Origin of the sequence: Janthinobacterium sp. TB1-E2 (assembly GCF_036885605.1) — a bacterium.
Lineage (GTDB): Bacteria > Pseudomonadota > Gammaproteobacteria > Burkholderiales > Burkholderiaceae_D > Janthinobacterium > Janthinobacterium aestuarii.
This window is the reverse complement of the sequence record NZ_CP142523.1, coordinates 3,444,802-3,500,551: the sequence shown is the minus strand read 5'-3', so window position 1 is coordinate 3,500,551 and position 55,750 is coordinate 3,444,802. Positions and strand designations below refer to the sequence as shown.

Here is a 55,750-nt window from a genome sequence, read left to right as displayed (position 1 = left end):
ACGGCGTCGACCGCGCCCTGCCCCGGTTCGTACAGCGCCTGTTCCGGCGGCTGCCGCAGATGCGGTTCAAGCTGGACGATGCGCGAGCGGTCCAGCAATATGGATACGGGCGACACCCGCCCATCCTGCGTGCCGTATGACAAGGCGCCATGCCAGCGCACTTTCAATCCGGGCACCTGCGTTTCCAGCTGGCGCCAGGCCGCGATGGCGCCACCGCGCAGGGCCGCAATGGGGTCTGGCCCGGCGCAGGACGTGTTAATCCACGCAAACGAGGTGCCCGTCACGCCGGACGCGATGCCAGCCGCCTCGACAACGGTGACTTTTTCACCCTTGCTGGCCAGGTGGTAGGCGAGCGACGCGCCGACGATGCCGGCGCCGATGACGATAATGTGCTGGGGCTTTTCACGATTCATATCTAGCAATTTTGTTTATTTATCACAGGGCAGAGTCTACCCCAGCCGTCCGCAAATCCAGCGCATAGGCATGGCCATCGACAACGGTGCCTTCCACGATGGCAATATCGGGCACGGCCGTTCCCTGCACGAAACCGCAGCGTTCCAGCACGCGAATCGAGGCCGCATTGCCATCGATGGCATAGGCGCACAGGCTGGCCAGCCGCCATTCGTCTTGCGCCAGCGTGATCAGGTAGCGCAGCGCGGCCGTGGCCAGGCCCTTGCCCGCCTGATGCTCCCCGATGCGGTAGCCGACTTCGGCCGTTCGGGCCTGCTTGTCGATATCCTTGAGGTTGGCGCGGCCGATCAGCTCGCCGCGCTCGTCGACGATGACGCAGGGGTGCATGCGCCCCTGTGCGTGCTCGTCCAGGAATTGCGCGAGGTGCGCCTGGACGCCTTCGATGCTGTAAAAAGCGTCCGGACGCCGGTCGATATGGCGCTCGAACCAGGCCCGGTTGGCGAGTTCGAAGGCCAGCAAGGACGCGGCGTCATCAAGGCGCAGGGTGCGTATCGTGTGTGTACTCATGGGGACTCCTGCAAAGGCATGAGTCTAGTGAAGCGCCACGCGGCCCGTCAATCTTGATTCCACGAATCAATATACAGATACAATCGCCGCCATGAAAAACGACTTATCCGCCCTCGACGCGGCGCACCTGCTGGGCGTCAGCCTGCCCACCCTGTATTCCTACGTGAGCCGGGGCTTGCTGGCTTCCGTCAGCAATGGAGATTCGCGCCGCAAGCGCTATCCGCAGGAAGACGTGCTGCGCCTGGCGGCCCGCAAGAATGACGCCAAGCGCGGCGGTCAGACAGCCGTGGCCGCCATGCACTGGGGCTTGCCCGTGCTGGAAACAAAGATTTCCCACATTCTCGATGGCCGGCTGTTGTACCGTGGCTGCGATGCGACGACATTGGCCGAGTCCGCGACGCTGGAAGCGGCCGCCAGCCTGCTGTGGGACGACGGTGCGGGCGACTATTTCCAGCAAGATGCGCCGACCCTGCCACAGGGGCTGGCCAGCGCGCCGGGTGCGACGCCGCTGGCGCGCGCCATGCTGGCCATGGCCATGCTGTCGTCCCTGCCTGCGCCTGCGGACTTGCTGCAGTCCGGCCCCGCCTTGATGCGCATCCTGGCCGCCGCCTTGCTCCAGACGGCGCCGTCCGCCTTGCCGCTGCACCGGCAGCTGGCCCAGGCGTGGCAGGCCGACACGGACCAGACTGAATTGCTACGCGCCGCCCTCGTGCTGCTGGCCGACCATGAATTGAATGCGTCCACCTTTGCCGTGCGCTGCGTCGCCTCGACGGGTGCCAGTTTGCCCGCCGCGCTGGGCGCCGGGCTGGCGGCCTTGTCCGGAGACAGGCACGGCGGCGGCAGCGCGGCGGCCAGGTGCATGTTGATGCAGGCGCTGGCCGCGCCGGACGCCAGGGACGCCATCGGCGCCTTTTACAAGACCATCGCGCCGGAATTCGCCGGCTTTGGCCACCCGCTGTATCCGCAAGGCGACCCGCGCGCCGCGTATCTGCTGGACCGTTTGGTAGCGCTGTCGCACGAGCACCCGCGACTGCACGCCATCCTGTCCGTCTGTGCCATGGCGGGTGAGTTGCTCGATGCGAAGCCAAATGCCGACCTGGCGCTGGCCGCCATGGAGCTGGCGTTCGGCTGGCCCGAGAGCGCAGGCGTGAGCGTGTTTGCGCTGGCCCGCTCGGCCGGCTGGATCGCGCATGCCAACGAGCAAGCCGCCAGCGCGGCCCTGATACGCCCCCGCGCCCGCTACATCGGGTGCCACCAGCGCGACTGACAATATCCACTTGATTTATTACGCATACGTAGTAGTATACTTCGCATGCGTACCAATACCTCCCCTACTCCAGACGGTCCCGATACCGTAGCCTGCCCGCTGGGCGAGCGTTCGCCGCGGCTGTTCAATCTGCTCAATCTGGCGCGCCAGAACCTGTTTCGCTCGGCCGATGCCGTCTTCACCAGTGAACTGGGATTTTCCGGCACACAAGTGGTCGCCCTGTTTGCCCTGAAGGGCGAGGAAGGCTGTCAATTGAAGGATCTCGGGCGGGCGCTGCAGCTGAAAAATTCGGCCGTCACGGGGCTGGTGGCGCGCATGGAGGAAAACGGCCTGATCGTGCGCGGCCAGTCGGCGCTCGATGCGCGCGCCGGCACCTTGCACATGTCGCCCAAGGGCGGTGAGGTGCTGGCCGCCGCCCTGCCCCTGCTCGACAGCCTGAATGAACAACTGAAGCAAGGTTTCAGCGAGGAAGAACTGGCCGTCGTCGCCCGCTTCCTGCTGCACGCCTCGCGCCTGCGTTTTGCGCAGGACGTCTGACGCATCCCCACATCACCACCACAGGAGTTACCCATGCACCCGAACGACATGACCGGCTTGCAACTGATGCAAGCTTTCGCGCAAGGCCTGTTTCCCCGGCCCGGCATTTCCAAGACCATGCCCATGGATGCGCATACTGTCGAGCATGGCCGTGTCATTTTCACGGCGACGGCAAATGAAACGCACACCAATCCCATGGGCGGCGTGCACGGCGGTTTCGCGGCCACCGTGCTCGACACCGTCACGGGTTGCGCCACTCACACGGTCTTGCCGGCCGGCGAAAGCTACGGCACGACGGACCTGAACATCAAGATGTGCCGTCCCCTGCCCTTCAACGTGACGGTCTACGCCGAAGGCAAAGTCATCAATGCGGGACGCAACCTGGTCATTTCCGAAGGCACGATCCGCGACGAAGCCGGCAAAGTGTACGCGCACGCGACGGCCACCTGCATGATCATCCGCCCCCGGGAACAAGCGGCCGCATGATACGGCCCGGCACCATCGAGGAAGCCTGGCACGTGCTGCAGGCGATACCCGAGTTCGACCAGCGGCACAGCCTGGGGCAGCTGCAGGAGCGGCTGCCCGCCGGCGCCCTGATCCTGATCGCGGAAGCGGACGGCCAGCCCGTCGGATGCAAGCTGGGGTATGCGGCCGAGGACGATTCTTTCTACAGTTGGCTCGGCGGCGTGCTGCCCGCGCACCGCAAGGCTGGGTTGGCGCAACGCCTGCTGGAATTTCAGGAGCGCCGGGCTGCGGAGGGCGGCTTTTCGGCCATCACGGTGAAATCGATGAACCGCTATCCCGCCATGCTGCGCTTGCTGATCCGCAATGGATACCAGATCCGGCTGGTGGAGCACTTTGGCGACACGGCCAGGGAGCGCATTCATTTCATCAAGCCGCTGCCTTGAAATACCTCACAAAGCTGTATCCATATCTCTTACTTGCCAAAGAAGTAACAATGCCATACACTAAACCATGCTGTGTCCCTGAATCGACAGCATGAGATGCTATAACGCAGGCGCCCATGTTAACTCGTCGTTTTGCAATGTAGAACACGTTGGGTCTAAAAAAATGAAACTACCCGTTCAGCTTGAAAAACTGCATCAAGTCGCTGATGCCGCCGCAATTCAGTTTGAAACTTCCGCCGATATGGTCTTCGAGCCTTGTGGCCTTATCCTGGAAACGCCTCAAATGGAACAGCAATACTGGTGCACCCCTGCTAACGTCGTTACCTTTGCAAGCACAGGCGGGGACGGTGTCCATTACAGTTATCTCAAAGACTTTGTATCCGCTAACGGAGCTTTGCCGATCATAATGACTCTGCCAAGCGCGGACGAAAATAACCTAGTAATCGCCGAGTCCTTTGAGGAATTCTTTAATTTGGGCTACTACGTCGGCTGGTACTCCTTGGAGCAGTTGGTATATCAAGAGGAAGAGGCAATCGGTTACTTTACAGAACCCGACGAAGAACACCATGACGATGCGGAGTCTCGTCTCGAATACATGCGGGAGGCTTTGCAGATGCGTCCTGTTCCGCCGCAGATGGCGCGGCTCGCCAAGCTCCGCGAGCAATATTTCGATCTTCTGCTGATCGCGGAGTTGCCGGAGTAAGCGCAGCCAGTCATTCAGCCGACGCGCTGGCGCGCGCCCTCAGCCCGCCGCCTTCCTCTTCCCCTTCAACAAACTCCCCGCCGCATTTTCCTCAAAACGCCCCGCCTCTTCTATATAGCCATGCACGGTGCCGTCGTGGCGCCAGCCGCCCTGGCGCTTGATGGCCTGGAAATCGGCGCCGGCCCGGTGCGCGCTGGTGGCCATGCCGCGGCGCAGGCTGTGGCTCGATAGTTCCGGTACGTAATCGAGCGCCGCCAGCCTGGCGCAAGCTTCCAAGATCGTGTTGATGCTGCTCGCGTGCAATCCTTTCGCGCCCACGTGTCCCCACTGGTTCACCGTGCGCAAGAGCGGCCCCGTACGGATGTGCGCCGCAGCCAGCCACGCGCGCAAGGCCGTCGCCGGGCAGCAGACGCCGTCGCCGAACGGGATCGCCTTGACGATGCCCTCGCCCAGTTGATCCGTTTTCGAGCGGGGCAAGGTGATCACCATGCCCTGCGGCTCCCAGCTCACGTCTTCCACAGTCAATCCCACCAGTTCGCTGCGCCGGAAACCGCCAAAAAATCCCAGCTGCAGCAAGGCGCTGTCGCGCAAGGCCTTGTTGGTGCCCAGCGCGGCCAGTTTGGCAACGATCACTTCCAGATCTTCCAGAGGCAGGGCCTTGGCCTTCTTCTTTGGCTTGCCGTGCAGGCGGGCGATGCCGGCCAAAGTTTTGCGCACGGTGGGCGTGGACGCGGGGTCGGCAAAGGCCTGGTACACATGCCATTGCGACAGGGCCGTCAGGCGCAGGGCCAGGGTGCGGGCGTTCAGGCTGTCCGCATAGGCCAGCAGGTAGCGGATGACGGTGGACTCGTCGGCGGGCAGCGCCCCGCCCCATACCTGGAAGTGGCGAATGGCGGAACGGTAGGTGCGGCGCGTGTTGTCCGACGTGGCGGCGGCGAGAAACGCCTGGTGGCGCGCGGCCAGTTCGGCGTCGATCAGGGCGCCGTGTAATGGGGCAGGAGCGATAGCGGTGCTTTTGGACGCGGCGGCACGGCGTTTCGAGAGGGGCAAATCGGGCATGGCAGCGGCGAAATCGCGGTTTTGTACTGGGAGACACGCAGAATACCATGCCAAACACCCCCATAACACGCGATAAGCGATCTTATCGTGACTTATATTTTTCGAAAATCACGAAAATTTATATCGTAATATTATTTGATATTACGTATCATGTAATACATTACTAAATTTCGCTCATAGGTGGTTTTATGGCCCGCACCGGCATTTTGTACTCTGATGTTATGAAAGCAGCCCAAATCGTCGCTGCCGATGGGCGCAATCCCACGGTCGACAGCGTGCGCGAAGCGCTGGGCAGCACGGGCAGCAAGAGCACCATCGCGCCCTTGTTGAAACGCTGGAAAGAGGAGTTCCAGGGCGCGGGCGCCGTGAAAACGGAAGCGGGCTTGCCGGCCGAGCTGATGGAAGCGATGCGCGGTGTCTATGACAAGCAGCAGCGCGACGTGGCGCAGCAGCTGGAAACGGGCATGCAGCAGAACCGCGCCGAACTCGACGCGGCACTGGAAAAATTGAAAAAGACGGAAACGGAGCGGTTGAAACTGACGGACGCGCGCGCCGCCCTCACCCAGGAATTGCGCGCCACCCAGCACGCGCTGGCACAACTGAAGGAAGAGCACCATTTTCGCGCCGTCACCCTGGCCACCCTGCACAGCGACAACGCTGGCCTGACGCAGCGCCTGGCCGACCGGGGCGAGGAAATCGCGGCCCTGAACCGCCAACTGGCGCAAGTGCGCTCGCAGTTCGACCATTACCAGGAAGCGGCCGCCGCCCAGCGCAACGAGGAACGGGCTCAGGCGCAGCAACGCGAGAGCCGCCTGGAGCAGGAGAACGCCCAGTTGCAGCAGCGCCTGCAAGGCCAGCAAGCGACCTTGGTGCAGCAAGACATGCGGCTGGCACAGCTGCAGGCGGAGCACACGCGCCTGGCTGATGAAGCGGTCGCCGACCGCGCAGCGCTGGCTACCGTACGTCCCGAACGCGACCAGTTCGAATTTCAGTACTTGCAGGCGGCTGCGTCGGCCGACGCCTTGCTGGCCAAGCTTGATACGGCCTTGCTGGCGCTGAACGACGCCAAAGTAGCGCTGGCGGCGCAAGACCGGCAGCTCGACATGCTGGCGGAAAATGCGCAGGCGTCGCAACTGAAGGCGGAAAGCCTGGCGCAGGAACGCGATGGCTTGCTGCGCGAGAATGCCGGTATGGCGGCGCGTATGGCCCTGCTTTCGGATAGCAAGGAGAAGCGCGATGTTTGAACCTGTCTATATGGCTGCCTTGCGCGCCTCGCTGAATCTGACGTTTTACTGCCGGTAGCGCACCCGTATCCACGCGCCGATGGCGTCCACGCCGCTGTCTGCCGCATCTTCGACCCAGCCCGCGCGCGCATAAAAGCGCCGCGCGCCCGTATTGCTCAGCTGCGTTTTCAGGCTCAGGCGGGGACCATAGCGCGCCACGACGGCCGCCAGCAGTTGCCCGCCGATGCCCGAGCCGCTGTGCGCCGGGTGCACATACAGGTGGTGCAGGAAATAGTCGGGGGCATCGCCCGTGTACACGGCGGCAAAACCGGTGACGATGCCGCCGCGCTCGGCAACGAGGATAGCTTCGCCCTGCGTCGCCGCCATGAAAGTAGCGCTGCCGGCGACAGGGCCGAAGGCGTCGCGCCCGGCCAGGGCCAGGATGGCGGTGCAGGACTGCGTGTCCGCGCTGGAGAAAGGACGAATCAGGCACATGGCTGGCGCGCTATCCGTTGCTTACAGGCGGCGATTCAGCACGCTGTCGATATCGTGGGTTTTCAGTTCTACCTGGACTGTGCCGTCTTGCAACCAGTAGCCGTCACCTCCCTGCCGCAGTGCCGCCAGATCGAGCGTGCCCAGGGGTGGCGGGATGGTGCTGGCGAGCAAGGCCGCCACGTCGTCCCATTCCCCATAAAACAGTTTCAGATACCAGCCGTCGTCGTGGGCAAAGGCGAGAAAGCGGCCCTGCAGGGCGGGCAGCGGCGCCAATGCGGCACGGTGATCGAGCATCTCGGCCACGGCAGCATCCTTGGACGCGGGTGGCTTGCCCTGCCAATCGGCCCAGGCATGGCTGCCCCACGCGTGCATGTCTTCGAGCGCCAGGGCCGGCAGCTGTTGCGGCGCCAAGATATGAAAGGCGGCAGGCTTTTTGATTGTGCCGGCGCTGCCCTTGCGCAGCACGATGCCGTCCGCTTCGCCGAGGGCAGCAATACAATCCTTGAATTCGATGCCGGAAGCGACCAGCATGCGCTCGGCCGGGTCGTGCCAGAGGTACAGATAATGTCTCAAGTAGAAGTCCGTTTTGGTTTTGGCGCCGTATTTGCGGCCACGGCGGCGCGTATCAGCGCCTTGAACGCCGCGGCATCGAGATGCTCGTCTTCGTGGATATCGATGGCCCGGCGCGTGTTGCCGTCCAGGCTGGCATTGAACAGGCCGGCCGGATCGGGCAAGGCGGCGCCCTTGGCGAAGGTGAGTTTCACGGCCGATTTGTAGGTTTCGCCCGTGCAGATCATGCCCGCGTGCGACCAGACGGGCACGCCGCGCCATTTGACTTCCTCGACCACGTCCGGGTCCGCCTGGCGGATCAGCGCCCGCACGGCGGCCAGGGTTTTGCCGCGCCAGTCCGCCAGCGAGGCGATCTTCGCGTCGATCTGGCTGGCGGCGGGCTCGGCGTTTTCGGCGTCATTATCGGGCGCCGTGCCCGGTACTGTTTTTTTCATGGCTGACATTTCCTTCCCTGCCCGCTTGCCTTACTGCGCAGGATCGGCCATGCAGCTGGCAAGCGAGGCAATCAATTGTGCGCGCAGCGCCTGGTATTGCGCATCCGTCGCAAAGTCGCGCGGATCGGCCGGCTGGTTCAGTATGTAGGCGGTGGCGACCGTGCCGCTGGCGGCGTGCAGCAGTGTATACAAACTGATGATGCCTTGCGCTTGCGCGATACTGGCGTTATTCAATCCTAGCACTTCCACGCCATCGCGCGCGTCCGTTTCCAGCGGCAGTTGCTGCGGCAGCTTGCCCCTGGCGGCCATTTCCCGCATCTGCGCCACGATGGTCTCGCGGTCGGCGGCGAAGTGGCCTTCGGCGCTGCGTTCGATCTTCAGATTCACGAAAGGCAAGCTGCTCTTGCGGAACAGCATCAGCCGATAGCCATCGGCCGTCGATATCCGGCGATCACCCGCCGCCATCTTGACGATGCGCGTAGTCGCACCGGCTGGCAGCCGGTCCTGCGTCCTGAACTGGAACTGGCTGCGGTTGATGCATTGCGCCAAGGGCGCTAAAGGATCGGCCGTGCGGTCTTGCGCGTGGACGCCCAGTGTCGCGAGCAATACGGGGATGGCAAGCACATGGCGGTGGTTCATGAGAGGCGTCAGTCATCGAGTCAAGGTACGGCGAGCATAACCGTCTACATTGCCAGAAGGCAAATGTTTAGTTGCCATCCTCTAAATACCCATGAGATAGCTTCTTAATATGAACTTCACCTGGCCCACGTAGCATTCATGTTGGCAAGGCTCTCATTGTGCAGCGCCTGCCCTTTACCGGCAGAACCATGAATGACATCGCGTTAACCCTGCGCCACGGTGCCGCCGTGACGTTCCCCGCCAGCGGCCACCGCTTGAAAGCGGCGCTGGGCGCCCTCTTCTTTCCCCGCCAGCGCACGCGCTGGCAAGCTTTCCTGGGCAGCATGCCGGGCCTGCACTCGCTGGCGCAGCTGCACCCGTGCCTGCGCTTCAAGATTTACCGCCCTTACGCCTCGCGCCAGCTCGGCTGCGCGGATCGTCTGGCCTTGCTGGAGGGACATTATCGCTTCCTGTGGCAAGCCGGTGCGCGCGCCTTGGTCGAGCGGGCCGCGCGCGGGTCCGTGGTGCTGGCCGCGTTCGAAGGCAAGGACGGGGCGCTGTACCGCTTGCAGCTGACGGCCATCCATGACAGCTACCGCGAAGGCGAACTGTGCCTGCGCCTGACGCGCGACGGCCAGCCCCTGTACCTGGCCAGTTTTTTGTTCGTGCCGCGGGCCGATGGCGTTTCGCTGCAGCTGGGCGCGCTGCAAGGCTTGCGCTCGGAGGCGGGCAAGCTGGCCGTCAAGGAAGCCACGCGGGCGCTGCACGGTTGCCGCCCGAAAAACCTGATAGTGGCGGCCTTGCGCGATTTCGGCGACTTTTTTGCCTGCAATAACCTGTTCTTGATCAGCAATGACAACCGCATCGCCCTGAATGCGCGGCGCCGGCGCCATATCGCCGCCGACTACGACCTGGCGTGGCAAGAGTTGCACGCCTTGCGTATGCGCGACGGCAATTATCACTTGCCCTGCGCGCCCTACCGTGCGCCAGACCTGGCCGGTGTGCCATCGAAAAAGCGCGCCGATGCGCGGCGGCGCGGCGAATTGCTGCAAGACATGGCCGACGGCATGCGCGCGCAGCTGGCGGATTTTCTGGAAGCGCCGGCGGCTGACAATTGAGCAGGCACAAGCATTGCCAAGCCGATAAGCATATCATAAAACTCAGGCAACCTTCATGTTGGCGCCGTATCCTTCACTTGACATGCCAGATACCCTATCGAGGCGCTGGCGTGCATCCGGCCCACCCAGGACAAGGTTCCCATGACACCCGCATTTACTTTTCTCCCCCTTTGCCTGCTCGGCAGCGCCGCGCTGGCCGCCCCCGTACTGGACGATGCCGTGCGCCAGCGCGCCGAGGAACTCACGCGCACGGGCATGCACGCGAGCATCGTCATCGCCATCATCGATGGCAAGGACAGCGCTGTGTACGGCTTTGGCAGCGTACACGCCGGCAAGAACATCAAGCCGGGCGCCGATACCGTCTACCAGATCGGTTCCGTCACCAAGACCATGACGGGCTTGCTGCTGGCCGACGCCGTCGTCCAAAACAAGGTCAAACTCGATGAGCCGGTCGCGGCATTATTGCCCGGCTATACGGTGCCTGCGTTCGAGGGCAAGACGATCAGCCTGCTCGACCTGGCCACGCACTACTCCTCACTGCCGCGCCTGCCCGACAACTTCGCGCCCAAGGACCCGGCCAATCCGTATGCCGACTACACGGAAGCCAAACAGCGGCAGTTTCTCGCCGCCTATCATCTGCCGTATGCGCCGGGCACGAAACTTGAATACTCCAATATCGGCTACGCCGTGCTGGGCACGGCCCTGGCGGCACAGGCCGGTACCAGCTTTGAAGCGCAGCTGCAAAAGCGCATCGCCGTGCCGCTGGGCATGCGTTCCACCTCGAACAAGCCCACGCACGGCATGCTGGCGCGCCTGGCGCCCGGCCATTTGCTGTCGGGCGAACTGACGCCGGCATGGAATATGAACGTGGTGGCGCCGGCCGGTGGCGTGTATTCGAGCGCGCGCGACATGATTTCCTACTTGCAAGCGTATATGTTCAAGCCGCTGCGCCCGTACGCGCTGGCGATCCAGCCGCAGCGTCCGCTGGCGCCCGACAGCGGCTCGAAAATCGGCCTGGCCTGGCTGCTGGAACAGCAACAGGGGCAAACCTACGCCTGGCACAACGGCCAGACGGGCGGCTACGCCAGCTATGCGGCGTTCACGACGGACGGCAAGCGGGGCGTGATAGTGCTGACCAACACGGTGCGCGAGGTCGATGCGCTGGGCTTGTCCGCCTTGCTGCCCGGCACACCGTTGCCGCCGCTGAAAAAGCCGCAGGCCGCCATCGAGCTGCCGCGCACAACATTGGCCGAGTACGTGGGCGAGTATCCGCTGGGCGCGGAATTCACGTTGACGGTGACCTTGGGCAAGAACGGCCTGGAAGCGGCCGGCACGGGTCTCGGATCAGCCCCCTTGTTTGCCAGCGCCAAGGACCAGTTTTTCTTCCGCGCCATCGAGGCGGAACTGGCATTTACACGCGATGCGGCGGGCAAGATCGCCGGCGCCGTGCTCAAGCAAGGCGGACAGGACGTCGTCTTGCCGCGCAAGCCGTAAAAATCAAGCTGCCGGGTCCTGCATGAATTGCTCGACCCGGGCGACAAACGCCGCCTTGCTGCGTGTGCGAAACTCGCCGAGGAAGGCGTCGCTGCCCTGGACAATCTTGCCATGGCGGTCGTATGCCACCTTGCCCATCTCCAGCACGAATTCGCCCTGCGGATCGTCTTCCGGTTCAAAATGCGAATTGAAGCAGTAGCCGGTGTCGCGGCAGCTGCCCCATAGCAACAATGCGCTGCTGAACCATTCCATGGTATCGGGGCCAGGCTCCACTTCGAACAGGGTGTTGACGGTGATATGCCAGCCGCCGGGGACGCGCAGCGGCTGCAAGGGATAGGGAAAGCGTGGCTGTTTCATGTGGACGACGGGGCGCGGCGCGCCCGGTAAAAGGTGAGGAATTCCGCGGCCGGCAGCGCCTTCGCAAACAGCCAGCCCTGGCCGAATTCTACCTTGCGTTCCAGCAGATAATCGGCTTGCTGCTGCGTTTCGATGCCTTCGGCCACGATCAGCATGTTCAAGGTGCGGGCCATGGCGATGATGTGCGGCGTGACGCTGCTGGTGGCCGCGTCCGTGCCGATGGTGTCGACGAAGGATTTATCGATTTTCAAGGCGTCGAGCGGCAGGTTTTGCAGGCTCGACAGGCTGGAATAACCGGTGCCGAAGTCGTCGATGGCCACGGCATGGCCCCGTGCCCTGGCCTTTTCGATGGTGGCGCGGGCCGCTTCCACGTTGATGAAGCCCCGCTCCGTTGCTTCCAGCCAGATCTGCTGCGCCTCGATGCCGGTGCCGGCCAGGGCGCGTTCCAGCACGTCGAGCACCCGGCCCGTTTCGATATCGCTGGCGCACAGGTTGATGGCGATGTGCAGCTCGCGGTCGGCCAGCAGCGCGGCGCGCATGTCGGCGATCACGCAAGCGATGACCTGGTCCGTGATGGGCAGTATCAGTTCGGCCTCTTCGGCCACGGGGATGAACAGGTCGGGGCGTATCATGCTGCCGTCGGGGCGGCGCCAGCGTATCAGCGCCTCGGCGCCCACGCACACGCCCGTGTCGAGCGCGATGATCGGTTGATAGTGGACAAAGAATTCACGCCGCTCGACGGCCGTTTCCAGTTCGCCGCGCAGCGACAGCCGGCGGCGCGACAGCCACACGACGATGCCGACGATGAAGGCGGCCATCAACAGGCCCAGCGGCAAGAGCAGCAACTGTTCGCGGCGCAGCCTTTCGCTGAGCTTGCTGCGTGGCTCGATCATGACGGCCGTCAAGCCATCGCGGTACAGCGTCGCATGAATGCTGTCCTCGCGCGCCAGCGTGTCCGCCGTCCCATTGCCCGTCTCTCCCTTGCCGGCGAGCAGGGTCTTGACCAGTGCCGGGTCCGGATGGTGCAAGGTGTCGAGCACGCCACCCTTGCCGATGGCCACGGCCATCTGGATGTCGTTGTCGACGATGACGTCGGAAAAGCGCACGGGATCGATCAACACCTTATAGGCGCGGTAGGACAAGCCCACCATGCGCTTGCCGCCGCTGACGACGGGGCGCAGGTTGAAATCGAGGCCCATACCATTGTCGAGGGTAAAGTCCGCGGGCGTGACGGCGATGCGCGCTTCCTCCATGCCGTTCGACGTGCATTTGAGCAAGCCGTTTTCGACATAGCCGATATCGTCGATGCTGCGCGTGGTGATGGTGATGCGGCGCAACTGCTGGACATGCGCTTCCGAACACGGCGCCAGGTCCAGCGCATCGGCGCTGCGCAGGGCCATGCTGGCCGAGGCGATCGACCGGTGGGCGCGCTCGAGCGCATAGCCTGCCAGCAGGCGCAGGCGTTCCTGCTCGCCCTGCTCGGCGCGCACGGACGACAAATAGAAGGCCAGGCTCAGGGGGGCGGCCACGCCGATGACTGCCACCAGCACACTGGTAATGATGATCCGTTTTCTGCGCATGTGATTACCTGCGGTAGTTATATGATTGCTATGTATTGCTCGCTGGCATCATATTACAAGTGCAGGCTGCGCACGCGGATATTGCTGAACAGTTACATCTTTTCCAGCGGTCGCGCCAGCACGAACACGAGCGCCGCCACCACGGCCGCCAGTCCGCCAGCCAGGTACAGCACGCTGGCAAAACCGTCGATGAAGGCGTGGCGCGCCGCTTCCTGCGCCACGGCCTGCATCGCGGGCGGTAGCTGGCCGAAAGCGTCGGCCGCGTTGCCGGCGACGATACGGCCGATCATTTCAGGCGAGGCCTTCAAGCCGTGCAGCCACGCCAGCTTGTCGAACGAGGCTGCCGTGCGCATGGCCAGCACGGCGCCCAGCGCACCGACGGCCAGCATGATGCCGACAAAGCGCGTCGTCGTGCTGATGCCCGAGCCCATGCCCGTGCGCTCGCGCGGGATACAGGCAAGGATGGCTTTTTGCGTGGTGCCGTTGAGCAATCCCGCTCCCGCGCCCGTGACGATCATGCCCGCCGCCACCCATCCGTACTGCAGGCTGGCGGCGGCCAGCGCCGTGGCCACGTTGCCCACGGCGACGATCAGCAAGCCCGTCACCAGAATGCCGCGGTCGTCCAGATGACGCATGGCGCGCGGCGCCAGACGGGACAGCACCACCATGGCGACGGCAAACGGCAGCATGGCGCAGCCGGCCAGCACGGCGGAAAAGCCGAAGGCGTTCTGCAAGTACAGCGGCAGGAAGGTCATCATCACTTGCGCGGCGATCGCATAGCCGAACATGCCCAGCACGGCGCCGACGAACACGCGGCGGCCAAACAGCGACAGATCGACCATGGGTGCGCGCTGGCGCCGTTCCACCAGCACGAACACGGCCAACAGGGCCGCACCGGCCACAAAACGCAGCACGGTGGCGCGGCTGGACCAGCCCGCCACGCTGGCGTCGATCAAGCCCCAGATGATGGCGAACAGGCCAGCGGAGAATAATGCCGCGCCAAGCGGGTCGAAACTGGCGTTGGACGCATCTTTCGATTCGTCCACGTGCTTGCCTACGAGCCACATCAGGATAGCGACGACGGGCAGGTTCAGGTAGAAAATCCAGCGCCAGTTGATGGCGCTTGTGATCAGGCCGCCCAGCAAGGGCGCCACCGTCATGGCCACGCCCATGGCCGCGCCCCATACGGACCAGGCGCGCGCCCGCTCCTTTTCCGCATGAAAGGTGTGGCCGATGACGGCCAAGGCGGAGGTCAGCAGCAGCGCGGCGCCCAGGCCCTTGACGGCACGCGCCACGTTGAGCACGAACGGCGTCCACGCCAAGCCGCACAGCAGCGACGCCAGCGCGAACACGGCCAAGCCGAACAGCATCACCGTGCGCCGGCCCAGGCGGTCGGCGATGCTGCCGGCCGGCAGCAGGAACGAGGCGAACGCCAGCATGTAGGCGCTGACCACCCATTCCACGTCGACGAAGCTGGCGTTGAGCGAGCGGGCGATCGACGGCAGGGAGACGGCCACGACGTTGGTGTCGAGCATGATCAGCGCGCACACGCCCGAGCACGTATATAAGGTCCAGTTGGTATTCTTCATGCCCCGATTGTAAGCACGCTTGTATTATTTCCTGTTATAAGACAGCCACCTTATAATTTACCCATGGTGAATACAGATAAAGAGATGGAACTGCGGCATTTCCGCTGCGTGCTGGCCGTCGCGCACAGCCTGCACTTCGCGCGGGCCGCCGCGGAACTCGGTATTTCTCCGCCCGCGCTGACCAAGCAGGTGCAGGAAACGGAGCAGCTGCTGGGCACGCGCTTGTTCCAGCGCAGCAAGCGCGCCGTGTCCCTGACGGCCGCCGGAGAATTGTTCGTCATCGAAGCCACGCGCGCGCTGGGGCAGCTGGCGCAGGCGCAGGAAGTGGCGCGGCGGGCGGGACGGGGCGAACTGGGACGGCTGGAAATTGGCTACGTGGCCTCGGCCGCCTACTCCGGCGTGCTGCAGGACCAGTTTGCCCGCTTTCGCGCCAGCCACCCCGGCATCCACATCGGTGCGCGCGAATACGCGATGGATACCCTGCCCGGCTTGCTGGACCAGGGCCGCGTGGACCTGGCGTTCGTGCGCCCGCCCCTGCACCTGCCGGACGGACTGGACAGCGTGGTCTTGCTGCGCGACCGCTTCGTGCTGGCCGTGCAGGCGGACAGCCCGCTGGCTTCGTTTGATGCGGCGGCGCCGGCCGCGCTGGCGCAGCAGGCGTTCATCGTGCCGGAACAGGAATTGGGAACGTTGGAAGTGAGCCGGCGCGGCGGCTTTGCGGCGCAGGTGGTGTCGCGCCCGGGCAGCTTGGTGGCCGTGCTGACGGAAGTGTCGCTGGGCGTCGGTTGCGCCATCGTGCCCCACTCCGTGATGGCCAGCGTGCAATTGCCGGGCGTGGTGTTCCGCGAGCTGGCAGGGCCGCAGATCAGCTCGGAAATCGCCGTGGCCTTCCGCCGCCACGAACAGGCGCCCGCCACGCGCGCCTTCATTGCCCAGCTGCGCGTGGCGGCGCTGGATTGACCTCAGTTCTTCAATACCGCCACGGCGTAGGTGCAGGCGGTGGCCGTTTCATTCTTGAACACGCAGTCGGCGGGCGGACCCAGTTCCAGGCAATCGCCCTCGTCCAGCACGTGGCGGGTCTCCCCTTCAATGAAGACGAGGCTGCCGCTGAGCGACCATATCAGTTGTCGCCGCGATACATAGGCGGCGGCCGGCATGGCCACCACGGCGCCCGGCGGCAAGGTAATATGCACGAGGTCGAGCGGCATGTCGGACGCGGGCGACACGTGCCGCCGCACATAGCCGCTTTGCGGGTCGACCCACACGGGCTGCTCGGCCTGACGCAGCAAGCGCCCGGCCCGCATCTCGGCGCGGGCGATCAGCTCGGACATGCTCAGGTCGAAGGCGCCCGACAGCCGCGCCAGCAAGGTGGCCGTGGGGCTGCAATCACCCCGCTCCACCTTGTGCACCATCGCGCGCGACACGCCCGAGCGGGCCGCCAGGTCCGTCAGCGACCAGCCCAGGTTTTCCCGCTCGAGGCGCACCCTGGCGCCGATGCGCTGATTCAATTCGTCTGGTTTAGTGGACATGTATCGGCTTCCATTCGGATTTTATTGGACAAGCGGTGAGCGGCAATCTATGATTTGTCCATTATAGTAGACGCTTGACGAGGAGAGCAACATGCAGATACGCGATGCCCATGCGGGCGATATCGAGGCCATACTGGCCATCTACAACGATGCCGTCAGCAATACCCTGGCGATCTGGAATGAACGCACGGTCGATGCGGCCAACCGCGCCGCCTGGCTGGCCGACCGCCAGCGGGCCGGCTACCCGGTGCTCGTCGCCATCGATGCAGAGGAAAATGTGGCCGGCTACGCCTCGTTCGGCGACTGGCGCCCGTTCGAGGGTTTCCGGCATACGGTCGAGCATTCCGTGTACGTGCGCGCCGATCGCCGGGGTGCCGGCGTCGGCAAGGCCTTGATGGTGGAATTGATCGCGCGGGCGCGCGGCCTGGGCAAGCACGTGATGGTGGCGGGCATCGAGGCGGGCAATGCCGGCTCGATCGCCCTGCACAAGCAGCTGGGCTTCGAGGAAGTGGGATTGATGCGCCAGGTGGGTACCAAGTTCGGCGCCTGGCTGGACCTGGCGTTCCTGCAGCTGCAGCTCGATACGCGCAGCGATCCGGACGGCATCGCGCCGCCCGGCTAAGCAAGCATCAGGGATCGATCTCCGGTGGCGGACGGCGCAGCGCCATATGTTCCCACACGGCCACCAACACCAGCACGCAGCTGGTGATGGAGGCCAGGGTCAGGGGCGAATACAGGCGGCCGTAGGCCATCGGGATCAGCGCCAGGATGATCAAAATCCCCAGCAGATGCGACAGCGGCGGCGCGGCGCGCTCGCTGCTGACCCATTTGAACAGCGCATTGCCCAGCAAATACAGGATCGGGCCGCCCAGCAAGGCGCTGATGCCGGCGAAGCTCGCTTCGTCCGGATGCACGAGGGCCAGTTCATCGGCCACGGCGCTGACGATCACGCCGCCCACGATCAGCACGTGGATATACGTGTAGGCCTTGCGGGCGATGCGGCCCGGGTCTTTCGAGTGGGCGATGCGGTGGTGGCCCGCCTCGGCGCCCGTGTCAAAGTAGATCCACCACATGGCGATGCTGCCGACCAGGGCCGACATGAAGCCCAGCCAGTTGGCGGCCGTCCATTCCAGGCCCGCGAACGTTGCGCCCGTCACCAGCAACGATTCACCGAGGGCGATGATGACGAACAGGCCGCAGCGTTCGGCCATGTGGCTGCCGTCGACGTCCCAGTCGGCCGTCGTCGAGCGGCCCAGGCCCGGCAGGCCGAACTGCATCCAGGGGCCGGCCAGGTCGATCGCCAGTGCCAGCATCCACCAGAAGATGCGCTCTTCGGGCGACGCCATGCCGCCGGCGATCCAGAAGATGCCGGACAGCACGGCCCACAGGGCGATGCGCTGGAAATTGCGGCGGCGCGACAGCGCTTCATGGCGCACGGCCCACCAGGCAAACAGGGGCCGGCCCACCTGCATGGCGACGTAAGCGCCGGCAAAGGCCAGGCCCCGTGTGCCGAACGCTTCGGGGATCGAGGCCGACATGATCAGGCCGCCCAGCATCAGCGCAAACAGGCTGATGCGCACGGGAATGCGTTCGGGGTCGAGCCAGTTGGTGATCCACGACGTGAAGATCCATACCCACCAGACGGCCATCAGCAGCAGACCCGTCTGCAGCCAGCCCATGGCGCTCAGGTGGGCCAGCAAGCCGTGCGAAAGTTGCGTCACGGCAAATACGAACACGAGGTCGAAGAACAGCTCGATCATGCCCACCTTGCCGCTGTCCAGCCCGCCGCGCGTGCGCAACAGCGATTTTGTCAATTCCATAGCTACTCTTTCATTCATGCTTGATTAAAACGGTTGATTCTGGACTTTATGGCTTTACGGGTGTCGGCAAGGGCAAGCCGGCGAAGTGCGCGGCCAGGTTATCGACGACCAGCTGGCCCATGGCGTGCCGCGTTTCCACGGTCAGGCTGCCCACGTGCGGCGTGAGCACGACGTTGGGTAAGACGCGCAAGGCATTTGGTACGCGCGGTTCGTCCGCAAACACGTCGAGACCGGCCGCGCCCAGGTGGCCATCCTGCAAGGCGGCGGTCATGGCGTCTTCATCGATCAGCGCGCCACGGGCGATGTTGATCAGGGTGCCTTGCGGGCCGAGCGCGTCGAGTATGGTGCGGTCGACGATCTTGCGCGTGGCGGGCGTGCCCGGCGCGCAGACGATCAGGTAATCGCTTTCCTGCGCCAGGGCCAGCAGCGATTCCGCGCGCGGCACAGTAGTATCGGCAATGGCGCGCGGCTGGAAGTAGCGGACATGGACGCCGAAAGCGGCCAGGCGCAGCGCGATGGCCTGGCCGATCTGGCCGAAACCGAAGATGCCGGCCGTCTTGCCGCGCAGGCTCGATGCCGGGGCGATGGCCTCGCGGCGCTCCCAGCCGCCGTCGCGCACGAAGCGGTCGAGCGCCACGATGTGCCGCGCGCTGGCCAGCAGCAGGGCCAACGCCACGTCGGCCACGTCGTCCGTCAGCACGTTCGGCGTGGTGGTGACGGCGATGCCCCGTTCGCGCGCCACGTCGAGCGCCACGCCATCGAGACCCACGCCATTGACGGCGACAATTTCCAGATTCGGCAGCAAGCCCATGTCGGTGGCGTTCAAGCCCAGCGCGCCCGTCGTGACGACGGCGCGGACAGACGGCGCGCGCTTGGCCAGCCAGGCGTGGCGCTCGTCCGCCGGCACTTGCCAGGCGTGATGACAGGTGTATTGCTGTTCCAGCTGCGCGTTGACGGCAGCCGAAGGGCTGGGAGCGAGGATGAGGAGGTCGGGTGGCATGGGCGTCCGGGTCGGTATCGGCAGGATTTGCAGACGCAACTTAGCATATTTGATGCCACGCCGGGGGTGACTGCCCTATTACCACCCCTAAAACCCTGCCCGGCGCACGGTCTTTTCCCGCGTGGGGCTACCCCATCGAATCGTAGGTCGGCTTAGCCCAACGGGCGTAAGCCGACGTGCGCCGCCACGCAGCATGTCAGATTACGCTGCGCTAATCTGACCTACAGCTAATCTGACCTGCACAGCCTTCCATCCGACTCAACCCGGGCAAGGCACTCTTTTGACCTTGCCGCCCGTCTTGAACGGGTCGGCGCCCGCGCCCGGATTCGCGTCGAGACCAAAGCACGTGGCCCCGCCGGCGCTGACGACGCGCGTGGCGGGACGGCCGTCGGCCGTCAGGTATTCTTCCACGCGGATGACGGGGCCGCCGCGCCAGGCTGAGGCGACCAGCTTCTGGAAAGTGCTTTCGCTCTTGAGTTCGGCCGTGGCCAGCCACGGCTTGTCTTGCCTGGTTTCGCCGCGCAGGGCCTTGTCGGCGGCGCCTGCGGCCAGCCGGGCGCGCGTGCGCAAGTCTCCGGCGGACGGTACCGTGGCGGGTGCGGCGGATGCGGCAGGCAATTCCTCGGCGGGAACGGTGATGATTTCTGCGGCCACGGCGGGCGGCGCGGCAATTTGGGACGGTACTGTAGCCCGTGCGCGCGGCATGGGAGCCGGCATCGGCAGCGGCAAGGCCAGCGGCGGCGTCGGCGGCGCTGGCCGGGGCGGCAGCAAGGTCATGAAGGCCACTTCCGTGTATTGCTTCAGTTGCCGCGCCGGCAGCAGCAGGAAATACAGGCCCAGCGCATGCATGGCCAGGATCAGCGCGACGGCCGCGCCTTTCAGGCTCAAGCCCCGCCGTATGCGCAGGCGCATGGAAGCGGACGGTAGATGGCGGAGCAATGGCATGCGGATTCCTGTGGGCGCCGGGCGCGATGGCCCATTCTAGCGAAACTTGACCATAGGCATTAATAAATCCACAAGGTACCGTCTGGCGCGCCTTTTTGCGCCAGATTCCGCCACCCTCACTTGCCGCGTGTTGTACAAATGGCGACTTTTTGATCGCTTTCTCACACTTTTTCACGCTGTGCGCCACGCTGGAATATAATGATAATCATTCTCATTAATATCCAAACAACACCATGCGCTCCTTCCACCTCGTCCCTACCCCGTTCGCCCTGGCCGCCTTCCTCCTGGCCAGCGCCGCCGCCCACGCCCAGAACACGCCGGCAGACAGCGGCGCCCAAACCATGCCGACCGTTGTCGTCAATGCCTCGGCCGATGCGTCGGCGGAAGGCTTGTCGAAGGCGTATGCGGGCGGCCAGGTGGCGCGCGGCGGGCGCATGGGCATCCTCGGGGCCGTGGACATGATGGACTCGCCATTCGGCAGTACCAGTTATACGCAGCAATTCATTGCCGACCAGCAGGCGCGCAGCGTGGGCGACTTGCTGCAGAGCGATGCGGCCGTGCGCATGTCGCGCGGCTATGGCAATTTTCAGGAAGTGTATGTGATCCGCGGTTTCGCCCTCGATTCGGACGACGTGGCCTACAACGGCCTGTATGGCGTGTTGCCGCGTCAATATGTATCGCCGGAATTGCTCGAGCGCGTGGAAGTGTTCCGTGGCGCCAGCGCCTTCCTCAACGGCGCGGCGCCGGGCGGCAGCGGCATCGGCGGCGCCATCAACCTGATGCCCAAGCGCGCCGGCAACACGCCGTTGACGGAATTGACGGTGGGCGTGGAATCGGGCGGCCACGCCTATGCGGCCATCGACGTGGCGCGCCGCTTTGGCGAAAACAAGGAATTCGGCGTGCGCTTGAATGCCGCCAAGCGCCAGGGCGAGACCAGCATCCAGCGCGAAGACCACGACGTGGGCATGTTTTCCGTCGGTCTCGATTATCGCGGCCGCGGCTACCGCCTGTCGGCCGATGCCGGCTACCAGAATTTCGATCTGACGGCGCCTCGTCCTTCCGTCAACACGGGCAGCCTGACGGCCTTGCCGGGCGCGCCCGATGCGTCGAAGAACTTTGCCCAGCCGTGGAGCTATTCGAAGGAACACGACGTGTTCGGCACGGCGCGCGCCGAAGTGGACCTGGCCAAGGATGTGGTTGCCTGGGCCGCGTTCGGCAGCCGCTCGACGAAGGAATCGAACAGCCTGGCCCAACCGACGTTGACCTCACTCAATGGCGATGCCAGCGTGTACCGTTTCGACAATGCGCGCAAGCAGGAAATCAGCACGGGCGAACTGGGCATCCGCGGCAAGCTCGTGACGGGCGCCGTCAAGCACACCCTGGTGGCCAGCTGGTCCGGCCACTGGAACGAAGCGAAGAATGCGTACGCGATCAGCGACTACGCGGGCTTGCCGACGAATATCTACCGTCCGCTGGACGTGGCCATGCCGGCCACCCTGCCCGCGAACTCGGGCGGCGTGATGAGCGACCCGCGCCTGACGCAAAAAACCATCCTCAGCAGCTACGCCGTGGCCGATACCATGGCCTTCCTCGACGACCGGCTGCTGCTGACCGTGGGCCTGCGCCGCCAGCACATCCGCGACGCCGCATATGCCTACGGTACGGCCGTACAATATTCCAGCTATGACAAGAGCGCCACGACGCCCGTGGCCGGCATCGTTTACAAGGCCAGCAAGAACGTGTCGCTGTACGCCAACTACATCGAGGCGCTGGTCAAGGGTCCCGTTGCCAGCGGCACCTATTTTGATGGCAAGAATGACGTGCCACTGAGCAACAAGGGTGAAGTGTTCTCGCCCTACAAGTCGAAGCAGAAGGAAATCGGCGTCAAGTATGACGGCGGCAGGCTGGGCATGAGCGCCGCCCTGTTTTCCACGGCCAAGCCTTTGCCTGCCGTGGTCGGTTCACGTGCCACCCTCTCGGGCGAACAGCGCAACCAGGGCCTGGAACTGTCCATCTTCGGCACGCCGATGGCGGGCGTGCGCCTGCTGGGCGGCCTGACCTGGCTTGATACGGAACAGCGCAAGACGGACAAGCCGGCCAACAATGGAAAGCATGCCATCGGCGCGCCAAAAACACAGCTCAGCGTGGGCGGCGAATGGGACCTGCCCGGTGCGCCCGGCTTAAGCCTGAATGCCCGCACTGTCTACACGTCGACGCAATATGCTGACCTGGCCAACAGCAAGCAACTGCCATCGTGGACCCGCGTCGACATCGGCGCGCGCTACCTGACGCAGGTGGCTGGCCATGACGTAACCTTGCGCGCGCGCATCGACAACGTGGCCGACCGCAGCTACTGGGCCTCGGCCGTCTCCTCGTTCGACGCCGGCAGCCTGGTGCTGGCCGCGCCGCGCACCTTCGTCGTCTCGGGCAGCGTGGCGTTTTAAAGAGCTGGCAGCCCATGCCGTCACGAAAGCTGCCTTCGGGCAGCTTTTTTTTCGCGTGCGCGCCTGTGCCGCAAGCCGTGCTTCGGCGACAATGCCCCCATGAAACGATACCCTTCCCTGCTGCTCCTGTTTTGCCTGTCCCTGCCGGCCGCCGCGCAGAAGCAAGCGGCCTGCCCGTATGCCGCCTGGAAAAGCGGCTTCAAGGGCGATGCGCGGGCGCAAGCCACGTGCTTGCTGCGTCCTGTGAAACTGTATGCGCGCCTGGGCGAGAGCGCGCCGCTGCCGGACTTTCTTGCCGCCCGCATCGGCCAGCGCACGGGCATCGCGCCGGCCAGGCTGCGTACCTGGCTTGCCGAGCAAGGCATCGCCGAAGCGGACGTGGGCGGCGCCGTCGATGCACCGCTGTCGCGCGCCGTGGGCCGGTTGGCCGCCCCCATTGCCCGCTATTTCGTCATCCACGACACCAGCTACCCGAATTTTCTGCTGGAACCCATTCCCGGCCACATCAACGACGCCAGCTGGGATTTCAACGATTTCAATCTACGTAACCCCGCGCTGGGCGGCGGTCCGAAAGGCCATGTGTACGTGAACCGCCTGGGCGGCTCCCTGGCCGTGCGCGACTTCGGCACGGCCAGCTACGCGAGCAAGCTGGAAAAAGACAAGCCGTCGCTGACGGGCCTGTTCCTGCACGTGGAATTGGTGCAGCCGCGCAACTCCGTGCCCGGCGGCGGCAAAGGCAACGACGGGCTGGCGCCCGATCCCGGTTTTACGCCTGCGCAATACGAGCGCCTGGCCCTGCTGTACATCGCCGCCAGCGTGCGCAAGGGCACGTGGCTGATCCCCGCCTTCCACGCCGTGCTCGATACGGGCTATGCGAATGGCCATGACGATCCGCAGAACTTTTCGCTGGAGCAATGGGATACAACCCTCGGTCATTTGAGCGCCGTCATGACCGGCGCCGACGCGCCGAATTGAACACCACCTGCACGCCGATTTGGAGGATACTTTAGCTCCCGCCGTTGCACCGCGTGGATGCCGAGCTGTCGATGGAGAGCTGCGATGACCTATGCCTCTGACCAGAAAATGCACGTGCTGGACATGCCCGCGCGTACGCGGCGCATCTTCAGCATGCGCGATGCCGTGCTGACGCAATGGGAACACGAGGTGCGCGCCAAGGTGCGCGGTGCCGATGCCTTGCTGACACCCATCTTGATCAATACCTTGCCCGCCTTCTTCGACAACCTGGCCGAAGCGCTGACGCCAGGCTATCCGCGCGACAATGCCACCAGCAATACCAATGCCCCGGCCGTGCACGGCAACGAACGGGCGCGCATGACCAGCTATGGCCCGGAACAGGTGATCCAGGAATACCAGATCTTCCGCGACTGTTTCGCCGATGCGGCCCTCGACGCGGGCGTGCCGCTGCGGCGCCGCGACTGGAAGGTGATCAATGCCTCGATCGATACGGGCATCCGCGAAGCCATCCTGGAATTTACTGCCATGCATGAAAGCTTCCAGCGGCGCATCGCGGCCGGCCTGTCGCACGACATGCGCAATCCCCTCTCCGTCATGCTCAACAGCGCCCAGCTGCTGCAGCGGCGCGCGCAGCAGTTCGACGTGCCGGCCCTGGCGTCGAAAATCATCGAACACGGCAAGCGCCTCGACGACATGATCCAGGAATTGCTCGATACGCTCAGCTACCACCGGGGGCAAAAGCTGCCGCTGGTCTTGCATCGCTTCGATATCCTGCCGCTGGCGCAGCAGGTGGCCGACAGCGTGAATACGGGCCATCCGGGCAAGTGCCAGGTCACGGGTGCGTCCGTCACCGGCTGGTGGTGCGAAAATTCGCTGCGCCGCGCCCTGGAAAACCTGGTCGGCAACGCCCTCAAGTATGGCGATGACGGCCCCATCAAAATCCACATCAACACCCTGCGCGAACGCATGATACTCACCGTGCACAACACGGGCAGCACCATCGCCCCGGAGCAGACCGAGCGTATCTTCGAATACCTGCGCCGCGAACATCAGGGCAGCGCGCCCGGCTGGGGCATCGGCCTGCCCTTCGTGCAAAACGTGGCGGAAAGCCACGGCGGCAGCGCGCTGGTCGACAGTGCGCCGGAAACAGGCACCACGTTTACCATCGACCTGCCCATCGACTGCCGGCCCTTCGTCACGCCGGACGCTTGAGCTCGCCGCCAACTGCCCCAACACCGGCATTTTCCGCGCAGTAACGCACCAATACGGTGCGGATGACGGTTTTACGCCACAAAAATGGTCATTTTTTACATACTTTCGGGTGCGCGGCACTGGCACGATTTCTGCTGAGCTATAGTCAGACACGGCTCAAGGGAAATCACAACATGGCAAATTTTTTCAATGAAATGACTGCAAATGAAGTGGGTACGGACAGCAAGGTACGTGAACACTATCGTGAATTCAGCAACTGGCTGGAGCAGCAATCCCCCGAGACCATCGCCCGCAAGCGGGCCGAAGCCGACCTGACGTTCCGCCGGGTCGGCATCACGTTCGCCGTCTACGGCGACGATGCCGGCACGGAACGCCTGATTCCGTTCGACACCATCCCGCGCATCATTCCCGCCGCCGAATGGGCACAGATGCAGACGGGCCTGGTGCAGCGCGTGCAAGCCTTGAACATGTTCATCCATGATATTTATCATGAGCAAAACATCATCAAGGCGGGCATCATTCCTGCCGAGCAAATCTACAAGAATGCCCAGTACCGCCCGGAAATGCAGGGTATTTCCGTCGCCTCCGACATTTACGCCCACATCGCCGGCGTCGACATCGTGCGGGCCGGACAGGGCGAATTCTATGTGCTGGAAGACAACCTGCGCGTGCCCTCCGGCGTGTCCTACATGCTGGAAGACCGCAAGATGATGATGCGGCTGTTCCCGGAACTGTTCGCCCGCAACCGCATCGCCCCCGTCGACCATTACCCCGACATGCTGCTCGACAACTTGCGCTCGGTCGCGCCGATGGGCGTCGATGACCCCACGGTCGTCGTCATGACGCCGGGCATGTACAACTCCGCCTATTTCGAACATGCATTCCTGGCCCAGCAGATGGGCGTGGAACTGGTGGAAGGCAAGGATCTGTTCGTCAACGACAACTCGGTGTACATGCGCACGACGCGCGGCCCCAAGCGAGTCGACGTGATCTACCGCCGCGTGGACGACGATTTCCTCGACCCGCTGGCTTTCCGCTCGGACTCGTCGCTGGGCGTGCCGGGCCTGCTGTCCGTCTACCGCGCCGGCCGGGTGACCCTGGCCAACGCGATCGGCACGGGCGTGGCCGACGACAAGTCGATCTACCCGTTCGTGCCCGACATGATCAAGTTTTACCTGTCGCAGGAACCCATACTCAACAACGTGCCCACGTACCAATGCCGCAAGAGCGCCGATTTGTCCTACGTGCTGGCGAACCTGGCGCAACTTGTCGTCAAGGAAGTGCATGGCGCGGGCGGCTACGGCATGCTGGTGGGGCCGGCGTCCAGCCTGGCCCAGATCGAGGATTTCCGCCAGCGCCTGCTGGCCAATCCGGGCGGCTACATCGCCCAGCCGACCCTGGCCCTGTCCGCCTGCCCCACGTATGTCGAGGCCGGCATCGCGCCGCGCCACATCGATTTGCGCCCGTTCGTGCTGTCCGGCAAGACGATTTCCATGGTGCCCGGCGGCCTGACCCGCGTGGCGCTCGGCGAAGGCTCGCTCGTGGTCAACTCCTCGCAAGGGGGCGGCACCAAGGATACCTGGGTACTGGAAGCCACTTCCGCTTTTGCAGGAGAGAAAACATGCTGAGCCGCACCGCAGATCATTTGTTCTGGATGGCCCGCTACACGGAGCGGGCGGAAAACACGGCGCGCATGCTCGACGTTAACATGCAGACCTCGATGCTGCCCCAGTCCGAACAGGACGCGGAGCAAGGCTGGCGCGCCACCCTGGGTATTTCCGAGCTGCAAAGCGCGTACGATCACAAATATGGCCGTTTTCATACGCGCGACGTGCTCGACTTCATGGTGCGCGACCCGAACAACCCGTCGTCCATCCTTGCCTGTCTGACGGGGGCGCGCGAAAACGCCCGCGCCGTGCGGGGGACTTTGACGACGGAAGTGTGGGAAATCCAGAACGCCACCTGGCTCGACATGCAGAAGCGTTTGAAAAGCAATCTGCTGGAAACGGACCCCAGCCAGTTCTTCGAGTGGGTCAAGTACCGTTCGCACCTGTCGCGCGGCGTGACCCTGGGCACCATGCTCAAGGATGAGGCCATCCATTTCATTCGCCTCGGCACCTTCCTCGAGCGGGCCGACAACACGGCGCGCATCCTGGACGTGAAATTCCACGGCGCGCGGGACACGTCGAAAGACATCACCCAGCGCGATTTTTACTACTGGGCGGCCCTGCTGCGCTCCGTCTCCGGCTTCGAGATCTACCGCAAGGTTTACCGCGACGTGATCACCCCGGCACGGGTGGCGGAATTGCTGATGCTGCGCGGCGACATGCCCAGGTCGCTCCTGGCCTGCATGGATGACGTGGTGGAAAACCTCAAGCACATCCGCAACGATGTGTCGGCCGATACGGAGCGGTTTGCCGGCAAATTGCACGCGGAACTGAAATTCGGACATATCGACGACATCATGAAGGCGGGCTTGCACCTGACTTTGACGGAGTTTCTGGAAAACATCTATGACTTGGGCAACCGGGTCAGCCGCGACTTCCTCGTTCCCTTGGCGGCCTGATGCAGCTCACCATCCGCCACGAAACCCATTACGCCTACAGTGCGCCGCTGGCCTACACCATCCAGCAGCTGCACCTGACGCCGCGTATCGAGCCGCAGCAGCGCGCCCTGTCCTGGCAAATCACGACGCCGGGCCAGTGCCACGCCTACACGGATGCCTACGGCAACTTGTCGCACATGCTGACGATTAACGGTAGCCATCACTCCCTGAGCCTGGTGGCGCATGGCGTGGTGGAAACCATCTACCCGCACAAGGGACGGCTGAACCTGATCGACACCTTGTCGCCGTTGCTGTTTACCATGCCGACGCCGCTGACGCAGGCCGATCCCGCCATTCTCGACCTGGCGGCCGCCAGCCTGCCGGACCGGAGCGTGACGGCGGGCACGGGCCATCTGCTGCGCCTGGCCGAGCACATCGTCGGCAAGGTCGCGTATGAAAGCGGCGCCACCATGGTCACCACCACGGCCGGCGACGCGCTGGCCCTGGGACGCGGCGTGTGCCAGGATCACGCCCACCTGTTCCTTGCCTGCTGCCACGCCTGGGGAATCCCGGCCCGCTATGTGTCCGGCTATATCGATCCGGGCACGACGGGCCATGCGGCCAGCCATGCCTGGGTCGACGCGTGGGCCGAAGACACGGATTTCGCGGGCTGGGTCAGCATTGACGTCACGCATGCGCGGCTGATGACGGATGCGTATTGCCGCCTGGCCATCGGGCGCGATTACGATTCGGCGGCCCCCGTGCGCGGCGTGCGCCAGGGTGGTGGCACGGAAACCTTAAGAGTCGATGTGCAGATCGTGCCCGTGTAAACAGGCAGGAATGAGGCTGGCCGGGCCTTGCCAGCGGTATGCCGGGCCCGGCTGGTGTAAAATGCTTCCCCTTTTGATTTGATTTACGACGATGACTTATTGCATAGGCATGCGCCTGAACGAAGGCCTGGTCTTCCTGTCCGACTCCCGCACCAACGCCGGCGTGGACCAGGTAGGCACCTTCCGCAAGATGAGCGTGTTTGAAAACCCGGGCGACCGCATGCTGGTCCTGATGACGGCCGGCAATTTGTCGATCTCGCAGGCGATCCGCCAGATCGTTTCCGAACACGTCGATGCGGACGGGCGCAGCATCTGGAATGTGGCCAGCATGTATGACGCGGCCCGCATCGTGGGCGAAGCCGTGCGCACCGTGCACCTGCGCGAAGCGAAGGCCCTGGCCGACTGCGGCATCGATTTCAATGTCAGCATCATATTAGGCGGGCAGATAGGCGCCGAGCGCTGCCGGCTGTTCCAGGTGTATTCAGCCGGCAATTTCATCGAATCGCACGATGAAAACACGTATTTCCAGATCGGCGAAGCTAAATATGGCAAGCCCATCATCGACCGGGTGATCAACCCGTTCACGCGCCTGGACGAGGCGGCAAAGTGCGCGCTGATCTCCATGGATTCGACCTTGCGTTCGAACATTTCCGTCGGCTTGCCGCTCGACCTGCTCGTCTACGAGACAGGCAGCCTTGCCGTCACGCGCTTCGTCACCATCGATGAAAAGAACCAGTATTTCCGCATGATCCGCGACACGTGGGGCGAACAATTGAAACAGGTGTTCGAAGGCATCGTCGATCCCGTGTGGAACGCGGCGCCGGAGACGACGACGAACGTGCTGTCGTCCGCCAACATGCACAGCAAGCCCGTGCGCGTGGCCATTCCCGAGCACGTGAGCCGCGGCGGCCTGACCGTGGCACCGCTGCAATCGTTGGCGCAGCAGTTCAGCGACGACAAGCAGCATTGATCTGCCGCGCACCGCCTGCGCGCGATGCTGGACAAGTCGCTTTTCGCGTGCTTTTATGGCAATATGGGTTGATATTTAATCCAGATTGACCTGAAAGGCAGGTAGCGCATGGACTTGATCACTTCCGCCGTCGTGGCGGCCATCGGGCATGGCGCGCCCGGCCATGCGCCCGAAGCCGTGGCCAGCCACTATGAGCGGCTCAAGCAGGCCATCGCCAAGTTCGACAGCGCCGCCGCCATCCTGGCCGCCATCGCCGCACTGGAAGCCGAGCCTGCCAATAACCAGCTGCAACTGGCCCTGTCGGCCGCCCTGTCCAGCGCGAAAGTGCCGGACGACATGGAAACCCTGTTTGCCGCGCAAGGCTTGCTCGATGCGGTGCAGCGGCCTTTGCCCCAGGCACCCGACGTGGAAGCGGCGCCCGCCCCGGCCGATAAAAGCGCCGTCGTATCGAATTATGCCGTCGTCAAAGTGTATTTCGCCACAGACCGCCAACGCGACGTGGGCAAGCCGCCGGCCCAGCGCTTCAGCGGCGAACGCAACATTCTGGGAGGCAATGGCCCGCTCAGCTATGGCAGCTGCGACATCAGCATCCCCCGCGACCACCGCATGGGCCAGCTGGAATCGCCGTCGCTGTGGCGCCTGGAATTTCGCGACGACCCGGCCAAGCACGTGGTGGTGCTGTCCGCCGAGGTGCAGGACCGCGACAACTTCTTTGCCGCCCTCAAAACCCAGATCCGCGCCTCGGCCGATAAAAGCGCCTTTCTCTTCGTGCACGGCTATAACGTGAGTTTCGAGGATGCGGCGCGGCGCACGGGACAGATGGCCTACGACCTCGGTTTCGACGGCGCGCCCGTGTTCTACAGCTGGCCGTCGCGCGGCGGCGTGGCTGGCTACACCATCGATGAAAACAATATCGAATGGAGCACGCCCCACATGACGGCTTTCCTGGCCGACTTTCTCGCCAGCACGGAAGCAGCACAAGTCTATCTGGTGGGGCACAGCATGGGCAGCCGAGGCCTGGCGCGGGCCGTGGCCGACTTGCTGGCCGCACAGCCGCAGCTGGCGCAAAAGATCACGGAAATCATCCTGTCCGCACCCGATATCGACGCGGCCATCTTCAAGCACGATATCGCGCCGAAACTGGCCGGCGCGCGCAACCCCGTCACCTTGTATGCCTCGTCGCAAGACCTGGCCCTGGCCGCCTCGAAGGCCGTGCACGGCTACGCGCGCGCGGGCGACAGCGGCGCCGGCATGCTGATCGTGGCGGGCGTGGAAACCATCGACGCCAGCGGGGTCGACACGAGTTTCATGAAACACACGTATTTCGCGGAAAAGCGCTCCGCCCTGTCTGACATGTTTTATCTGATACGCAACCATGCGCGCGCCGACCAGCGCTTTCTCGACCCCGTCGACACGGCGGCCGGCCGCTATTGGACGTTCAAACCGTGACGCCGTTCCATCCGGTGCGGCACGCATGCTAAGATACGGCCCAGAGGGTGGCAACGGGCACGGCGATGACGCCGCCAGCCGATCCCCCGCAAGCAGGCCTATCATGTTGACATCATCTTCTACACCGCAAGCCGAATCGCTGATCCGCAACACCAACGCCCGCGTCACCAAGACGCGCGTGAAGGTGCTCGACTTTTTAATGGCGCAAAGCCGTTCGCTGACCCACCATGAAATCCAGCAGGCGCTGTCGCAGGACAGCGATATCGATTCCGTCACCCTGTACCGGGTACTGGAATGGCTGACGGAAAATGAACTCGTGCACCGCATCGCGGGCACCGACCAGGTATGGCGCTTCAGCGCGGGCGCCGGCCACCAGGCGCACGAGCACGCGCACTTCCAATGCACCAAATGCGCGAACGTCACCTGCTTCAATGAAGTCAAGCTGCCGCCGCCCGTGCTCTTGCCGGAAGGCTTCAGCGGCGGCGAAGTCGATTACCTGATCAAGGGCCTGTGCCCGCGCTGCAAATAGCGGTGTCACTTCAGCAGCAAGGCCAGGTGATGCTCGTCATGGAACAGCTCACCGACGCGCATCGAGCGCGGCTCCGTGCCATACGCGATAAATCCCAGCGATTCATACAGCCGCAAGGCGGCATTGTTTTCCGCATTCACGCTCAAGTGCACTTGCATGATGGCAGGGTCGCGTTCGGCCTGTTCGATGCAGGCGTTGACGAGCCGCCGCGCCACGCCCTTGCCCCGCTGCGTCACGTCGACAAACACGCCCCACAGCAAGGCCTTGTGCGACAACTGGCGCATCCTTTCGCGCTGCAATCCGGCAAAACCGACGAGACGTTCGCCATCGAAGGCGCCAAAACCGCGCTGAAAGGCGCCGCCGGCAATGCGCTGCGCATGTTCTTCCGGCGTGCGCGCCAGCTCGTCTTCACGCGACGAAGAAAACGAGCTGGGCGAATCAAGGATGGCGCGCAGGCGCAGCGCGCAAAAGGCGGGGGTGTCTGCTGGCGTCAGCAGGCGGATGACGATCTCAGGTGCGGGCATGGTGGAATCCGGCAGTTTTTTCCCATTATACCCACGCCTCCAGCTCAGGCACGCACGCGGCGCAAACCCAGCAAAGTCCAGCCGTACAGGGCCGCCATCAGCAGCACCATGGCCGCTCCCAGGGCCGCAGTCCAGCTTTCCGGCAGCGACCACGCGGCGTAAAACTTGCCGGCCGCCATGTATCCAGCCATGACCACGCAGATGGCGACGATGGGCCAGCCCAGGCGGCGGCGGAACGCGCGCACGATGTCTGCCTGGCCCGTGCGCATGACTTTCGCCGTGACCCAGCCATCGAAGGTATCGGTCACGCCCATGCCGACGGCGAACACGAGGCCGGTCAGCAAGGCTGGCTGCATGCCGCCCAGCGCGACGGCCGCGTAGCCCCAGGCGGCCGCCTGCAGGGCCGTGTCGAAGACGAGCGCGAACAGCATGCCGACGAGGATGGCGGCGAGCGGTCCCGAAGCGCCCCGCAGCGCCCGCGGCAACAGCCGGCCGCGCACCTCGGCCAGTTGCGCGCCGGCCAGCAAGCTGCGCGCATTCATGCCGGCGATGAGCAATAGCAAGGCAATGGGCAGCCATTCCAGCCAGCCGAATACTGCCTCCGACGGTGTAAATTGCTGCGACGCGACGGCCGCGACGGCGACGATGGCCAGCACGGTGAGGCCATGCCCCAGCGCAAACAGCGCGCCCATCCACGGCGCCCAGCGCGGCGCTGCGGCCTGGCTGCGCAAGGTCAGGCCATCGACGGCGGCCAGGTGATCGGGTTCCAGCCCATGCCGCATGCCGAGCAGGAAAATCAGCGCCAGGGCGGGCAAGCCCGCTTCCACGCTCATGCCGCCACCTCGCTTACGCTGGCCGTCACGCAACGGTCCAGGCCGCGTATCAGCATATCCTGCGGCAAGTCGCGGCCGATAAAGATGATCTTGCTGGCGCGCGGTTCGCCGTCGCGCCACGGCGCGCCCAGCTCCGAGCCCATCAGCATGTGCACGCCCTGGAACACGGCGCGGCAATCCAGGTCGGCAACATACAAAATCCCCTTGTAGCGCATCAGCTGGGTGCCGAACAGCTGTACCACAGCATCGAGAAAATTTTCCACCTGCAGCAGGTCGAGGGGCTGGGACTGGTGATAGACGAATGATTGCACGCCGTCGCCATGGCGGTGTCCCAGTTCTCCCAGGAAATCCGGCTCCAGCTCGACGATGGCGTTCAAGTTGAAACCGCGAATATTCAGGATGTCGCGCAGCGGCACATTGCCGAAGCGCACTTTCTGTATGCCGGCGCGGCCATTGATGGCGACCAGGCGCTGGCGCAACGCGGCCAGCTCGTCCTTGCTGACCAGGTCCGTCTTCGACAGCAGGATGCGGTCGGCAAAGCCCACCTGCTCCTGCGCTTCCTTGTGCGCCGTCAATTGCTGCTGCGCGTGGCGCGCATCGACCACCGTCAGGATGGCGTCGAGCATGTAGTACTCGCTGACGGAGGGCTCCGCAAAGAAAGTTTGCGCCACGGGTCCGGGCGCGGCCAGGCCCGTCGTTTCGATGATCACGTGGTCGAAGGCAATAATTCCTGCCGCGCGCCTGGCCTGCAGTTCACCGAGGATGCGGATCAGGTCGCCGCGCACGCTGCAGCAGATGCAGCCATTGTTCATTTCCACGATCTGCTCGTCGCTATCTTGCACCAGCAAGCCATGGTCGATGCTTTCGGCGGCGAATTCGTTTTCGATCACGGCGATGCGCACGCCGTGATCGCCCTGCAATATGCGCTTGAGCAAGGTGGTTTTCCCGCTGCCGAGAAAACCCGTGATGATGGTAACGGGGATCAATTCTGTCATAGTGCTTTCCTGTCGGTGGTTAATCTTCGAGTTCTTCCATGCGCTGCCATTGGGGAAACGGGTCGGCCAGCTTGCGCCAGGCGGCCATGCCCTGGCGCGTTTCCGTGTAGTTGAGTTGACATTTCTTCAAGTCCGCCTCGATGGCGGCCTGGTCCATGTCCTGGCCGATGAAGACGAGCTCCTGGTAGCGGTCGCCATACGTTTCGCTCCAGCCCGCTTTAACTTCCGCCAGCGAGGCCGCATCCGTTGGCCAGCGCTCCTTGGGCACGGACGCCCACCACAGGCCCACGGGTTCGATATTCATCAGCTTGCCCGCGCCGGACAGGCTGGCCACCCATTCGGGGCGGCTGGCCAGCCAGAAATATCCCTTGCTGCGCACCACGCCCTTGATCGGCTGGGCAATGTAGTCATGCAGGCGCTGCGCGTGGAACGGCTCCTTCGACCGGTACACAAAACTGCTGATGCCATAGGTGTCCGTTTCCGGCGTGTGGATGCCGGCCAGCTCCTGCGCCCAGCCCGGCATGCTGGCCGCCTGCTCCAGGTTGAACAGATTCGTGCCCAGGATGGCGTCGAGCGGCACGAGGGACTGGTTCGTTTCGATGATGCGCGCGCCGGGATTCAACGCCTTGATGACGGCCAGCACGCGCAGGCGCTCGGCCGCATCGACCATGCCGACCTTGTTGAGGACGATGACATTGGCAAACTCGATCTGTTCCGTCAGCAAATTGGCCAGCTGGCGGTCGTCCCCCTCGCCCGCCGTCTCGCCCCGCTGCTCGAGGCTGTCTTCACTGTGGAAATCATTGAGCAGGTTGACGCAGTCGACGACGGTGACCATGCAGTCGATGCGCGCCACGTCATTGAGGCTGTCGCCGTGCTCATCCTCGAAGTCGAAGGTGGCGGCGACGGGCATCGGCTCGCCCACGCCCGTCGATTCGATCAGCAAATAATCGAAGCGGTCTTCCGCGGCCAGGCGCCGCACTTCCAGCAACAGATCGTCGCGCAAGGTGCAGCAGATGCAGCCGTTCGACATTTCCACGAGTTTTTCTTCCGTGCGCGACAAAGCCGCGCCGGCCGCTTCGGCACTGTCTTTCACGAGCGAGGCATCGATATTGACTTCGCTCATGTCATTGACGATGACGGCCACGCGCTTGCCTTCGCGGTTGCGCAGTATGTGGTTGAGCAAGGTGGTCTTGCCGGCGCCGAGAAAGCCGGATAGGACGGTGACGGGGAGTTTGCGCTGGGCCATGGGTATCTTTCGGATGAGCAATTAAGGGAGGCAATGGACCTTGGATTTTAAATGCAAGTCTATTGCGTTTGCATTATAATGCAGCTCAGTTGCATTTGTGCGGCAATCTTTGCCGGCCTGACTTCCGAAAGAATTCCATGCTCCACCTCGCCTCTTTGACCTATGGCTATGACCATGCCAGCCCCGTGCTCGATATCGACGCATTCCACTTGCCCGCCGGGCAGCACGCACTGCTGCTGGGGCCGTCCGGCTCCGGCAAATCGACTTTGTTGCATTTGCTGGCGGGCATCCTGGCGCCCCAGGCGGGCCGCCTTGAAGTGGCGGGCAAGTCCCTGCCCGGCCTCACGCCGCGCCAGCGCGACAGCTGGCGCGGCCGCACCATCGGCTTGCTGCCACAGCAACTGGCGCTGGTGCCCAGCTTGAACGTGCTCGACAATGTCTTGCTGCCCGCCTACGCCAGCGGGCAGCGGCCCGATCCGGCCCGCGCGGCCAGCTTGCTGGGCCAGTTGGGCCTGGCCAACAAGCTCGATACCTACCCATATGCTTTGAGCGGCGGCGAACGCCAGCGGGCCGCCATCGCGCGCGCCATTGTCATGCGCCCGCGGCTGATCCTGGCCGACGAGCCGACGGCCAACCTCGACGACGCCGCCTGCACCGCCGTCGTGCACCTGCTGGCCAGCCAGGCTGAGCAAGTTGGCGCCTCGCTGGTGATTGCCAGCCACGACGCCAGGGTGCTGGCCGCCATGCCCGATGCGCTCGTGCTGCGCCTGCCCCGCTCCAGCTCCAGAGTGGCGGCATGAACGCGGCCACCCTGGCCTGGCGTGCCCTGCGCCACAAGCCGCTGGCGTCCAGCCTGAATCTGCTGCTGGTGGCCATCGGCATCGCCATGATGACGTTCATTCTCGGCGTATCCAGCCAGCTGGAAGAGCACGCCGAACGCGATGCCCAGGGCATCGACCTGGTGGTGGGCGCCAAGGGCTCGCCCTTGCAACTGATCCTGTCGTCCGTGTATCACGCCGATATTCCAACCGGTAACATTCCCAACAGCGCGCTGGCGGCGCTGGCCGCGCAGCCGCTGGTGCAATCCGCGATCCCGCTCGCGCTGGGCGACAATTTCCACGGTGTGCGCATCGTCGGCAGCACCACGGCGCTGCTCGACCATTACGGCGCGCAGCTGGCGCAAGGAAAGTTGTTCGCGCAACCGATGCAAGCCGTGTTCGGCGCCCAGGCGGCCCGTGAAACAGGCGCCACCCTCGGCGCCCGCTTTGCCGGCTCGCACGGCCTGGCTTCCGGCGGCGAAGTGCACGAGCACGCGCCCTACACGGTAACGGGCATTTTGGCGCCCACGGGCACCGTGCTCGACCGATTGATCGTCACGCCCGTCGCTTCCGTGTGGCGGGTGCACGAAACGGACCCGGATGAACCAGCGGCAACTGCGCCCCAGCGCGAATTGACGGCCGTGCTGGTGCAATACGCTTCGCCCCTGGCCGCCATCAGCCTGCCGCGCTGGGTCAATAGCCAGCCGCGCCTGCAGGCGGCCCAGCCCGCTTTCGAGGCGGCACGGCTATTCAATTTGCTGGGCGTGGGCATCGCCGTGCTGCGGGCGATTGCCGCCGGCGTGCTGCTGGTGGCGGCCCTGTCGCTGTTCGTGGCGCTGTATGGCGCGCTGGAAGAGCGCAAGACGGACCTGGCCATCCTGCGCACCCTGGGCGCCTCGCCCGGCAAACTGCTGCGTTTGCTGCTGGCGCAAGGCTTGCTGCTGTCATTGACGGGCGCGGCGCTAGGCTGGCTGCTGGGCCATGCCGGTGTTGGCTTGCTGGAATCGATGCAGCAACTGAATCTGCAAGCGTGGCGCATCGCGCCCGGTGAAGCTTGGCTGCCCGTTATTGCCGTGGCGGTGGGACTGCTGGCCGCCGCCATTCCCGCTGCACGCGCCTACCGCACCGATATCGCCGCCACCCTGGCGCGCTCCTGAAAGGAAAAAAATGTTGAACATCATGATATTGAGCGCTGGACTGCTGCTGGCCGGCTCTGCCTTCGCCGCCCCCGCCGACGAACCACCGTCGTTTTTCGCTCCCTTGACGGACTTGCCCGGCGTCGTGTCGTGGAAACTGCTGGGCAAGGCCACCACGATCAAGGCGAAAAAAGGCCGCATGGTACCGAAATACACGCCGGAAATCAGCGCGCTCGACAATACGGACGTGAAAGTGCAAGGCTTCATGATGCCCTTGGAACCAGGCCAAAAGCAGAAACACTTCCTGCTGACCGTCACCTCGGCCAGTTGCCCCTTTTGCCTGCCGGCCGGTCCGGAAGGCGTGGTGGAGATCAAAAGCCGCACGCCCGTGAAATTCAGCTATGCGCCGTTCATCGTGCAAGGCAAGCTGAAAGTGCTGGCCAGCGATCCCATGGGCCTGTATTACCGCATGACGGACGCGGCCGTGGTGCCGCAATGACGCGCTGGCCGGCGCTATTGCTGTTGCTGGCCAGCCATGCGGCTGCCGCGCCGCTATCCTTTGACTTGGCCCGCCTCGATGGCGATGGCCGGCTGAAGCTCGACCAGTTCCAGAACCAGCCAGTGGTGCTGAACTTCTGGGCCAGCAACTGCCTGCCCTGCATCCGGGAGTTGCCGATATTACATGCCCATGCCGCCAAGCAGCAGAAACTCCGCTTCATCGGCATTGCCATCGATACGCGGGCGGCCGCGCAAGCGTTCCTGCGGCAGCACCGGGCCAGCTATCCCCAAGCCCTGGCTTTACCCGCCTTGCTGCCAACCTTTGGCAATCAAATCAAGGGTTTGCCGTACACAGTGATCCTGACTTCTCAACATCGGATCTGCACGCGGCGCCTGGGACCCGTCGATGCGGCCTGGCTGGCCAAGACCGTGGCCGCCTGCACGTAAGCCAGTATCCATGCGCCTTGCACGGCTGTCATCGCCGCGTCACATGGCGGCGTTACAGTCGCGTCCTTTGAATCTCTGCGAGGGCGGTAATGAAAACAAATAGGGTCATGCTGGCGGCGCTGGCAAGTGCGGGTCTCGTTGCTTGCAACGGCAGTTCAAACACGGCGCCGGCCATTCCCGAGGGCACGACGGTCACCGTGGCATTGCTGGAAACCACCGATATCCACTCGAACGTGTTGAGCTATAACTACTATGCGCTGGCCGAAGACACGAGCCTGGGCCTGGAACGCACGTCGACCCTGATCCAGGCGGCGCGCGCGGAAAATCCGAACAATGTGCTGCTCGACGATGGCGACGTCATTCAGGGCACCTTGCTGGCCGACCTGCAGGCCGTTGCCGCGCCCGTTCCGTGCAGCGGCACCCTGGCCGTGCATAAAGCCATGAATGCGTTGAAATACGATGCGGGCGGCATGGGCAACCATGAATTCAACTACGGCTTGCCTTACCTGAGCCAGATCACCAACACGGATTTCGGCATTCCCGGCGTGGCCAAGCCGACGGGCACGTGTGGCGCGCCCGCCTTCCCTTCCGTGCTGAGCAATGTCGTCGGCGTGGCCAGCGGCAAGCCCATTTTCCAGCCCTACACTGTGCTGCCGCGCGATTTCGCCGCCACGGCGCCCGATGGCAGCAAGCTGACCGTCAAAATCAATGTGGGCGTGCTGAGCTTTGTACCGCCGCAAATCCTCGAATGGGATCAAAAAGTGCTCGCTGGCAAGGTCAGCGTGACGGGTGTGCAGGAAGCGGCGAAACAGTACGTGCCGGAATTGCGCAGCAAGGGCGCCGACCTCGTCGTGGCCCTGTCACATGGCGGCCTGGACACGAGCGCCTACAGCCCGAAGATGGAAAACGGCAGCTATCATTTGACCACCACGGGCATCGATGCACTGATGATCGGCCATTCGCACCTGATCTTCCCGAAAGGCAAGGAAGTGGGCGCGGCCGCGCTCGACGCCTCGTTTGCCGCCTTCCCCGCCAGCGCGAAGATCGACGCCGTCAACGGCTTTGTGAACGGCGTACCGACCGTCATGGCGCAAAGCTGGGGCCGCCGCCTGGGCATCATCAAGCTGACGATGGTGTATCAAAGCGGCAAGTGGGTAGTGCAGCCAGCCAAGACGACGGTGGAATCGCGCGGCTTCAAGTACACGGATGGCACGACTCTCGTGAAAGCCGATCCGGCCATCGCGCCACTCGTTGCCACCGAGCACGCGGCCACCATCGCCTACGCCAAGCAGCCGCTGGGCATCAGCACGGATTTCGAGATGTCGGCCTATTTTGCGCTGGTGGGCGACGTGAGCGCCATCCAGCTGGTGAACCAGGCGCAGCTCGACTATGTGAAGAACTTCATCGCCACCAGCACGGACGCCACCTTGGCCAGCTACAAGAATATCCCCGTGATTTCGTGCAGCGCGCCGTTCAAGGCGGGCCGCAACGGACCATCGGACTTCACGGACGTGGCCGCGGGCGCGACGCCGGCCGCACCGGTCGGCTTGCAAGTGCGCAATCCGGGCGACTTGTATTTGTACAGCAATAACAACCTGCAAGCCGTCAAGATCAAGGGTTCGGACTTGAAAGCATGGCTGGAAACGTCGGCCAAGCAATTTGCCCAGATCGACCCGGCCAGCAGCGCCGAGCAGGATCTGGTGCCGTCGTATGGCACGATCTATAACTATGACGTGTTCTACGCGGAAAACAATGCGCTGACGTACCAGATCGACGTGACGAAAAAGCCGGGCAGCCGCATCGTCAACCTCACGTACAAGGGTGCGCCCGTGGCCGACGGCGATGACTTCATCGTTGCCACCAACGACTACCGCGCCGGTGGCGGCGGCGCCGTGCCCGGCATCGACGGCAGCAAAACCATCATCAAGTCGCCCGATGCGAACCAGGCCGTGGTCAGCAACTACCTGGCGTCGCTGAGCACCAAGGGCGGCAAGGTGACCCTGGCGGCCAATGGCAGTGCGCGCAGCTGGAGCTTCGTCAAGACGGCCACGGCCGGTCCCGTGATCCTGCGCTCGGCGCCGGGCCATCTGGCGCTGGCGCAAGGCAGCGGCATCGCCAACGTGGCGGCCGAAGGCGGCCTCGACGCCAGCGGTTTCGCCAAGTACCGCATCGACCTGAGCAAATAAGGTCCATGGCCGGAACCGCGGCGGTTCCGGCCTGTCTTGATGAAAGCTGATCCAGATGAAACATCCACTCTCCCTGCCCGCCGTCGTGCTGGCAACGTTCTTGACCGCCTGCCAGTCGTCGCCACCGCCCACGGCGGCGGAAATCGAAGCCGTCGCCATGCATGCGCGCCAGGCGGGCGACCACCAGGCCGAACGCAAGGTACGCAGCTGGGCCGGCAAGGACATGCCCGTCGCCGAACGCGAACTGGCGCTGATTTACCAGCCCCGTCCCGAACGCCGCGCCGAAGCCTTGAGCCTGTTCGAACAGGCGGCCCGCGCGGGCGACACGGAAGCGGCCTTCGAGCTGGGCCAGATGCTGCGCGCGGCCACGCCTGGCCAGGCCTGGCTATGGTACCGGCAAGCGGCGCAACAAGGCCATGCGAAGGCGGCCCTGATGCTGGGCCTGCTGGCGGCGAATGGCGAAGGCGTGCCCAAAGATCAAAGCGAGGCGGCGCGCTGGCTGGCAAAGGCGAGCGAGCTGGGCAATCCGCACGCCATGTTTTTGCTCTACAACGCCTACCGCGAAGGCCGCGGCGTGCCGCGCGACCCGGCCAAGGGCCATGCGCTGCTGGAAGAAGCGGCCCACCACGAATACCCGCCCGCCATCCAGGAACTGGCCATGACGGTGCAAGCCGACGACGCCCTGCGCGCCGGCCACCTGATGAAGGAAGCGACGGAGCACCGGCATAACAACTGGAACAAGTTTTAAAAACTGGGCAAAAGGCCAGTGGCGTGATCGAAGCCTGCCTTTATATACTTGCAACTTGCAAGCGTGCGGGAGCGGCAGCTACTCAGCGCTTATGATGCAAGGACGCCGCCTGAGCTTGCTCGGGCGGCGCGGCAAGCCATCCCGCATAAAAAAGTTTACACTGGTTTGCATTTTAGAAATTTTACTCTGGACCAGCCCCGGTGAGTGTTCATTCAACCCAGCCAGTGTTTGAGTAGCGCCGGTGCGTCCATTGCTCTGCCTAGCCATGAAAGAAAGAGTCCAATGAAAAAGCTGACCACCGCCTTTGGCGCGCCTGTTCCCGACAACCAGAACATCCAGACGGCCGGCCCGCGCGGCCCCGCCCTGCTGCAAGATGTGTGGTTCCTGGAAAAGCTGGCCCACTTCGACCGCGAAGTCATCCCCGAGCGCCGCATGCATGCCAAGGGTTCCGGTGCGTACGGCACGTTTACCGTCACGCACGACATCACGCGCTACACGCGGGCGAAAATCTTTGGCGAAGTGGGCAAGAAAACGCCGATGTTCGCGCGCTTTTCCACGGTGGCCGGCGAACGGGGCGCGGCGGACGCGGAACGCGATATCCGCGGCTTTGCCCTGAAGTTCTACACGGAAGAAGGCAACTGGGACCTGGTCGGCAACAACACGCCCGTCTTCTTCATGCGCGACCCATTGAAATTTCCCGATCTGAATCACGCCATCAAGCGCGACCCGCGCACCGGCTTGCGCAGTGCCAACAGCAACTGGGATTTCTGGACCTCGCTGCCTGAAGCCCTGCACCAGGTCACGGTGGTGATGAGCGACCGTGGCTTGCCGCGCAGCTTCCGCCACATGCATGGCTTCGGCAGCCACACTTTCAGCTTCCTGAATGCGCAAAACGAGCGTTTCTGGGTCAAGTTCACCTTGAAAACCCAGCAAGGGATTCAAAACCTGACGGACGCCGAAGCCGAAGAACTGGTCGGCAAGGACCGCGAAAGCTCGCACCGCGACCTGTACGAAAGCATCGAAAACAAGGATTTCCCCCGCTGGACCCTGTACGTGCAGATCATGCCGGAAAAAGAGGCAGGCACGTATCACCTCAACCCGTTCGACCTGTCGAAAGTGTGGCCGCACGGCGACTATCCGCTGATCGAAGTAGGCGTGCTGGAACTGAACCGCAATGCCGACAACCACTTTGCCGAAGTGGAACAGGCGGCCTTCAACCCGGCCAACGTGGTGCCCGGCATCAGCTTTTCGCCGGACAAGATGCTGCAAGGCCGGCTGTTCTCGTATGGCGACGCGCAGCGCTACCGCCTTGGCGTCAACCACAGCCATATCCCTGTCAACGCGCCGAAATGCCCGTTCCACAGCTACCACCGCGACGGCCAGATGCGCGTCGACGGCAACATGGGCGGCACCCTGGGCTATGAACCGAACAGCGAGCAGGAGTGGGCCGAGCAGCCCGATTTCCGCGAGCCGCCATTGAGCATCGAAGGCGCGGCCGACCACTGGAACCACAGAGTCGACGAGGATTACTATTCGCAGCCGCGCGCCCTGTTCCGCCTGATGACCGCGGCGCAGCAGCAAGCCTTGTTCGACAACACGGCGCGCGCCATCTCGGGCGCGTCGGAGCAAGTCAAGCAACGCCACATCGGCAACTGCACCCTGTGCGACCCCGCCTATGGCGCGGGCGTGGCCGAAGCGATCGGCCGCCTGAGCAAATAAGGCAGGCTGCAAGACTGCATGGAAGGCCTGGCAACAGGTCTTCTATCGCAACGCTCCGCCGCGGCAAGGTGCCCAGGCCCGCTTGCTGCCTACCAGCGCTGGATATCGATCTGGCCCGTGATGCTCGTTTCCACCGGATAACCCTCGACCTGAGACGGCACGCGCCGCTTGACGGACGAGTCGCGCAGATACACGACGAGCGCTTCCTTGCCCACGGCCGTCTGTCCCACGCTGACACCTTCCACGCCGTCGATGGCCATTAGCGCCCGCTCGTTGCGCCGCTTCGCCGCTTCCAGCCGGCCCTGGGGCGCGGCAGGAGCATATTGCCCCATGCCCTGTCCAGGCGTCTCATCCGGCAAATACGGCATGGCGGCGTCCTCGAAAACGCCATACGGCGATTGTGCGAATTTACTGTTTGACATGACCCACCCTCCTGATGCCTTCCATGATACACCCGGCCATCGGGCGCCGCAGCGCCGTTCGCCGGGCACATGGCTGCTGTCGCTCATACCATCATCATCGTGCAAAAAACAGCGTTATACAAGGACGAGGCGGCGCGACACCTGCGCCGCGCCGTCTCCTCGAGGGTTCAAGTATACAAATTGATGTCGAGCGCCACCACCACCCGCCGCATCTGGTTGGCAAAGGTGATGTTATTGCCGCCGGCAAACAGCAAGCCTACGGGATTGCGCTGCTGGTTCCAGGTCCAGATGGAGGAGCCGGAATCGCCGCCCGCGCTGAACGCCCCGCTCACGCCCGTGATGGCGATCTGGTCCTGGAACAGCGCGATCCTGCCGCCACCGTAATTGACGTTGATGGTGGCGCCCAGGCCCGTGATGCGGCCTTGCGTCAATTGCGTCGTGCGGCCCGACTTGCCGACCATCATGCCCAGCGCGGGCGCCACCAGCGCATTGCTGATGCGGAAGTACGCGGGCACGCCGCCGCTCAGGTAGACCAGTTCGGGACGCACCCTGTCTGGCCAGGCCCAGCCGGTGGCGCAATCGACGAAATTGACGCCACCGCTGAAATTGATGGGCACGAAGCGCTCGAGCACAGCGACCTGGTCTTGCGGACAGCGGCCGCCGTCGATGGGGCCAGGCTGCACGATGCAGTCGTTGAAGACGCCGCCGTTGGAATTGGCCAGCACGTGATTGTTGCTAAGGATCATCAAGCGGCTGTTGCGCGGCGCGCTGCGCCCCACGGCCAGGCAGCCGATGGTGCCGGCCGTGATGCGGAAATGCCCGACCGACACGCCGCCCGGCGCGGGGCGCAAGCGGAAACGGTGCGGCTGCGCATCGATCACGCCCGTGACGACGATATTGACGGGCACCCTGTCGCTGGACACGGCGCGCACGCCCATTGCGCCCACGATGGCGGCCTTGGCGCGGTCGACGGAAGTGGGCTCGGCCACGTACAGGGTCAGGGCCGGCAAGCCCGGCTCGCCGGACGAGCTGTCGCTGGCGCCCTCGCCCAGGCCGATGGACACGCCCTGGATATTGCCGCCGTCGCTGAAGGCATCGGCCGCGCGCACGCCGGCCGCCTGGGAGATGGACTGGCGCATGCCGTCTTCGATGCTGCGCTTGATTTCCAGCAATTCCATGCTGACGCCGCTCAAGGCGTCGGGCATGTCCGAGACGGACGCGCTCTCGATCGTATTGTCGTCTTCGCCGGGGGCGGCAAATTGGCCGACGGCCTCTTCATCGTCCGCGCTTTGTCCCCTGCCGCTGCCGCCAGGCGGGGCGCTGAAACCATTCTCGTTGCCAATCATCATGCTCTCCTCGTGGGTCGTTCCGAAACACCAGTGTGGGCTGGCCGCGCGGGCCGGTATTGATCTGGGTTGAACCGCGCCGACACATGGCCGCCCTGTCCCAGCGGGGGCAGCGAGGATAAAAATAGTTCCCTCGTCAAGGTTGAGCGAGATCAGGCGTGCGGGCAGAGGCAGCGCCGTATACTTGGTTGGCAGGCTGGAATTGGGTCTGCTCCACGGCAGCAACGGTATGGATGGGGGAACAATGACGAGCCCTGGTATGACACGCCAATCCGACGACGCGCCTGCGGACCAACATGCCGGTTTTATGCACGGCATGGCGGCCTGGGCGGAAAAACACCGCATCAGTCCATGGCGCGGCAGTTTTGCCGACTTCATCGAGCAGATCCTGCCCGGCCGCGCGGCTCTGCTGACGCGCAGCGCGCACCAGTACCTGTGGGACATGATGCGCTGGAACGGCCAGACGGACGATGCCGGACGTTTCCGCTGCCGCCTGTTCGACGACGAGCTGTTCGGCATCGACGAGGCGATCGACCGCGTCGCCGCCTACTTCAAGGCGGCCGCCGCCGGCTCCGAAGTGGGCCGGCGCATGCTGCTGTTGCTGGGTCCGCCGTCGGGCGGCAAGTCGACCATGGTGATCCTGCTCAAGCGGGGGCTGGAAGAATACAGCCACAGCAGCGAAGGCGCGCTGTACGGCATCGCCGGCTGTCCCGTGCACGAATCGCCGCTGCACCTGGTGCCGCACAGCATGCGCGCCGACTTTCGCGCCAGCTATGATGCCGAGCTGCACGGCGAACTGTGTCCCCATTGCCGCGCCCGCCTGGAAGAACAGTACGCGGGCGACTTCCTGCGCATGCCCGTCGAGCGCATCCACCTGTCCGAGGCGGGCCGCTGCGGCATCGGCACGTATGCGCCGCACGATCCCACCACGGCCGACCTGGCCGACCTCGTGGGTTCCGTCGACCTGTCGAAAGTGGCGCAGTACGGCGACGAAGGCGATCCGCGCGCCTGGTCATGGTCCGGCGCCGTGTATGCGGCCAGCCGCGGCATGCTGGAAATGATCGAGATCCTCAAGGTCAAGCGGGAATTCCTCTACCTGCTGCTGACCCTGACGCAGGAAAAGAATGTCAAGGTGTCGCGCTTTCCCCTGATTTACCTCGACGAAACCATCCTCGCGCACACGAATCTGGCCGAATTTCGCAAATTCCTGCAAGAAAGCGAAAACGAGGCCTTGCTCGACCGCATGGTCATCGTGCAAGTGCCGTACACGCTCAATTACCGCGAAGAAGCGCGCATTTACCGCAAGCTGATCCAGGCGGCCGCGCCCGCCTTCCGCGACGTGCACCTCGATCCGCACGTGCTGCATGCGGCGGCCGTGTTTGCCATCCTCAGCCGCTTGCCCGAGGGCGACGACAAGGAAGCCGAACTGGTCAAGAAACTGCGCGTGTATGCCGACGAAGACGTCGACGACTTGCAGCATGCCGACATCCGCCGCGTGCGCGAGCGCGACAAGTCGCCCGACGAAGGCCTGTCGGGCGTCTCGCCCCGTTTCGTCATCAATGCCCTGTCGCACGCCATCATTTCCGCCCAGCGCAACAGCCTGTCCACCATGGACGTGCTGCTGGCCCTGAAAGATGGCATCGAAAGCGATGCGCGCATCGAACCGCGGCGCAAGCGCAAGTGGGTCGATTACCTGGTGCTCACACGCAAGGATTTCTATAACCGCTGGGTCAAGGCCGACGTGCACAAGGCCCTGTTCGTGTCGTTCGAGCAGGAAGCGCAAGACTTGCTGAACAAATATCTCGATGAAGTCGAAGCCATGCTCGACAACCGCCAGATCCGCGACCCCATCACCAGCGAAGAACGCCGTCCCGACGAGCGCTTCCTGCGCGCCGTGGAAGAGAAAATCCACATCAGCGACTCGGGCAAGCAATCGTTCCGCCAAGAAGTGGTACGCAAGGCCATGAGCGCCTTCAAGCGGGGCGAGGCGTTTGGCCTGGGCAGCCATGCGCAATTGCACGACGCCATCCAGCAATATCTGTTCGAGCAGCGGCGCGACGTGCTGCGCCTCGTGGGTTCGGCCAAGCGGCCCGATGACGACGTGCGGGCCAGGATCTCCGCCGTCGAACAGCGCCTGGTCGACGAATATGGCTATGACGCCCATAGCGCGCGCGAAGCGCTCAACTACGTGACCACCTTGCTGGCGCAGGAATAACCATGTCCGCCACGACCTCGCCAGGCAGCGCCAAGCACGATAGTCCAGTGGGATCGTCCGCGCCTGCCCTGGCCCGCCCCTGGTACGGGCTGTTCTCGCGTGGCGCGCGCGACTGGCTCCGCCACAACCAGAAAGTGCGCGACGCCGTGCAGGCGTACTTGCCCGAACTGATCGCCACGCCTGACCTGATCGGCGGGCCGCAGCAGCGCACGGTGCAAGTACCCATGCACCTGCTCGAACATGCGCGTTTCCGCCTGGCGCCCGCGCGCAACAGCGTGGGCGCGGGCCAGGGTGGCGGCCAGCCCGGCGATATCCTGCGCGCAGCCCGTCCCGCCACCACGGGCGAGGCCGGAACGCAAGGCGAAGGCGGCGATGGCGAGGGAGCCGTGCGCCTGCTGCTCGAGTTTGCCATTGACGATATACTCGACTGGCTATGGGACGCTTTCGAGCTGCCGCACCTGAAACCGCGCCACCTGGGCGCTATCGACGACGTACGGCTCGTGCGTAGCGGCCTGGACCGACATGGCGCCCGTTCGCGGCTGGACCGGCGGCGCACCGTCAAGGAAGCGATCAAGCGGCGCGCCCTGCAAGCGCAACCCGTGCCTTTCACCAATGACGACTTGCGCTACCGCCAGGTACTGCAACAGCCACGGCCCAGCACGAATGCCGTCGTGTTTTTCGTGCTGGACGTATCGGCCAGCATGGCGCAGGCCGAGCGCAAGCTGGCCAAATCCTTCTTTTTCTTTGCCTTGCAGGGCTTGCGCCGCAGATATGCGCGCGTGGAAGCGCGCTTTATCGCGCATACGACGCGGGCCTGGGAATTTTCCGAAGCCGAGTTCTTCCAGGTCAATGGCATGGGCGGCACCATGGCGTCCACCGCCTTTCGCCTGAGCCGCGAATTGCTGCAGGAACACTACGCGCCGGGACGCTACAACGCCTACCTGTTCTATGCATCCGATGGCGAGAATTTTAGCGAAGACCGGGGAGCGGCCAGCCTGGCCCTCGGTGAACTGGCCGCCTTGCTCAACTATATGGGCTATGTGGAAACCGTGCCCGGCGTGCCGCGCAGCCTGGAAACGGAAATGCACAGCTTGTTTGCCGAGCAGGAACGGCGCGGCTTGCCCTTGCATAGCAGCATTCTCAGCAGGAATGACGATATCTGGGCGGCCATCCGCACTTTTTTCCAGCACGAGGCGGCCGATACGGAGGAAACGGCATGACGCCTGACACAGCCAACCTGGATGGCTACGCGGCGCGCATCGAAGCGCTGGCGCGGGAACTAGGGCTGGAGTTTGCGCCGGTCGAGTTCGAGCTGGTACCGGACAGCTTCATGGCCGAGATCGCCATCTATGGCTTGCCCGTGCGCATGCGCCACTGGTCGTTCGGCGTGCGCTACATCCACCAGCTCGTGCATCAAAAGATGGGCAACTCGCATATGTTCGAAGTCATGTTTCCCGGCGATCCTTGCCATGCCTACATGGCCGAGCACAATTCCGTGGCCGAAAACACCCTCGTCACGGCCCATGTGCTGGGCCACGCCGACTTCGCCAGCCGCAATGCCCTGTTCCTGCGTTTCGGCGCCATGGCGGGCCAGCACATCCTGGAACAAAGCGCGGCGCGGGCGCAGCGTCTCGAAATGGCGCTGCAGCGGCACGGACAGGAGCAGGTGGAAGCCGTGCTCGACGCGGCACTGGCGCTGGAGCAGCACGTGGACATCCATGCCGAGCTGCACCGCCCGCCCTATGGCGCGCTATCCGGGCCAGCCGGTGTCGCTGGCACGCAAGACAGGGCTGGCGCAGACGATCGTTTTGCGGATCCTTTTGCGCGGCGTTACCAGCGCTTGCCCGGTGAAGCAGCGGCGCTGGCGGCGCACGAGGCGGCGCGGGCACGGCTGGCGCAGCGCCCGCTCGTACCGCCGCAGCCCGAATACGATTTACTCTGGTTCATTGCGCAATATGGGCCGGAATTGGCTAACTGGGAACGCGACATTTTCCTGGCCGTGCGCGAAGAGTCGTTTTACTTTTATCCCGTGTACGCCTGCCAAATCATGAACGAAGGCTGGGCCTCTTACTGGCATGCGCGGCTGCTGCGCGAAGCCGACTTCCTGCCGCCGGCCCTGTACCTGTCCGCCATCAAGTCGCACTCGGACGTGGTGCGCCCTTACGCGGGCGAGCACCAGCAGGCGCTGGCCGTCAACCCGTATCACCTGGGTTTTTGCATGTGGGAACACATCATCGAGCGCCAAGGACTGGCGCGGGCGCGCCAGATTTGCCGCGACGACGACGACTGCAGTTTCATTCGCAACTATCTGGATGGGGAACTGGCTGACCGCCTGGGCCTGTTCGTGCATGAAAGCCACCGCGATGGCGAAACACGAATGGCCAGCCGCGACTTGCTGGCCATCCGCGAAGCCATCCTGACGCCCAAATACAACTATGGCGCGCCGTGTATCGCCGTCACCCTGCTCAACGACGACGGCAGCCTGGTACTGCGCCACGATCACCAGCGCGACGGGCGCGGCCTCGACCTGGAGCGGGCGGAACAGGTGCTGGCGTACATCGCCCGCGTCTGGCGCCGTCCCGTCACCCTGCATACAGCCGATTTCCGCGGCACGCCCCGGGTTCTGCGCAGCAAGACCGAAGGCGTACCGGAGCCGCCCGCGTCGCCTGCGTCAACCATGCCGGCAGCGCCGCCTGCGCAACACTGAACACTGAACGCTGAACGCTGAACGGCAGGCGATCGGGCGGTCGGGCGGATATCGGAGTGTACCTGGCCAGCATATGCCTAGCGCGTGGCAAGCTTGCCATTCAAGCCCGTTCAGCCTGCTCCACATACCAGGCGATGGTCTGCCGCAAGCCTTGCGCCAGGTTGTGCGTGGGGACATAGCCGAGCAGGCGGGCCGCCTTGGCGATGTCCGCCTGCGAATGGCGCACGTCGCCGGCGCGAAATTCGCCATAGTGCGGCGCCAGCGGCACGTGCTGCGGGCGGGCGGCAAGCAGCATCTGCTGCATGGCGGCGTGCAGCTGCGTCAGGCTGGTGCGGGCGTTGACGGCCACGTTGTAGACCTGGTTGACGGCTGCCGGGTCGGTGCCGGTGGCGGCCAGGATATTGGCTTGCACGGCATTGTGCACGAAGCAGAAGTCGCGGCTGGTGGCGCCGTCGCCATGGATGTGCACGGCCTGGTTATCCAGCATGGCGGCGATCCAGCGGGGAATGACGGCCGCATAGGCGCCCAGCGGATCCTGGCGCGGACCGAAGACATTGAAATAGCGCAGCCCCACCGTCTGCATGGCGTAGCAGCGCGCGTACACTTGCGCATACAGTTCGTTGACATATTTGCTCAAAGCATACGGCGACAGCGGCGCGCCTATGTGCTGTTCCACTTTCGGCAGGGCTGGATGGTCGCCATACGTGGCGCTCGAGGCCGCATATACGAAGCGCCGCACGCCCGCGTCGCGGGCCGCGGCCAGCATGTTCAGGAAGCCGCTGACATTGACGGCGTGGCACAGCAGCGGGTCTTCCAGCGAACGCGAGACGGAACCGAGCGCCGCCTGGTGCAGCACAAAATCGACCGCGGCGACGGGGCCGCCCGCACCGGCACGGCCGCGCTCGGCCAAGCTGCCGCTGCTGACGCCGCCGCCAGCGGTCGTATCTGTACCTGCGTCTGCCTCACCATCACCACTGCAGGTGGCCTGCACCGGTGCAGGCGCGCCGCACGCGCGCGCGCATGCCTGCGGGTCGCGGATATCGCCTTCGATGAAGGTGAAGCGCTGCCACGCCTGCTCGCCCACGCTGGCGCGCACCTGTTCCAGATTGTGGCGGTGTCCCGTCATGAAGTTGTCGAGGCCGCGCACTTCCTGTCCCAGCTTCAGCAAGGTTTCCAGCAGGTGCGAACCGATGAAGCCGGCCACGCCCGTCACCAGCCAGCGCCGAGGTTCCTTGTTCAGTTGTTCGCAGGCTTGCGCATAGGCGCCGGCAGCCGGATCGCCAGCGGAGGCGCTTCGCGCCGCGTTTGCGGCCCGATCGAAGGTGTCGGCCGCCATCACAGCCGCCACACGTGCAGGCCGCCGTCTTCCAGCGGCCGGGGGTCGAAATGCGATTTGATGTCGATGAAACAGCCGTTTTCCAGCACCTTGGCCTGGAAATCGGCCAGCGGACGGGCCAGCAAGGCCTGGTGCGAGACGGCGCTGATGATGGCCTCGGCCTGCGGCAGCTGTTCCCAGCTTTCCAGCAATAAACCGTATTCTTCCAGCGCTTCGCGGCCATCGGCGACGGGGTCGTGCACGTGCACCTGCACGCCGTACGATTGCAGTTCGTGGATCATGTCGACCACTTTCGAGTTGCGCAGGTCCGGACAATTTTCCTTGAAGGTCAGGCCCAGCACGTTCACGTGCGAGCCTTTCAATTTGAAGCCGGCCCGCACCATTTCCTTGATGGTTTTTTCCGCCACGAACTTGGCCATGCCGTCGTTGATGCGGCGCCCGGCCAGAATCACGTGCGGGTGGTAGCCCAGCATTTCCGCCTTGTGCGTCAAATAGTATGGGTCGACGCCGATGCAGTGCCCGCCCACCAGGCCGGGCCGGAACGGCAGGAAATTCCATTTCGTGCCCGCCGCCTGCAGCACTTCCAGGGTGTCGATGCCGATGCGGTCGAAGATGATGGCCAGTTCGTTCATCAGCGCGATGTTCAGGTCGCGCTGCGTGTTTTCGATCACCTTGGCCGCCTCGGCCACCTTGATGCTCGACGCCCGGTGCACGCCGGCCTCTACCACGCCTTCGTACAGGGCGGCCACCTGGTCCAGGGTGGCGTCGTCGTCGCCCGAGACCACCTTGCGGATGCTGTGCAGGGTATGGTCCTTGTCGCCGGGATTGATGCGCTCGGGTGAAAAGCCCACATGAAAGTCTTCCTTCCAGCGCAGGCCCGAATGCTGTTCGAGGATAGGGATGCAGATTTCCTCGGTGGCGCCCGGATACACGGTGGACTCGTAGATGACGATGGCGCCGCGCCGCATGTGCCGGCCGACGGCCGCGCTGGCACCGGCCAGGGCCGAGAAATCGGGATTGTGCGCGCTGTCGACGGGCGTGGGCACGGCAACGACGATGAAATCGGCCAGTTCCAGCTCGGCCGGATCACAGCCGACACTCAGCCATTGCGCCGCGCGCAGCTGTTCCGTGCTGACTTCACCGGTCGGGTCGACATGGCTGCGGTAGCTTTCCACCTTGCGTGCCGATAAGTCAAATCCGATCGTGCGCTGGCGCATGCCAAACGCCACGGCCAGCTGCAAGCCCACGTAACCGAGCCCCACCACCGCCACCACGCCGCCCTTGCCAATCACCTTGCTATTCGCGTTGCTTTCCACCTTGCTATCCATATGCATGTGCTCCGAATGGTTGCGGCACGAGCATCGCCGTCCGGGAAATTCTACGGTTGCCAATCGGGCCATTCTTGAGCGGGAACAAGAAACACGGGCCGGCGGCCAGCATGCGCGCGGACAATCAGCGGCTTGTTGAGCGCAATCAAGGAGTCCTGCGGCCATCTTTTTAAGCTAGGCCATGCCCATCGCCCATCGCGAATCGGCTAATCGTCCACGCACGCCGCTACCGGAGATTTCCATGGCCTTTACCCTGCCCCGCCCTTTCCCTGGCCTGCCGGCCGTTGCGCTGTGCTGTACTTTGCTGCTGCCCCTGCTGACGGCTTGCCACGGCACGCAGAGCAGCGAAAGCCTGCTGGCCGACGCACAGCAGTACCGCCAGAAAGGCGAATCGCGGGCCGCCATCATCCAGTTGAAGAACCTGCTGCAAAAGGAGCCGGACAATGCGGCCGCCCGCTTGCTGCTGGGCAGCATCTATATCGACACGGGCGAAGCGCTGTCTGCCGAGAAGGAATTGCGCAAAGCAAAGTCGCTGGGCCTCGCATCGCAGCAAGTGATGCCCCTGCTGGGCAAGGCCTGGCTGATGCTGGGCCAGTTCGACAAGGTACTGGCCGAGATTGCCGATGATGCGGCGCAGCCGGCCAGCGTGCTGGCCCTGCGCGGCGATGCCTTGCTGGCCCTGGGCCGCCAGGACGAGGCGCACGCCCTGTACTCGCGCCTGCTCGAAGCCCATCCCGACCAGGTCGAGGCATTGCTGGGCCTGGCGCGCCTGTCGGCGCTCGACCACCAGGTGCCGGCGGCCGAGCTGCTGCTGGCGCAAGCCTTGAAAAGCGCGCCCGCCAACCTCGACGCCTTGCGCCTGCAGGGCGACCTGCTGCGCCTGCAAGGCAAGAACGGCCCGGCGCGGCTCGCCTACATGCAGATCCTCAATATCAAACCGGACAATACCCAGGCGCACATCGACCTGGCCAACCTCGATATCGTGGAAAACCGCTACGCGGAAGCGTCGGCCCAGCTGGCCACGGCGCGCAAGACGGCGCCCAACAGCCTCGGTTTGCTGCAAGCCCAGGCGCTGCTCGATTTTCGCCAGGGCAAGAACAAGGCGGCCTTGCAAGCCTTGCAGCTGGTACTCAAGGCGGCACCCGACCACATGCCGTCCATCCTGCTGGCCGGGGCCGTGCAGCTGGCGCTCGGCTCGCCGCCGCAGGCGGAAAACTATTTGCGGCGCTTCCTGGCCGTGTATCCCAGGCATTTGTATGCCGTCAAGATGATGGCGTCGATCGAATTGATGCGTGGCAAGACCGACGCCGCCATCGATTTGCTGCAACCGATGCTGGCCGCCTTCCCGGAAGACGTGGAATTGCTGTCGCTGGCCGGAGAAGCCCACTTGCGCGCGCGCCGCTACGACAAGGCGACCGCGTATTTCGAACAGGCCAGTACCCTTGCGCCGGACACGGCCAAGCTGCATGCGGCGCTGGGCATCAGCCGCCTGGGCATGGGAGAGAACAGCCGCGCCATCAATGAACTGGAACGCGCCAGCATGCTCGACAAGAGCACGCCACAAGCGGGCACCATGCTGGTGATGACCTTGCTGCGCAACAAGCAGAACGACAAGGCGCTGGCCAGCGTCAAGATGATGGAGGAGCAGCAGAAAGACACGAATCCTTTGCTGCTGAACCTGAAAGGCGGCGTCTACCTGGCCTTGCGCGACTTACCGGCCGCGCGCGCCAGTTTCGAGCAAGCGCTGAGCATGGACCCCGTCTACCTGCCCGCCTTGAACAACCTGGCGCAGATCGACCTGGCCGAGAAAAAGCCGGAGCAGGCAAAACAGCGTTTCGAAAAGGCGCTGACGAAGGCGCCGAAAAATGCCGACCTGTGCGCGGCGCTGGCCAAGCTGGCCGCGTCGCAGGGCAAGACGGAAGAGGCGCGGCGCTGGCTCGAGCGGGGCCACCGCGACAATCCCGATGCCGTCGCGCCAGCCCTGCTGCTCAGTAACTTCTACTTGAAGACGGGCGCGCCCGACAAGGCGCTGGAACTGGCGCGCACCTTGCAAACGGGCCATCCGGGCGACGCCGATGCGCTGGCCTTGCGCGCCCAGGTGGAATACAGCGCCGGCCTGGCGCCGGCCGCGCTCGACAGCTACAACAAGCTGGCCAGCATACAGACCACGTCCGCGCCCTTGCAAATGCGCATCGCCAGCCTGCACCTGGCGCTGGGCGACCACCAGAATGCGCTGCAAGCCGTCAAGCGGGCGCAAGTGCTTGATCCGACCCTGCTCGAAGCGCGCGTGGTCGAAGTGGCCATGCTGCTGAACCTGAACCGCCAGCGCGAGGCGCTGGCCGTGGCGCGGCAAGTGCAGGAAGAGCAGCCGAAGCTGGCGGCCGGCTACAAGCTCGAGGGCGACGTGCTGATGGAGCAAAAGCTGCCGCAGCAAGCCGTCAAGCTGTACCAGCACGCGTTCGGCATCAGCCCCATCGGCCCGTTGCAGGTGCAGCTGTACCGCGCCTTGCAGGCTTCCGGGCAAGAGCGCGAAGCCGATGCGCGCATGGCCACCTGGCTGAAGGAGCATCCGGAAGACTTGCCGACGCGCACCTACCTGGCGGGCACCCGGCTGGCGGCCAAGCAATACCGCGCCGCCATCGAGCACTTCCAGTATGTCGTTGCCAAGGACACGGATAACGTGGTGGCGTTGAACGACCTGGCGTGGGCGTATCAGCAGGAAAAAGATCCGCGCGCGCAGGCCACGGCCGAGCAGGCACTGAAGCTGGCGCCCGGCAACCCCGCCGTGCTCGACACCCTGGGCTGGATCGTGCTGCAGCAAGGCGACGTCAAGCGCGCCACGGCGCTGCTGCGCAAGGCGGCGGAACTGGCGCCGAAGTCGCCCGAAGTGCAATACCACCTGGGCGCGGCCCTGGCGAAATCGGGCGACAAGGGCGGCGCGCGCAAGCAGCTGGAACAACTGCTGGCCGCCAACAAGGACTTTCCGCAGCGGGCCGAGGCGCAGGCCTTGCTGACCCAGCTGTAGGCCATGGCTGTGCACGCTGCCATGGCCCGCCTGGCAGCGCGGCCGCTGGCCCTGCTGGCGGGCGCGGCCTGCATGCTGGCCTTGCGCCACTATCCGCTGGGCCACGGCTGGCCCGGCCTGCTGTTTGCCGCCCTGCTGCCCGCATATTTCCTGCTGCTGTGCTGGCGCCCCGCCTGCTGGCTGTTCTGCGTGCCCGCCCTGCTGCCCGTGCTGGACCTGGCGCCGTGGACGGGCTGGTTCTTCCTCGAAGAAATCGACGTGCTACTGTTGCTGACCGTGGCCTGCGGCTATTGGCGCCTGGGCGGACCGGCCCACCCGGCAGCGGCGCGGCTTTCTCCGGCCGCCCGCGCCTGTTTGCTGCTGTGCAGCCTGGCCTGGCTGGCGGCGCTGCTGCGCGGCGTCCTGCCGCTGGCGCCGCTCGACCTGAATGCCTGGGATAATTACCTGAGCCCCTACAACAGTTTGCGGCTGGGCAAGGCCTGGGCCTGGAGCATGCTGCTGTTGCCGCTGCTGCTGCGCGATGCGTCCGCGTCCGCCTTGCGCCGCTATGCGCTGCCGGGCATGCTGGCCGGGCTGGCCATGGTGACGCTGTTCGCGCTATGGGAACGGACCGTGTTTCCCGGCCTGTCGAACCTGTCCAGCGACTACCGCATCACGGCACCGTTTTCCGCCATGCACACGGGTGGCGCCGCGCTGGACGGCTACCTGGCCCTGAGCCTACCGTTTGCCGCGCTGTGGCTGGCGCGCGCCAGCAGCCGCTGGCAGGCGGCGCTGGCCATGCTGCTGCTGGCCCTGGCCCTGCACGCGGCGTTCACGACCTTTTCACGGGGCTTGTACGCGGCACTGGCCGCAGCCATGCTGCTGGGATTCTGGCAAACCCTGCGGACGGCGCCCGGCGCGGCGCGGCGCGTCCCTTCCCAGTCGCCCACGCGCGGCGTGTTGCTGAGACTGCTGCTGGCCGGCCTGGGCACCGTCCTGCTCGTGTACATGTTCAGCCTGGCCGGCTACCGGGGCTTGCTGGCCGCCGTCGTCCTGCTCGCGGC

At 64.4% G+C, this 55,750-nt stretch carries 52 protein-coding genes and 1 pseudogene (2 of these 53 running past the window's edge); 31 read left to right on the top strand and 22 right to left on the bottom strand.

Annotated elements, in window-relative coordinates:
• Together OPV09_RS15510 and OPV09_RS15505 are read right to left on the bottom strand one after the other, a co-directional pair.
• Positions 1–413, bottom strand: the 5' end (the start) of a protein-coding gene (locus OPV09_RS15510) for an FAD-binding oxidoreductase (protein ID WP_338678694.1). 643 nt of this gene lie to the left of the window's left edge; 413 of the gene's 1,056 nt are visible here — the first part of the coding sequence; the start codon lies at positions 411–413; its stop codon lies off the left edge, out of view.
• 22 nt (positions 414–435) lie between these two features.
• Positions 436–978, bottom strand: coding sequence for a GNAT family N-acetyltransferase (locus OPV09_RS15505; RefSeq protein ID WP_338678693.1), 543 nt, complete (start codon positions 976–978; stop codon positions 436–438).
• 91 nt (positions 979–1,069) lie between these two features.
• Between OPV09_RS15505 and OPV09_RS15500 the strand changes: the two genes are divergently transcribed.
• The 5 genes from OPV09_RS15500 (at position 1,070) to OPV09_RS15480 (ending at position 4,393) form a co-directional block, all read left to right on the top strand.
• Positions 1,070–2,245 (top strand): citrate synthase family protein, encoded by a 1,176-nt coding sequence (locus tag OPV09_RS15500; RefSeq protein ID WP_338678692.1) that lies wholly within the window; start codon positions 1,070–1,072, stop codon positions 2,243–2,245.
• Positions 2,246–2,290: 45 nt separating this feature from the next.
• On the top strand, positions 2,291–2,782 hold the full coding sequence (locus tag OPV09_RS15495; protein ID WP_338678691.1) for a MarR family winged helix-turn-helix transcriptional regulator: 492 nt from the start codon (positions 2,291–2,293) through the stop codon (positions 2,780–2,782).
• Between the two features lie 33 nt (positions 2,783–2,815).
• A complete protein-coding gene (locus tag OPV09_RS15490) occupies positions 2,816–3,268 on the top strand; it encodes a PaaI family thioesterase (protein WP_034748275.1) in 453 nt (150 codons plus the stop codon).
• Entirely contained in the window at positions 3,265–3,690 is a 426-nt protein-coding gene (locus tag OPV09_RS15485; RefSeq protein ID WP_331776626.1) for a GNAT family N-acetyltransferase, read from the top strand. Before OPV09_RS15490 ends, OPV09_RS15485 begins: the two co-directional genes overlap by 4 nt.
• A 163-nt stretch (positions 3,691–3,853) precedes the next feature.
• Complete coding sequence (locus OPV09_RS15480) at positions 3,854–4,393, top strand: hypothetical protein (protein ID WP_338678690.1); 540 nt, start codon at positions 3,854–3,856, stop codon at positions 4,391–4,393.
• A 39-nt stretch (positions 4,394–4,432) separates the two neighbouring features.
• Here OPV09_RS15480 and OPV09_RS15475 read toward each other — a convergent pair whose 3' ends face one another.
• Positions 4,433–5,452: a tyrosine-type recombinase/integrase gene (locus tag OPV09_RS15475; protein ID WP_338678689.1), complete on the bottom strand. Its 1,020-nt coding sequence runs from the start codon at positions 5,450–5,452 to the stop codon at positions 4,433–4,435.
• Between the two features lie 221 nt (positions 5,453–5,673).
• Here OPV09_RS15475 and OPV09_RS15470 point away from each other — a divergent pair, with 221 nt between their 5' ends.
• Positions 5,674–6,696 (top strand): DNA-binding protein, encoded by a 1,023-nt coding sequence (locus OPV09_RS15470; protein ID WP_338678688.1) that lies wholly within the window; start codon positions 5,674–5,676, stop codon positions 6,694–6,696.
• Positions 6,697–6,741: 45 nt separating this feature from the next.
• On the opposite strand, the gene OPV09_RS15465 is transcribed toward OPV09_RS15470, so the two are convergent.
• The 4 genes from OPV09_RS15465 to OPV09_RS15450 are packed head-to-tail and all read right to left on the bottom strand — an operon-like array spanning position 6,742 to position 8,813.
• Positions 6,742–7,170: a GNAT family N-acetyltransferase gene (locus OPV09_RS15465; RefSeq protein WP_338678687.1), complete on the bottom strand. Its 429-nt coding sequence runs from the start codon at positions 7,168–7,170 to the stop codon at positions 6,742–6,744.
• A gap of 21 nt (positions 7,171–7,191) precedes the next feature.
• Positions 7,192–7,743 carry a hypothetical protein gene (locus OPV09_RS15460; protein WP_338678686.1) on the bottom strand — a complete coding sequence of 184 codons (552 nt, stop codon included), beginning with the start codon at positions 7,741–7,743 and terminating at the stop codon, positions 7,192–7,194.
• Entirely contained in the window at positions 7,740–8,174 is a 435-nt protein-coding gene (locus OPV09_RS15455) for a DUF1801 domain-containing protein (RefSeq protein ID WP_331776632.1), read from the bottom strand. Before OPV09_RS15455 ends, OPV09_RS15460 begins: the two co-directional genes overlap by 4 nt.
• 30 nt (positions 8,175–8,204) lie before the next feature.
• Entirely contained in the window at positions 8,205–8,813 is a 609-nt protein-coding gene (locus OPV09_RS15450; protein ID WP_338678685.1) for a hypothetical protein, read from the bottom strand.
• Between the two features lie 188 nt (positions 8,814–9,001).
• Between OPV09_RS15450 and OPV09_RS15445 the strand changes: the two genes are divergently transcribed.
• Together OPV09_RS15445 and OPV09_RS15440 are read left to right on the top strand one after the other, a co-directional pair.
• Positions 9,002–9,910: a VirK/YbjX family protein gene (locus OPV09_RS15445; RefSeq protein WP_338678684.1), complete on the top strand. Its 909-nt coding sequence runs from the start codon at positions 9,002–9,004 to the stop codon at positions 9,908–9,910.
• Between the two features lie 141 nt (positions 9,911–10,051).
• Positions 10,052–11,404 (top strand): serine hydrolase domain-containing protein, encoded by a 1,353-nt coding sequence (locus OPV09_RS15440; protein WP_338678683.1) that lies wholly within the window; start codon positions 10,052–10,054, stop codon positions 11,402–11,404.
• Positions 11,405–11,407: 3 nt separating this feature from the next.
• Here OPV09_RS15440 and OPV09_RS15435 read toward each other — a convergent pair whose 3' ends face one another.
• The 3 genes and pseudogenes from OPV09_RS15435 to OPV09_RS15425 all read right to left on the bottom strand — a co-directional run.
• The gene (locus OPV09_RS15435) at positions 11,408–11,761 is read right to left on the bottom strand and encodes a hypothetical protein (RefSeq protein WP_139248270.1); all 354 of its coding nucleotides are present in this window, start codon (positions 11,759–11,761) and stop codon (positions 11,408–11,410) included.
• Positions 11,758–13,341 (bottom strand): EAL domain-containing protein, encoded by a 1,584-nt coding sequence (locus OPV09_RS15430; protein ID WP_338678682.1) that lies wholly within the window; start codon positions 13,339–13,341, stop codon positions 11,758–11,760. Before OPV09_RS15430 ends, OPV09_RS15435 begins: the two co-directional genes overlap by 4 nt.
• A gap of 92 nt (positions 13,342–13,433) precedes the next feature.
• Positions 13,434–14,933: pseudogene (locus OPV09_RS15425) on the bottom strand (MFS transporter); the annotation flags it as partial.
• A gap of 60 nt (positions 14,934–14,993) precedes the next feature.
• Here OPV09_RS15425 and OPV09_RS15420 point away from each other — a divergent pair.
• Positions 14,994–15,890 (top strand): LysR family transcriptional regulator, encoded by an 897-nt coding sequence (locus OPV09_RS15420; protein WP_338678681.1) that lies wholly within the window; start codon positions 14,994–14,996, stop codon positions 15,888–15,890.
• Between the two features lie 2 nt (positions 15,891–15,892).
• On the opposite strand, the gene OPV09_RS15415 is transcribed toward OPV09_RS15420, so the two are convergent.
• Positions 15,893–16,459 carry an XRE family transcriptional regulator gene (locus OPV09_RS15415; protein ID WP_338678680.1) on the bottom strand — a complete coding sequence of 189 codons (567 nt, stop codon included), beginning with the start codon at positions 16,457–16,459 and terminating at the stop codon, positions 15,893–15,895.
• Positions 16,460–16,550: 91 nt separating this feature from the next.
• On the opposite strand from OPV09_RS15415, the gene OPV09_RS15410 reads away from it, so the two are divergent.
• Positions 16,551–17,081 (top strand): GNAT family N-acetyltransferase, encoded by a 531-nt coding sequence (locus OPV09_RS15410; RefSeq protein WP_070301721.1) that lies wholly within the window; start codon positions 16,551–16,553, stop codon positions 17,079–17,081.
• 7 nt (positions 17,082–17,088) lie between these two features.
• Here the strand turns inward: OPV09_RS15410 and OPV09_RS15405 are convergent, their stop codons facing one another.
• The 3 genes from OPV09_RS15405 to OPV09_RS15395 all read right to left on the bottom strand — a co-directional run bounded on the left by OPV09_RS15405 (position 17,089) and on the right by OPV09_RS15395 (position 20,224).
• A complete protein-coding gene (locus OPV09_RS15405) occupies positions 17,089–18,273 on the bottom strand; it encodes a low temperature requirement protein A (RefSeq protein WP_425324053.1) in 1,185 nt (394 codons plus the stop codon).
• 52 nt (positions 18,274–18,325) lie between these two features.
• Positions 18,326–19,279 carry a 2-hydroxyacid dehydrogenase gene (locus tag OPV09_RS15400; RefSeq protein ID WP_338678678.1) on the bottom strand — a complete coding sequence of 318 codons (954 nt, stop codon included), beginning with the start codon at positions 19,277–19,279 and terminating at the stop codon, positions 18,326–18,328.
• A gap of 258 nt (positions 19,280–19,537) precedes the next feature.
• Entirely contained in the window at positions 19,538–20,224 is a 687-nt protein-coding gene (locus OPV09_RS15395) for a hypothetical protein (RefSeq protein WP_338678677.1), read from the bottom strand.
• 233 nt (positions 20,225–20,457) lie between these two features.
• On the opposite strand from OPV09_RS15395, the gene OPV09_RS15390 reads away from it, so the two are divergent.
• The 9 genes from OPV09_RS15390 to OPV09_RS15350 all read left to right on the top strand — a co-directional run bounded on the left by OPV09_RS15390 (position 20,458) and on the right by OPV09_RS15350 (position 31,178).
• Positions 20,458–22,668: a TonB-dependent receptor gene (locus OPV09_RS15390; RefSeq protein ID WP_338678676.1), complete on the top strand. Its 2,211-nt coding sequence runs from the start codon at positions 20,458–20,460 to the stop codon at positions 22,666–22,668.
• Positions 22,669–22,767: 99 nt separating this feature from the next.
• On the top strand, positions 22,768–23,643 hold the full coding sequence (locus OPV09_RS15385) for a hypothetical protein (protein ID WP_072453648.1): 876 nt from the start codon (positions 22,768–22,770) through the stop codon (positions 23,641–23,643).
• A gap of 84 nt (positions 23,644–23,727) precedes the next feature.
• A complete protein-coding gene (locus OPV09_RS15380; protein ID WP_338678675.1) occupies positions 23,728–24,855 on the top strand; it encodes a HAMP domain-containing sensor histidine kinase in 1,128 nt (375 codons plus the stop codon).
• Between the two features lie 173 nt (positions 24,856–25,028).
• The gene (locus OPV09_RS15375) at positions 25,029–26,483 is read left to right on the top strand and encodes a circularly permuted type 2 ATP-grasp protein (protein WP_338678674.1); all 1,455 of its coding nucleotides are present in this window, start codon (positions 25,029–25,031) and stop codon (positions 26,481–26,483) included.
• Positions 26,477–27,421 carry an alpha-E domain-containing protein gene (locus OPV09_RS15370; RefSeq protein ID WP_034748325.1) on the top strand — a complete coding sequence of 315 codons (945 nt, stop codon included), beginning with the start codon at positions 26,477–26,479 and terminating at the stop codon, positions 27,419–27,421. The genes OPV09_RS15375 and OPV09_RS15370 overlap by 7 nt, the downstream gene beginning before the upstream one ends.
• Positions 27,421–28,230: a transglutaminase family protein gene (locus OPV09_RS15365; protein WP_034748328.1), complete on the top strand. Its 810-nt coding sequence runs from the start codon at positions 27,421–27,423 to the stop codon at positions 28,228–28,230. The genes OPV09_RS15370 and OPV09_RS15365 overlap by 1 nt, the downstream gene beginning before the upstream one ends.
• Positions 28,231–28,321: 91 nt before the next feature.
• On the top strand, positions 28,322–29,200 hold the full coding sequence (locus OPV09_RS15360; protein ID WP_128141527.1) for a peptidase: 879 nt from the start codon (positions 28,322–28,324) through the stop codon (positions 29,198–29,200).
• 108 nt (positions 29,201–29,308) lie between these two features.
• Complete coding sequence (locus tag OPV09_RS15355) at positions 29,309–30,649, top strand: alpha/beta hydrolase (RefSeq protein ID WP_338678673.1); 1,341 nt, start codon at positions 29,309–29,311, stop codon at positions 30,647–30,649.
• A 103-nt stretch (positions 30,650–30,752) separates the two neighbouring features.
• On the top strand, positions 30,753–31,178 hold the full coding sequence (locus OPV09_RS15350) for a Fur family transcriptional regulator (protein WP_034748338.1): 426 nt from the start codon (positions 30,753–30,755) through the stop codon (positions 31,176–31,178).
• A gap of 5 nt (positions 31,179–31,183) precedes the next feature.
• Here OPV09_RS15350 and OPV09_RS15345 read toward each other — a convergent pair whose 3' ends face one another.
• From OPV09_RS15345 to OPV09_RS15330, 4 genes are read right to left on the bottom strand one after another with little or no spacing between them, the layout of a single operon-like run.
• Positions 31,184–31,702, bottom strand: coding sequence for a GNAT family N-acetyltransferase (locus tag OPV09_RS15345; RefSeq protein WP_338678672.1), 519 nt, complete (start codon positions 31,700–31,702; stop codon positions 31,184–31,186).
• Positions 31,703–31,746: 44 nt separating this feature from the next.
• Positions 31,747–32,535 carry a hypothetical protein gene (locus OPV09_RS15340; protein WP_338678671.1) on the bottom strand — a complete coding sequence of 263 codons (789 nt, stop codon included), beginning with the start codon at positions 32,533–32,535 and terminating at the stop codon, positions 31,747–31,749.
• Complete coding sequence (locus OPV09_RS15335; RefSeq protein ID WP_338678669.1) at positions 32,532–33,530, bottom strand: GTP-binding protein; 999 nt, start codon at positions 33,528–33,530, stop codon at positions 32,532–32,534. The genes OPV09_RS15340 and OPV09_RS15335 overlap by 4 nt, the downstream gene beginning before the upstream one ends.
• A gap of 19 nt (positions 33,531–33,549) precedes the next feature.
• Positions 33,550–34,776, bottom strand: coding sequence for a GTP-binding protein (locus OPV09_RS15330; protein WP_338678668.1), 1,227 nt, complete (start codon positions 34,774–34,776; stop codon positions 33,550–33,552).
• A gap of 137 nt (positions 34,777–34,913) precedes the next feature.
• Between OPV09_RS15330 and OPV09_RS15325 the strand changes: the two genes are divergently transcribed.
• From OPV09_RS15325 to OPV09_RS15295, 7 genes are all read left to right on the top strand, one after another.
• Positions 34,914–35,576 carry an ABC transporter ATP-binding protein gene (locus OPV09_RS15325; protein ID WP_034748349.1) on the top strand — a complete coding sequence of 221 codons (663 nt, stop codon included), beginning with the start codon at positions 34,914–34,916 and terminating at the stop codon, positions 35,574–35,576.
• Entirely contained in the window at positions 35,573–36,751 is a 1,179-nt protein-coding gene (locus OPV09_RS15320; protein WP_338678667.1) for an FtsX-like permease family protein, read from the top strand. The genes OPV09_RS15325 and OPV09_RS15320 overlap by 4 nt, the downstream gene beginning before the upstream one ends.
• A 10-nt stretch (positions 36,752–36,761) precedes the next feature.
• On the top strand, positions 36,762–37,229 hold the full coding sequence (locus tag OPV09_RS15315) for a DUF3299 domain-containing protein (RefSeq protein WP_319991698.1): 468 nt from the start codon (positions 36,762–36,764) through the stop codon (positions 37,227–37,229).
• A complete protein-coding gene (locus tag OPV09_RS15310; protein WP_338678666.1) occupies positions 37,226–37,675 on the top strand; it encodes a TlpA disulfide reductase family protein in 450 nt (149 codons plus the stop codon). Before OPV09_RS15315 ends, OPV09_RS15310 begins: the two co-directional genes overlap by 4 nt.
• Before the next feature lie 89 nt (positions 37,676–37,764).
• Positions 37,765–39,861, top strand: coding sequence for a bifunctional 2',3'-cyclic-nucleotide 2'-phosphodiesterase/3'-nucleotidase (locus OPV09_RS15305; RefSeq protein WP_338678665.1), 2,097 nt, complete (start codon positions 37,765–37,767; stop codon positions 39,859–39,861).
• Positions 39,862–39,916: 55 nt separating this feature from the next.
• Complete coding sequence (locus tag OPV09_RS15300; RefSeq protein ID WP_338678663.1) at positions 39,917–40,609, top strand: tetratricopeptide repeat protein; 693 nt, start codon at positions 39,917–39,919, stop codon at positions 40,607–40,609.
• Positions 40,610–40,891: 282 nt separating this feature from the next.
• Positions 40,892–42,328, top strand: a complete 1,437-nt coding sequence (locus tag OPV09_RS15295; protein WP_034748363.1) for a catalase — start codon at positions 40,892–40,894, stop codon at positions 42,326–42,328.
• A gap of 89 nt (positions 42,329–42,417) precedes the next feature.
• On the opposite strand, the gene OPV09_RS15290 is transcribed toward OPV09_RS15295, so the two are convergent.
• Positions 42,418–42,750 (bottom strand): hypothetical protein, encoded by a 333-nt coding sequence (locus OPV09_RS15290; protein WP_338678662.1) that lies wholly within the window; start codon positions 42,748–42,750, stop codon positions 42,418–42,420.
• Positions 42,751–42,917: 167 nt separating this feature from the next.
• On the bottom strand, positions 42,918–44,099 hold the full coding sequence (locus OPV09_RS15285) for a S1 family peptidase (protein ID WP_257620420.1): 1,182 nt from the start codon (positions 44,097–44,099) through the stop codon (positions 42,918–42,920).
• 256 nt (positions 44,100–44,355) lie between these two features.
• Between OPV09_RS15285 and OPV09_RS15280 the strand changes: the two genes are divergently transcribed.
• The 3 genes from OPV09_RS15280 to OPV09_RS15270 are packed head-to-tail and all read left to right on the top strand — an operon-like array spanning position 44,356 to position 49,018.
• Positions 44,356–46,311, top strand: coding sequence for a serine protein kinase (locus OPV09_RS15280; protein ID WP_338678661.1), 1,956 nt, complete (start codon positions 44,356–44,358; stop codon positions 46,309–46,311).
• 2 nt (positions 46,312–46,313) lie between these two features.
• Positions 46,314–47,531, top strand: coding sequence for a DUF444 family protein (locus OPV09_RS15275; RefSeq protein WP_219329113.1), 1,218 nt, complete (start codon positions 46,314–46,316; stop codon positions 47,529–47,531).
• Complete coding sequence (locus tag OPV09_RS15270) at positions 47,528–49,018, top strand: SpoVR family protein (RefSeq protein WP_338678660.1); 1,491 nt, start codon at positions 47,528–47,530, stop codon at positions 49,016–49,018. Before OPV09_RS15275 ends, OPV09_RS15270 begins: the two co-directional genes overlap by 4 nt.
• 100 nt (positions 49,019–49,118) lie before the next feature.
• Here OPV09_RS15270 and OPV09_RS15265 read toward each other — a convergent pair whose 3' ends face one another.
• Together OPV09_RS15265 and OPV09_RS15260 are read right to left on the bottom strand one after the other, a co-directional pair.
• Positions 49,119–50,354, bottom strand: coding sequence for an SDR family oxidoreductase (locus tag OPV09_RS15265; RefSeq protein WP_070301744.1), 1,236 nt, complete (start codon positions 50,352–50,354; stop codon positions 49,119–49,121).
• Positions 50,354–51,682 (bottom strand): nucleotide sugar dehydrogenase, encoded by a 1,329-nt coding sequence (locus tag OPV09_RS15260; protein WP_338682305.1) that lies wholly within the window; start codon positions 51,680–51,682, stop codon positions 50,354–50,356. The genes OPV09_RS15265 and OPV09_RS15260 overlap by 1 nt, the downstream gene beginning before the upstream one ends.
• A 241-nt stretch (positions 51,683–51,923) precedes the next feature.
• Here OPV09_RS15260 and prsT point away from each other — a divergent pair, with 241 nt between their 5' ends.
• Both prsT and OPV09_RS15250 read left to right on the top strand, forming a co-directional pair.
• Positions 51,924–54,707, top strand: a complete 2,784-nt coding sequence (gene prsT / locus OPV09_RS15255) for an XrtA/PEP-CTERM system TPR-repeat protein PrsT (RefSeq protein WP_338678659.1) — start codon at positions 51,924–51,926, stop codon at positions 54,705–54,707.
• 3 nt (positions 54,708–54,710) lie between these two features.
• Positions 54,711–55,750, top strand: partial view of a hypothetical protein gene (locus OPV09_RS15250; RefSeq protein WP_338678658.1) — the start only. Its footprint extends 1,432 nt past the window's final position; only the first 1,040 of its 2,472 coding nucleotides appear in the window; its start codon is at positions 54,711–54,713; the stop codon falls past the right edge of the window.

Coding starts and splice junctions, on each gene's coding strand:
- OPV09_RS15365 (WP_034748328.1), top strand. CDS start 27,421: ATGCAGCTCACCATCCGCCACGAAACCCATTACGCCTACAGTGCGCCG.
- OPV09_RS15385 (WP_072453648.1), top strand. CDS start 22,768: ATGAAACGATACCCTTCCCTGCTGCTCCTGTTTTGCCTGTCCCTGCCG.
- OPV09_RS15505 (WP_338678693.1), bottom strand. CDS start 978: ATGAGTACACACACGATACGCACCCTGCGCCTTGATGACGCCGCGTCC.
- OPV09_RS15490 (WP_034748275.1), top strand. CDS start 2,816: ATGCACCCGAACGACATGACCGGCTTGCAACTGATGCAAGCTTTCGCG.
- OPV09_RS15270 (WP_338678660.1), top strand. CDS start 47,528: ATGACGCCTGACACAGCCAACCTGGATGGCTACGCGGCGCGCATCGAA.
- OPV09_RS15360 (WP_128141527.1), top strand. CDS start 28,322: ATGACTTATTGCATAGGCATGCGCCTGAACGAAGGCCTGGTCTTCCTG.
- OPV09_RS15370 (WP_034748325.1), top strand. CDS start 26,477: ATGCTGAGCCGCACCGCAGATCATTTGTTCTGGATGGCCCGCTACACG.
- OPV09_RS15390 (WP_338678676.1), top strand. CDS start 20,458: ATGCGCTCCTTCCACCTCGTCCCTACCCCGTTCGCCCTGGCCGCCTTC.
- OPV09_RS15315 (WP_319991698.1), top strand. CDS start 36,762: ATGTTGAACATCATGATATTGAGCGCTGGACTGCTGCTGGCCGGCTCT.
- OPV09_RS15420 (WP_338678681.1), top strand. CDS start 14,994: ATGGTGAATACAGATAAAGAGATGGAACTGCGGCATTTCCGCTGCGTG.
- OPV09_RS15450 (WP_338678685.1), bottom strand. CDS start 8,813: ATGAACCACCGCCATGTGCTTGCCATCCCCGTATTGCTCGCGACACTG.
- OPV09_RS15500 (WP_338678692.1), top strand. CDS start 1,070: ATGAAAAACGACTTATCCGCCCTCGACGCGGCGCACCTGCTGGGCGTC.
- OPV09_RS15475 (WP_338678689.1), bottom strand. CDS start 5,452: ATGCCCGATTTGCCCCTCTCGAAACGCCGTGCCGCCGCGTCCAAAAGC.
- OPV09_RS15470 (WP_338678688.1), top strand. CDS start 5,674: ATGAAAGCAGCCCAAATCGTCGCTGCCGATGGGCGCAATCCCACGGTC.
- OPV09_RS15330 (WP_338678668.1), bottom strand. CDS start 34,776: ATGGCCCAGCGCAAACTCCCCGTCACCGTCCTATCCGGCTTTCTCGGC.
- OPV09_RS15355 (WP_338678673.1), top strand. CDS start 29,309: ATGGACTTGATCACTTCCGCCGTCGTGGCGGCCATCGGGCATGGCGCG.
- OPV09_RS15345 (WP_338678672.1), bottom strand. CDS start 31,702: ATGCCCGCACCTGAGATCGTCATCCGCCTGCTGACGCCAGCAGACACC.
- OPV09_RS15310 (WP_338678666.1), top strand. CDS start 37,226: ATGACGCGCTGGCCGGCGCTATTGCTGTTGCTGGCCAGCCATGCGGCT.
- OPV09_RS15380 (WP_338678675.1), top strand. CDS start 23,728: ATGACCTATGCCTCTGACCAGAAAATGCACGTGCTGGACATGCCCGCG.
- OPV09_RS15410 (WP_070301721.1), top strand. CDS start 16,551: ATGCAGATACGCGATGCCCATGCGGGCGATATCGAGGCCATACTGGCC.
- OPV09_RS15340 (WP_338678671.1), bottom strand. CDS start 32,535: ATGAGCGTGGAAGCGGGCTTGCCCGCCCTGGCGCTGATTTTCCTGCTC.
- OPV09_RS15400 (WP_338678678.1), bottom strand. CDS start 19,279: ATGCCACCCGACCTCCTCATCCTCGCTCCCAGCCCTTCGGCTGCCGTC.
- OPV09_RS15455 (WP_331776632.1), bottom strand. CDS start 8,174: ATGAAAAAAACAGTACCGGGCACGGCGCCCGATAATGACGCCGAAAAC.
- OPV09_RS15285 (WP_257620420.1), bottom strand. CDS start 44,099: ATGATGATTGGCAACGAGAATGGTTTCAGCGCCCCGCCTGGCGGCAGC.
- OPV09_RS15260 (WP_338682305.1), bottom strand. CDS start 51,682: ATGGATAGCAAGGTGGAAAGCAACGCGAATAGCAAGGTGATTGGCAAG.
- OPV09_RS15430 (WP_338678682.1), bottom strand. CDS start 13,341: ATGCGCAGAAAACGGATCATCATTACCAGTGTGCTGGTGGCAGTCATC.
- OPV09_RS15480 (WP_338678690.1), top strand. CDS start 3,854: ATGAAACTACCCGTTCAGCTTGAAAAACTGCATCAAGTCGCTGATGCC.
- prsT (WP_338678659.1), top strand. CDS start 51,924: ATGGCCTTTACCCTGCCCCGCCCTTTCCCTGGCCTGCCGGCCGTTGCG.
- OPV09_RS15485 (WP_331776626.1), top strand. CDS start 3,265: ATGATACGGCCCGGCACCATCGAGGAAGCCTGGCACGTGCTGCAGGCG.
- OPV09_RS15325 (WP_034748349.1), top strand. CDS start 34,914: ATGCTCCACCTCGCCTCTTTGACCTATGGCTATGACCATGCCAGCCCC.
- OPV09_RS15275 (WP_219329113.1), top strand. CDS start 46,314: ATGTCCGCCACGACCTCGCCAGGCAGCGCCAAGCACGATAGTCCAGTG.
- OPV09_RS15280 (WP_338678661.1), top strand. CDS start 44,356: ATGACACGCCAATCCGACGACGCGCCTGCGGACCAACATGCCGGTTTT.
- OPV09_RS15320 (WP_338678667.1), top strand. CDS start 35,573: ATGAACGCGGCCACCCTGGCCTGGCGTGCCCTGCGCCACAAGCCGCTG.
- OPV09_RS15265 (WP_070301744.1), bottom strand. CDS start 50,354: ATGGCGGCCGACACCTTCGATCGGGCCGCAAACGCGGCGCGAAGCGCC.
- OPV09_RS15495 (WP_338678691.1), top strand. CDS start 2,291: ATGCGTACCAATACCTCCCCTACTCCAGACGGTCCCGATACCGTAGCC.
- OPV09_RS15295 (WP_034748363.1), top strand. CDS start 40,892: ATGAAAAAGCTGACCACCGCCTTTGGCGCGCCTGTTCCCGACAACCAG.
- OPV09_RS15305 (WP_338678665.1), top strand. CDS start 37,765: ATGAAAACAAATAGGGTCATGCTGGCGGCGCTGGCAAGTGCGGGTCTC.
- OPV09_RS15465 (WP_338678687.1), bottom strand. CDS start 7,170: ATGTGCCTGATTCGTCCTTTCTCCAGCGCGGACACGCAGTCCTGCACC.
- OPV09_RS15290 (WP_338678662.1), bottom strand. CDS start 42,750: ATGTCAAACAGTAAATTCGCACAATCGCCGTATGGCGTTTTCGAGGAC.
- OPV09_RS15375 (WP_338678674.1), top strand. CDS start 25,029: ATGGCAAATTTTTTCAATGAAATGACTGCAAATGAAGTGGGTACGGAC.
- OPV09_RS15350 (WP_034748338.1), top strand. CDS start 30,753: ATGTTGACATCATCTTCTACACCGCAAGCCGAATCGCTGATCCGCAAC.
- OPV09_RS15415 (WP_338678680.1), bottom strand. CDS start 16,459: ATGTCCACTAAACCAGACGAATTGAATCAGCGCATCGGCGCCAGGGTG.
- OPV09_RS15395 (WP_338678677.1), bottom strand. CDS start 20,224: ATGCCATTGCTCCGCCATCTACCGTCCGCTTCCATGCGCCTGCGCATA.
- OPV09_RS15300 (WP_338678663.1), top strand. CDS start 39,917: ATGAAACATCCACTCTCCCTGCCCGCCGTCGTGCTGGCAACGTTCTTG.
- OPV09_RS15335 (WP_338678669.1), bottom strand. CDS start 33,530: ATGACAGAATTGATCCCCGTTACCATCATCACGGGTTTTCTCGGCAGC.
- OPV09_RS15445 (WP_338678684.1), top strand. CDS start 9,002: ATGAATGACATCGCGTTAACCCTGCGCCACGGTGCCGCCGTGACGTTC.
- OPV09_RS15440 (WP_338678683.1), top strand. CDS start 10,052: ATGACACCCGCATTTACTTTTCTCCCCCTTTGCCTGCTCGGCAGCGCC.
- OPV09_RS15435 (WP_139248270.1), bottom strand. CDS start 11,761: ATGAAACAGCCACGCTTTCCCTATCCCTTGCAGCCGCTGCGCGTCCCC.